Source organism: Rhizobium sp. PAMB 3174, from assembly GCF_052908375.1.
Genome location: NZ_CM128608.1, coordinates 112,133 through 168,013 on the forward strand (window position 1 = coordinate 112,133; position 55,881 = coordinate 168,013).

Below are 55,881 nucleotides of genomic sequence, written 5' to 3' on the forward strand. Positions count from 1 at the left end.
CTCCGACGTGCCATAGCGCCCCATCGGGATCTTGTCCCGGCGCTCCTCCTTTTCCGGCAAGCTGTCGATGAAGCCGGGCAGTACGTTGTTCATGCGAATGTTGTCTGGCGCATACTTGTCGGCGAACAGTTTGGTGAAGGCGGCAAGGCCGGCGCGGAAGACGCCGGAGGTCGGAAACATGGCATCCGGCTCGAAGGCCCAGGCGGTGGAGATGTTGATGATTGCGCCGCCGCCTTGGGCCTGCATGAGCGGGGTCACCAGCCGGGTCGGGCGGATGACATTCAGCAGGTAGTAGTCCATGCCCTTGTGCCAGTCCTCGTCGGAAATCTCCAGCACCGGTCCCTTCGGCCCATGCCCGGCGCTGTTGACCAGAACGTCGACCCGGCCGTGGCGGGCGATCGCCTCGTTGACCAGCCGGCTGATGTCGTCGTTGGAAAGATTGGAGCCGGTGACCCCGAAGCCGCCGAGTTCCTTTGCCAGCGCCTCGCCCTTGCCGGACGAGGAGAGGATGCCGACCGTGTAGCCGTCCGCCGCCAGCCGTCTTGCCGCCGCAGCCCCCATGCCGCTGCCGCCCGCCGTCACCAGTGCCACCTTCTCGCTCATCGCGTCTCTCCTCTTTTCTGTCGTGTCATGCACGTTCTGCACGGTTATCGCGCCGCCTGTCCAGAGGCGAAAATCCGGAAGGACGATCAATGCCCTCCGGCGCAGCGCCTTTGGACTTTCTTCATAAACCGAAGTTTATTCGGCTCCCGTAAGCCGCCGGCCAATATGCCGGCTGCCGGTCCTTGCGGATGCTTTCCCCGTCGGCTGCCCGATTCGGCGGCCTGGAACACCCGGGAGGAAAACCGATGCGGATGAAACGAAATCTGATGTCCCTTGCCATGCTCGGCATGATGTGCGGCTCGGCGCTGGCGGGAACCGTCGACGACCTGCTGGCCGGTCTTGCGTCGCAGGGATTCAAAGTGACCGAGGTCAAGCGGACCATTCTCGGCAACTACAAGATCGAGGCGAAGAGCGGCGGGGTCGAACGCGAGGTCGTCTACAATCCCTTCCTCGACAAGGTGCTGCGGGACAAGTCCGACAGCGAGGACCGTCATGCCGGCCGCTCCGGCTCTTCCGGCCGGTCGGCGAGCAGCGGCAGCGACGACAGCCATGACGATGGCAACGACGATAACGGTGATGACGGTTCGGATCACGACAGCAACGACGATCATGGCGGCGATTCCGGCCATGACAGCGGGTCGGACCACGATAGCGGCTCGGATCACGACAGTGGCGGCGACGACCACGGCGGCGATGACGACTGACGTCATTTCGTTTGACAGCGGCAAAGGTTGATGGACACTTGCCGCTATCGGCCACTCCCGGAAATCCGCCTTCCGGGAGTGGTTTTCGACGTCGGGGGGCTTATTCCATGATGCGGTTCTTCCCTTTCGGAAAGCGGCCATTGCACCGGCCGATCGCCGGGGCGCAGCGCTTTCGCCTGCTGCTGGCGCTTGTCTCGGCGCAGATCCTGCTGTCGTTCGTCCTGATCCTCGAATTCATCGCCTACGACATTCGCGGCTACGACAACATTCCGTGGGAGGTCGTCGAGATGTTCGAGCTCGCCGAGGCGCTCTCGGCCGTGGTCAGCATCGGCGTCGGCGTCTACGTCATCTTCTTCCTGCTGCGACGGAACCTTCATGTCGAGACGCAGCTTCAGGCGGCGTCGGGCGCCATGCATGCGCTGATGCTGCAGCGCTTTGCCGAATGGCAGCTGTCGCCCTCCGAGACGGAGGTGGCGCTCTTTACCATCAAGGGGATGAGCACGGCGGAAATGGCGCGCTTGCGCGGCACGAGCGAAGGCACGATCAAGGCGCAGACGGCGGCCGTCTACCGCAAGGCGGGCGTCGGCAATCGCACCCAGCTTCTCGGTCTCTTCGTCGAGGAGCTGATTGGCGGGCCGATCACGCTTTCCACTCCGGAGCCGGTCGTCGGGAAGGACGCCTGAAGTCCGCCGGTCGCCGGCTTATCCCCGTGAATTCACGCTTCCGGCGCCCGTGCTATGCTCATCGCGTTCCGAATGGATAGGCCGGGAGTGCGTGCCTGGTGATCGGAACCGGCGCTTTGAGGTTGCGGCGAACGCAGGCTGCATCATCGAAGGGTCTGCGAACGGTCCACCTCGGCCCGTGCGGTCCGCGGCCGTGACGTCTGGACGGGTTCAGCCCGTCGCCAATGAGACGTTCCGGATGCGATGCCGGACCATACAGGACGCAAGCCGTTGCGTGCTGGCGGGTTGTGCATGCTGTCGAAGACCGACATGTCTTCGGGACCATGCGCTGAAATGATGTGCCTTGGAGGCACGCAAGGCCCTGCCGCGAGGCATGGCCGCAGAGGGATCCGCGGACAAAAACCGCCGAACGGGGCGCTCGAAAGGGCCACCTTTACATAAATTCGATGCGGCACTTTCGAGCGCTTCGTCCTCAATGCAAGAAAACCGCGCGAGCATGGCCCGCGCGGCGGAAAGGCATGCGCTAACGCTTGATCGAGCCCGCCACCTGTTTGACGGCGGCGTTGAAGCGGTTCCAGACGTTGATGGTGCCGATCGTGGTGATGAGGGCGGCGAGTGCCTTTTCATCGTAATGCCGGCGGGCATCCTCCCAGATCTCGTCCGACACCGGGTCGGCCTTGTCGGCAAGCCGGGTCAGCGCTTCGGCGAGCGCCAGAGCGGCGCGCTCGGCCTCGGTGAAATAGGGTGTGTCGCGCCAGGCGGCGACCGAGAACAGGCGGTCGTCGGACTGATCGGCCTTCCGCAGGTCTTCCGAATGCATCTGCACGCAGACGCTGCAGCCGTTGATCTGGCTGGCGCGCAGGTGCACCAGTTCGCGGGTCACATGCGGAAGGCCTTCCTGGTCGGCAGCCTTGGCGAGGGCGAAAAGGGCCTGCATGGCGTTCGGAAGCACAAAGGCGGGGTTCTGCATTCTGGCTTGCATGGTAAGTCTCCATCGGGTTTGGTTTCGCTTCGAACGGAGGCATCCCGACATTTTCCGTTTTCACCGGTCACATCGGCCAGACTTCGTTCGTCATGGCCTTGACGGACGAAACCCAAGGAGTGTGACAGATGGAGACGAAAAAAATTCTGGCGGCCGAATTCGAGGCCAATCGCGGCCGCTTGCGGACAGTCGCCTACCGCATGCTGGGCTCGGCAAGCGAAGCGGACGATGCCCTGCAGGAGGCCTGGCTGCGGCTTACCCGCGCGGAGACCGACGGCATCGACAATCCCGGCGGGTACCTCACGACGGTGGTCGCCCGTATCTGCCTCGACATGCTGCGTGCGCGCAAATCCCGCCGCGAGGATCCCATCGAAGCGCCGGGGCTCGCCATGGACGAGAAGCCGGCAGCGGACCTAGGGCCGGAGGGCGAAACGCTGATGGCCGATTCCGTCGGCCTCGCGCTGCTCGTCGTCCTTGAAACCCTGAACCCGGCCGAACGCCTCGCCTTCGTGCTGCACGACATGTTCGATGTCTCCTTCGAGGAAATTGCCACGATCGTCGACCGGACGCCGGAGGCGACGCGCCAGCTTGCCAGCCGCGCCCGCCGCCGGGTGCAGGGGGCGGAGGCGCCCGAAAGCGCCTTTGCGGCCCGTCGCCGGATCGTCGATGCCTTCCTCGCTGCCTCGCGCGGTGGCGATTTCGAGGCGCTGTTCGACCTGCTCGATCCCGATGTCGTCTTCAAGGTCGATGAGGCGGCCGTTCGGCTTGGCAACAAGGCGGAGACGCTCGGCGCGACCGCGGTCGCCAGGGCCTTCCTCGGCCGGGCGCAGGCCGCCCATCCGGCCCTTCTCGACGGCCGCCTCGGCCTTGCCATCGTTCCGCCCGGCAAATCGCTGCTCTTGGTCCTCGAGATCGCCTTCAAGGATGGCCGTATCGCCGAAATCAGCGCCGTCGCCGATCCTGAACGGCTGGCGGCGCTTGATATCGACATGCTGGAGGAATGACGGAGCGGGGGGTGCAAAATCCCGCCGCCCTTGCGCGGCAGGGCATTCGCTTCTATATCAGCCGCCAATGTCTGCCGCCGCCGTCCGGGCCATGAAAATGCCGGGAAGGGCGGTGAAGACGAAATGATGCAGATTCACATCCAACCTTGACCTGGACTGGCGGATCGGAACCGATGAACACACTTGATATCGACAAGAAGCCGGAAGACACCCGGGTCGTCGTCGCCATGTCCGGCGGCGTGGATTCCTCCGTCGTTGCCGGCATTTTGAAGCGCGAGGGCTATGACGTCCTCGGCATCACCCTGCAGCTCTACGACCATGGCGCCGCCGTGCACCGGGCGGGCTCCTGTTGCGCCGGTCAGGACATCGACGATGCCCGCCGCGTCTGCGAAACGCTCGGCATTCCCCATTACGTGCTCGACTACGAGGCACGCTTCCGCGACACGGTGATCAACCCGTTCATGGAAAGCTACGTGGCCGGCGAAACGCCGATCCCGTGCGTATCCTGCAACCAGACGGTCAAGTTCGCCGACCTGCTGGCAACCGCCAAGGAACTCGGCGCCGATGCGCTGGCGACCGGCCACTATATCCGCTCGCGGCCCAATCCGGCGGCCGATGATGCGGGCCGCCGCGCGCTCTACCGCCCGGTCGACAGCGACCGCGACCAGAGCTACTTCCTGTTCGCAACGACGCAGGAACAGATCGACTACCTGCGCTTTCCGCTCGGCCACCTCTCCAAGGCCGAAACCCGCGAACTGGCGCAGGAGATGGGCCTCGTCGTCGCCCAGAAGGCCGACAGCCAGGACATCTGTTTCGTGCCGCAGGGCAAGTATTCCGACATCATCACCAAGCTGAAGCCCGATGCGGCGCTTGGCGGCGATATCGTCCATATCGATGGTCGTGTGCTCGGCAGCCATGACGGTATCCTGCATTACACGATCGGCCAGCGAAAGGGCCTTGGTGTGGCCACCGGCGAGCCGCTCTACGTCGTCTATCTCGATGCCCGCGGCCGCCGCGTCATCGTCGGGCCGAAGGAAGCGCTCGACACGCGCCGGGTCTATCTGCGCGACGTCAACTGGCTCGGCGACGGCGCGCTCGAAGAGGCAGCCAGGGATGGCTTTGCCTGCTACGCCAAGCTGCGCTCCACCCGCGCGCCGGCGCGCGCCGTGCTGCATGCGGACGACAGCGGCGTCTATGTCGATCTCGAGATCGGCGAAGCCGGCATCGCCCCCGGCCAGGCCTGCGTCCTCTATTCCGGCATCGGCGCCGACGAGCGTGTCTATGGCGGCGGCTTCATCGACCGGTCGGAACGCTCCGAGGATGCCGAAGCGGCGCTGAAAGCCCTTCTCGCCGGCCCCGTGGCAGCCTGAACCGGATCGGACGGGCAGGCAATCAACTATCGGAAAAGCCCGCATTTGCGGGCTCTTCCTCCCGGTCTTGGGAGAGGCGATTTTTTGCCCTTTTCGCGCTTGACAGCCAAGCCCGGCCCGCCCTATAAGCCCCCAATCCTGACGGCCCGGCGCTTCGACCTGCGAGGCGCCTTTTTAACGGCCCAAGACCCGGCGGAGTAGCTCAGTAGGTTAGAGCAGAGGAATCATAATCCTTGTGTCGGGGGTTCGAATCCCTCCTCCGCTACCATTTCAGCCGGTCCCGCCAAAGGCGGGAGACATCGATCCCGTGAACCGATTTCAGGCGTAGAATTCCCCGAAGCCGTGGTGCGGGGGTTGAGCCAGTCTCTACATATCTATATTAACGCTGCAACAGAAGTCCGTGCGCGTGGGCCGGTGTGTCGTTCTGGGTGTCAGGTGCGAGTGACGAGATCGTCCGAATACTTGTAGCCTTTGTCGGTGATTTCAAAGATCTCCCCTTTGTTCCCTCGTGGGGTAATAAATCCCTGCTCAAGTAGTTCATTGATTGCCGCTTCCCAGCGCGCGACCGACCTTCGGTCGCTAGAGTCAACGAAATTTCTGCCGTTGGTTTGGATTGCTTGTCCACCCATATGACGAACGCTCATTATGACGCCGCTCTTGTCATTGGATGCTTCAATCAACAGTGTTTTCGCTTCCTCCGATAGAAATGGATGAGACTGGTCAGCATCAATGACTATACGTCGTTCAATCTCCTCTGGTTTGGTGCCTGTCTCCATGGAGGCAAGATAGGAATTGTCCCTAACTTCAATTTGGAGCTGTCGGCGAAATTTGTCTCGAAAGTCAGCGATATTGTCGTAGGTTTCTATTAGCCCCTTACCCTCGCACCATTTTCGAAACACTTGAAGCGCATTGAATTGATCTTGATCTAGCGACTGTGGCGCTACAGGCGCAGTGGAGAAATAGACCATTACAGGTTTCCCAGCATCTAGATGGCGCTGTATCTCTTCTACTGTCCCACTTTGCGCCTCACCCGTAGGTGTTCCTAGGCGTGTCCAAAATACCCCCACAAGAAGGTCGCATTTGTCCAGAACGCGTTCGTTGATTATCTCTTGAGGACGTCCGCTAAGCGAGGGCGCGGAATGTGTTTCCCAGCCAACGGGCATCAGGACCGATTGGGTTCTCGCGGAATTGAGATCGTTCCATTCGTGTATAATGTCTCTTACTTGGTTTCGCTCTTCCAAAACGTCGCCTGGGGACGCGATCATTACTGAAATCACATTAGCTCGATAGGCCATTTCTTCTCCTCATGAATCGAGATGTTTGTAATATACAACTGTAAAGTGATGTAGTAATCGCTGAATTGATCAATGTTGAAGGGGGATGCATGCTTATAGAAGTGAAGTTCGAAGGTGGGTTGGCCGAAGAGCATAAAATTCCGGCATATGAGGGTACTAAATCGCTTGAAGGGTTGACGCGCTCACTGCTCATTGTTTTTAACTACTTGGTTGAAGGACGTGTTAGGCGCAAGGAGTTCGGGCGTGCGCCATTGACCTTTAATTTGATTGCTCAACGTCCCGGCAGTTTTGAAACGATCTATGAAATTGCCTACGGGGCTGCAGTGTACGGCGGGCCGGTGCTTGGCATGGCGGTCGCAGGCAATTTGCTCACGGATTTGCTGAAGACGGTTTATCGGCGTGTCACAGGCGGTGCGGAAGATGGGGACGTGCCGAATTCTGTTGTGCAGCTCGAGGCAGCTCGGGGCGGAGACGTCGCGGCATTGACCGAAGCTGTTGAGCCGTCAATTCGCCTTGGCCATAACGTGATCAATCACGGGGTCATGAATATCAACATTTACCAATCAGGTGCGCCGGTTGATCAGCCTTTGGCGGCGCTTAACCCGCGGACCAAAAAATATGTTTGGGAAAATGTCATCAATGATGGCGTGCGCGTTAAGCTCTTTAGTATCGGCAGCTTCAACGCCAATCAGGGAACTGGTAGGGCGTTTGACTTAGAAGAGGGGCGTTCAATACCGTTTGAATTAGCGAAGGATGTGGACAGAAGAACCGTCGATACGCTTTTGTCTAGTATCAGTTCATATACGAGAAAACGCCGTCTTGGCGATGATCTACGCTCGGCGGTCGCATTGCGCTACACGTCTGTTGATGCGGTAGATGGGCGTATCAAAAAGATCAGAATTATCACAGCAAGAAATGAAATCGCTGAATTTTGATCGTTGATTTTGGGGGGGCATTCGCAGTCCCACCCATCCCTTCAGGTTGATTATCACTTCTCAGCAAACAATCCCCTTGCTTCCTTCTCACCCGCTAAACCTTTCACCCATTGCCAAGGTGAGCGAGGTTTGTGATTTTTCGCCAATCTGGGGTGTTTCTTCTGATCTCACACGCCATCACGCAGGCGCTGGCAACTCCGCCAACCTAAGCCGCCCTCGGCTCGATCCTCGACAAATCATCTTCGATCTGGCGGCGGCGTTGCATGAGGTCGTAGTCGGCCTGCAGGCCGAGGAAGAAGCCTTCGGACATGCCGAAATAGCGGGCGAGGCGCAGGTCGGTGTCGGCGGTCATGGCACGCTTGCCCAGCACGATTTCGTTGATGCGGCGCGGCGGGACGTGGACGGCGCGGGCGAGCGCGTTCTGGCTGACGCCCATGGGTTTGAGAAACTCTTCGAGCAGGATTTCGCCGGGATGCGGGTTCGGCAAGAGATCAGTCGTGATAGTCGACGATTGTGACATGGCTCGGTCCTCCTTCCTGCCAGATGAAGCAGATGCGCCACTGGCTGTTGATCCGGATGCTGTGCTGACCGGTCCGGTCGCCTTTCAGCGCTTCAAGCCTGTTGCCGGGCGGGACGCGCAAATCCTGCAGCGTGCGGGCCTGGTTGAGCAGGCGCAGCTTGCGCAGGGCAACCGGCTGAATATCCGGCGGAAGCTTCCGGCTTCGCCGACCCGACCAGATGCATTCGGTTTCCGGATCGGCGAAACTCTGGATCATGAGGAAGCATAACGCATCACGTCATATGACGCAATGCGTTATCATTTTGTGGGAAGTCGGGTGAGGGGTGCCCCTCAGCCTTCCTTGTAATAATAGCTGTAGCCGTTGAGCGCCGGGGCGCCGCCGAGGTGGGCGTAGAGGACCTTGGAGCCTTCCGGGAAGAAGCCCTTCTTCGTCAGGTCGATCAGGCCCTGCATGGATTTGCCTTCGTAGACCGGATCGGTGATCATCGCTTCGGTGCGGGCGGCAAGCCGGATCGCTTCGTTGGTTTCCTCCGACGGCACGCCGTAGGCGGGGTAGGAGTAGTCCGGGTTGATGACGATTTCGTCTTCGCGGACAGCGCGGCCGAGGCCGACGAGTTCGGCGGTGTTGTCGACGATCTGGCGCACCTGGGCGCGGGTCTGATCGAGCGTGCCGGAGGCATCGATGCCGATGACGCGGTCGGCGCGGTCCTGGGCCGCGAAGCCGACGATCATGCCGCCCTGGGTGGAGCCGGTGACGACGCAGACGACGATATAGTCGAACTTGAAGCCGAGCTCTTCTTCCTGTTTTGCGACTTCCTCGGCGAAGCCGATGTAGCCGAGCGCGCCGTATTTGTGCACCGAGGCGCCGGCCGGGATCGGGTAGGGCGTGCCGCCGGCGTCCTTCACCGACTGGATCGCGTCTTCCCAGCTCTTGCGGATGCCGATGTCGAAGCCGTCGTCGACGAGGCGGCTGTCGGCGCCCATCAGGCGGGTCATCAGGATGTTGCCGACGCGGTCGTAGACGGCGTCATAATGCGGCACCCACTTTTCTTGGATGACGACGCATTTCATGCCGATCTTGGCGGCGGTGGCGGCGACCATGCGGGTGTGGTTGGACTGCACGCCGCCGATCGAGACGAGCGTGTCGGCGCCCGAGGCGATCGCGTCCGGCACGATGTATTCGAGCTTGCGCAGCTTGTTGCCGCCCATGGCGAGGCCGGAATTGCAGTCGTCACGCTTGGCGTAGATCTCGACCTTGCCGCCGAGCGCTTCAGACAGGCGCGGCAGATGTTCGATCGGTGTCGGGCCGAAAGTGAGCGGGTAACGTTCGAATTTTTCCAAGAGGGACATCAGTTGGCTCCTTGCTGAACTGGGCTGAATATGGCGCCAACATAGAGAAAATCGGATGAAATGTGCTCTCTTATTCAGTCAATAAATTATCGTAACAATTCTTATATTTCGTCAAATAGATAAATATCTTCCATATTAATGAAAATTATCGGAAGATAACATCATCTGAAAATGGCGCCTGACTGCCGCGTGGAATGGCGGGAAAATAGAAACGCCGGTGCCCCTGTTCAAGGAGCTCCGGCGTCTGGTCGCAAGGATATTGATTTCCGGGCTCAGGTGATCGCGGCGATCCCGTCGGCGAGGATCGGCCGGGCCTTCTTCAAGGCCTCGATGTCGGGGAGCGGGCGGGCGAACTCGCTGCTGCCGGCGAAGACGGCTTCGAGCTCGGCTGCGACCGAGAGCACGCCGAGGTCGTCGTTGCGGCGGCCGACGATCTGCAGGCCGAAGGGCATGCCCAGTTCGTCGCGGCCGACCGGAATGGTGATCGAGGGGTGGCCCGCAATCGTCGAGGCATAGGCCATCGCCAGCCACTGGTAGTAGCTCTCGGTGGCGACGCCATCGATTTCCTTCGGATAGAGTTCGTGCCAGTCGCGCGGGCTGATGGTGACGGCCGGCGACAGCAGGTAGTCGTGGCTGTCGAAGAAGTTTTGCCAGCTGCGGTAAAAGGCGCCCTGGCGGTTCATCGCGTCGGCGACGTCGAGCGCGGAATAGGAGAGGCCCTCCTCGACATTGGCGATGATGTTCGGGCCGTAGCGCTCCGGCGTCTTTGCCACGCCGGCCTGATGGGTGCCGAGGAACATCAGCGCCCGCAGCACGGCGAAGATGCGATCGGCGTCGGTGCAGTCTGGCGTGGTCGCTTCCGCCCGGCCGAGGGTGGGGGCGAGCCAGTTGATGCGGCTCAAGAAGGCACGGCGCACGACCTTCTCCGTCATGGCGAAGCCGTAGTCCTCGGTGAAGGCGAATTTCAGCGACGAGAGATCGCGGCGCGGCAGGCGGGCGAAGTCCGCCGGGTTCCATGGTGTCTTGTCGTCGACGACGGCGGTGAAGGGATCGAGGCGGTCCGGCCTTGCGATGACGGAGAGCATCAGGGCCGCGTCGGCCACCGTGCGGGCCATCGGGCCGGAGGTCGGCAGATGCATCAGCGCCATGCCGCGCGTGTCGCCGGGAACGACGCCGGGCGACGGACGGAAGCCGACGACGCCGCAGAAGGCGGCCGGATTGCGCAGGCTGCCGCCGGTGTCCGAGCCAGTGCAGAGCGGCGCCATGCCGGTCGCCAGCGCCGCCGCGGAACCGCCGGAGGAACCGGCGGCGCTCTTCGTCGGGTCATGCGGATTGCCGGTCGGGCCGTAGACGGTGTTGACCGTGTTGCCGCCGGCGGAAAATTCCGGATTGTTGGTCTTGCCGAGCACGACCGCGCCGGCGCGGCGCATGGCGGCAACGATGGCGTCATCCTTGGTGGCGATGTTGTCGCGGTAGATTTCCGAGCCGAGCGTCGTCGGCAGGCCGGTGACGTCGATCATGTCCTTCACGCCGAAGGGCAGGCCGTGCACGGGGCCGAGCGGTTCTCCGGCCATGACGGCCTCTTCGGCCTTGCGGGCCTCGGCGCGCATGCGCTCGAAATCGGCGGCAACGACGGCATTGATCGCCGGATTGATTGCCTCCGTCCGGGCGATGCAGGCGTCCGTCAGTTCGACCGGTGATAGCTGGCGCCGTGAGATCAGCTGGCGCGCCTCGATGGCGCCGAGGTCTGCGGGATCGGTGGTCATGCGTCGCGTCCTTCCTACTGTGGCTGATTTTGGGTGCCGATATCCCAGAACAGGCCGGTCATCATCATCAGCGCCTCGCGGCTCGACGACAACAGGATATGTTCGTTCGGCGCATGCTGCGAGCAGCCGGGATAGGAATGCGGCAGCCAGACTGTCGGCAGGCCGAGGGTCTCGGAGAAGCACTCATTGGGGATGGAGCCGGCAAGGTTCGGCAGGATCGCCGGCCGCTTGCCTGTCGTCTCGCCGACCGAGGCGGCAACCCGCTTCACCCACGGATGGTCCGGGTCGAGGCGCGTGGCGTGGAAGAAGCCGCGTTCGGCCGGGATGATCTCGACGTCGTCAAAACCTTCACGGTCCAGGTGACGGCGCAGCGCCGGCAAAATGTCATCCGGGTCGGTGCCGACCACATAGCGCAGCTGGCAATGGGCGTTTGCGGAGCCGGAAATCGCATTGACCGGTGCCTCCGGCACGCCGCTCTTCTGGGCGAGCACGGCGAAGGAGTTCCAGCCGAACACGCGCTCGGACGGCGTCAGGCTTTCCTCGCCCCAGTCGGTGTCGATCGACGGCCCGTCGAAACCGCCGACGGGGCAATCCTCCAGCGCCTTGCGGACCGCGGGCGTCAGGCTGGTGGGGCGCCATTCCGGCACCTTGATTTGTCCCCGGCGGTCGACGATCGCGGCAATCGCGTGGGCGAGGATGGTGGCGGGGTCCTTCAGGAGGCCGCCCCAGTTGCCGGAGTGATGCGCGCCATCGCGCAGGCTCACGCGAAGGTCGAAGTTGACCGCGCCGCGCGAGCCCATGAACAGCGTCGGCCGCTCGGGATGCAGGCGCGGACCGTCGGAGGCGATCAGGACGTCTGCCTTCAGGAGATCGCGGTTGGCGGCGAAGAGTTCGTCGAGGCCCGGCGAGCCGCATTCCTCGCCCATTTCCAGGATGATCTTGCAGTTGAAGCCGAGCGCGCCGCGCGTGGCGATGATCGTCCTGAGCGCGGCGAAGTTGATGAGGTGCTGGCCCTTGTTGTCGGCGGTGCCGCGGCCATAGGCGCGGTCGCCTTCGATCACCAGGCGGAACGGTGCCAGCCCATCGCGCCACTGATCGGTTTGCGCGCGGATGACGTCGCCATGGCCATAGACGAGAATCGTCTCGAAGTCCGGGCTCTCGATACGTTCTGCGAAGAGAAACGGAATGTCGGCGTCGAGCGGATTTGCGAGGATGCGGCAGGCAAAGCCCATCTTTTCCAGCATCGGGATCATCGCGTCGTCGAGATAGCGGGCAAGCTCGGCGCGCCCGGCGGGGTCCTGGCTTTCGGAACCGATGGCGACGAGGCCGGCGAGTTCGTCGGTAAATTCGCCGGTATCCGCATAGCGGGTGATGGCGTCGAGGGCGGTATTGCGATCCGTCATGTCAGTGCGTCTTTTCCTTTTCGGCGATCGCATCGCCCCAGGGCGACATGATCTCGGTGCAGCCGGTGTTCAGGCCGTTCTCGCGGGCAACGCCGGCAGGGCAGGCGAAGGCGTAGGGGAACACCGTCCGCTTGGCTGTTGCGGTCGGCAGGACGGCCTCGAGCGCCGCGATGATCTCCGGCGACAGGTCCTCGTCGGCGACGATGGTGCCGCCGCCGGTATTGTCGATGCGCGGCTGGTGAAAGGCCTCGCCGAGATCCATGCCGAAGTCGGTTATGAAGGATGTGAGGTTCAGGACGGCCGGCAGGATCTTGCGGCCGCCGGATGCGCCGATTGCGAAACGCTTGCCGTCCTTCTCGCCGATGGCCGGGCAGACATTCATCAGGCAGCCCTTGTCGGGGCCGAGCGAGTTCGGCTTGCCCGGCTCCGGGTCGAACCACATGATGCCGTTGTTCATCAGAAGGCCGGTCGAGGGCGAGACGACCTTGGAGCCGAAGATCGAGAGGAGCGTCTGGGTGACGGCGACCATGTTGCCGTGCCGGTCGACGACCGAGAAATGCGTGGTGCAGGAGGGTGCGTGCGGCGCGTCGAGATCGCCCATGCCCTTCAGCCGCTTTTCGTAGGCGGCGCCAAGCGCTGCGGCCATGGCGGCGTAGCTCTTGCCGTCGGGGTCGGTGCCGGGCTCGAAGCTCTCCTGCATCATCATCAGGCAATCGGCAAGGTTGGGGCCGGCCGTCAGTCCCTTAGATGCATGGACGGTGCCGCCGCGATAGGGAACGGCAATCGTGTCCCGCAGGTCCGCCTTGTATGCCTTCAGGTCGTCCAGTCCGAGGCAGCCGCCTTTCGCCTGAATGTCGGCGACCATGGCGCGGGCGATCTCGCCTTCATAGAAATCGCGCGCGCCGGCTTCCGCCAGTCTTTCCAGCGTTGCGGCAAGCCGCGACTGGTCGAGCCGCGTATCGGACAGTGCCGTCCAGCCGGCAATCTTCGGCCACTGGCCGTCTTCGAGAAACAGGCTGGCGGAATCTGCGTCCTTTGCGAGTTCGCGGGTGGAGGAGGAGATCATCAGCGACGCGAACCAGTCGACCAGCATGCCCTCTTTCGCGAGGCCGACGGCGGGAGCGAGAAGCTCCTTCCACGAAAGCGTGCCAAAGGTCTGGTGAGCGAGCTCCATGCCGGCGACCGTGCCGGGAACGGCGATGGCTGTTGCGCCCTGGACATTGCGGTCGTCCTTGACGGTCGGCCAGGGGAAGAGGTCGGAGGAGCGGCCGGAACCATCAAGCGGATAGTCCTTCGGGTCAAGCGCCTTGGGCGAGCGCATGCCGAAGAAAAGCGTGTAGGCCTTTTGCTCGGCCTCGCGCCAGATCATCATCGTACCGCCGCCCGCCGGTCCGCTCATCCACGGTTCGACAACGCCGATGGCAAAGGAGGTGGCAACGGCGGCGTCGATGGCATCACCACCGGCCTCGAGGATCGCGGCGCCCACTTCGGCTGCCTTGCGATGCTGGGCCGCGACGATGCCGCCGCGGGTCGGGGTCACGCGCTTGGTGACGGTCTGGGTCGTCGAAAAATTGCTCATGGATCACCGTTCAGGCAGGAAGGATGGATTTTCGGTCGTCGCTGGTGCGGAAGAGATGACAGTCGACGTGCGAGGCACCGGCAACCACATGCGGCGGCGCCTGCGTCTTGCAGATGTCTTTTGCCACGGCGCAGCGCGGATGGAAATGACAGCCGGAGGGGGGAGAGATCGGGTTGGGGAAGGTGGCGCCGAGCTGGATGTCGGGCACGGAGAGGGAGGGATCGGGGGTTAGAACCGAGTCCAGGAGGGCGCGGGTGTAGGGATGCTTGGGTCCCTGGAAGAGTTCCGCCGCGGGCGCTTCCTCGACGATCTTGCCGAGATACATGACGGCGACGCGGGTCGCCAGATGCTCGACGACGGCGAGGTTGTGGCTGATGAAGAGATAGGTCAGCCCCAGTTCCTCGCGCAGTTCGGCGAGAAGGTTGAGGATCTGCGACTGGATCGAGACGTCGAGCGCCGAGGTCGGCTCGTCGCAGATGACGATTTCCGGATTGATGATCAGGGCCCGGGCGATCGCCACGCGCTGGCGCTGACCGCCGGAGAGCTGGCCGGGATAGCCCTTGCGGGCGCGCTGCGGAAGTCCGACGAGGTCGAGCATCTTCGCAACCGCCTTCTGCCGCGAGGCGCTGTCGCCGATCTTGTGGACGACTAGCGGCAAGGAGACGATGTCCTCGATCGACTTTCGCGGATTGAGGGAGGAGTAGGGGTCCTGGAAGATCGGCTGGATGCGGCGCGCGAGCAGTTGCCGGTCGCCCGGTCCGATCACCTGGCCGTCGACCAGAACCTGGCCCGTGGTCGGCTGTTCGAGACCGAGCAGGACCTTGGCAAGCGTCGATTTCCCGCAGCCGGATTCGCCGACGAGGCCGAGGACGTCCTTCTTGCGGATCCTGAGCGAGACGCCACCCAGCGCCTGCAGGGGCCGGGGTTTCGAAAACATGCCCTGCTTGACCTGATAGGTCTTGGTGATACCGGTCAGTTCGAGGACGGGTGTCGAGGTGTCGGAGACAGTCACGAGGCGACCTCCATGGCAGCAATGTCCTGAATGCAGCGGTACCAGTGCTGCCCGCCCGCGCCGCGCGGCGCGACGGGCCTGGAACAGGCCGCTTCCGCCAGCTCGCAGCGGTCACGGAAGGCGCATCCCTCGATGCCGCCGATCAGCGACGGCACGATGCCGGGGATGGAGCCGAGCGGTTCGCCGGGCTTCGTCTTGCCGGGGACGGGGATGCAGCGCAGCAGGCCGCGGGTATAGGGATGGGCCGGCTGGTCGAAGATCTCCGTGGCGGTGCCCGCCTCGACGATCTCGCCGGCATACATGACCGCCACCTTGTCGGCGATGCGGGCGACGACGCCGAGATCGTGGGTGACGAGGATCAGCGCCATGTTGAGCTCACGCTTCAGGTCGGCCAGCAGGCGCAGGATCTGCGCCTGGATCGTGACGTCGAGCGCTGTCGTCGGCTCGTCGGCGATGATCAGTTCCGGCTCGCACATCAGTGCCATGGCGATCATCACGCGCTGCCGCAGGCCACCGGACAACTGATGCGGATACTGCTTCAGCCGGCTTTCGGCGGCGGTGATGCCGACCTTGCCCAAGAGCTCGGCGGCGCGCTGCATCGCCTCTGCCTTCGAGATTGGACGGTGAAGGCGCAAGGCTTCGCTCAGCTGGTCGCCGATCGTGTAGGCCGGGTTCAGCGAGGTCATCGGTTCCTGGAAGATCATCGCCATGCGGTCGCCGCGCAGCTTCTGCATCTCCGCCTTGGAAACGGACCTCAGATCCTTGCCGGCGAATTCCAGTTTTTCGGCTCCGACCTTCATGTTCTTGCCGAGCAGGCCCATGATCGCCAGAGAGGTCAGCGACTTGCCGGAACCGGATTCGCCGACGATACAGAGCGTCTCGCCGCGCTTCAGTTCGAAGTCGATGCCGCGCACCGCTTTGATCGTGTGGACGCCGATCGGTATGTCGACCGTCAGGCCTTCCACCGTGAGGATGGTGTCGTTCGTTTCAGTCATCATTTCGACTCCGGCGCCGTGACGTCGCGCAGTCCGTCGCCCATCAGGTTGATCGCCAGCACGAGCAGGAACAGCGCAATGCCGGGAATGGTGATCAGCCAGGGCTGGAACAGCATCATCTGCTTGCCTTCCGAGATCATCAGGCCCCAGGAGGGGGTCGGCGGCTGTACGCCGAGACCCAGGAAGGAAAGGGCTGCTTCGAGCAGGATGGCGTGCGCCATTTCCAGCGTCATGACGACGATCAGGTTGTTGGCGATATTCGGCATGATCTCGGAGAGAACGATGCGGGTCGTCGAACAGCCGATGGCGCGCGCCGCGTTGACGTATTCGAGATCGCGGATCTGCATGACGGAGGAGCGCATGACGACCGCGAAGCGATCCCAGAGCAGCAGGCCGAGGACCATGATCACGACCTGCAGCGAGCCGCCGAACAGGGCGACGATGGCAAGCGCCACCAGGACGACCGGCATGGCGAGACGGACGTTGATCAGGAACGTGACGAAGAGGTCGACCTTGCCGCCGAAATAGCCGGCGGCGACGCCGAGAAGCGTGCCGATCGTGCCGGAGATCAGGGCGGTGACAAGGCCGATCAGCAGCGAAATCCGGGCGCCGTACAGCAGCCGGGCGAGATAATCGCGTCCGAGCTGGTCGGTGCCGAGAATATGATCGGGATTGGTGCCCGCCATCCAGAATGGCGGCTTCATGCGGGCAAAGAGATCCTGCGCATAGGGATCGTGCGATGTCAGCACCGGCGCAAAGACGGCGGCGGCAACGACAATGGCGAGGATCGTGAGGCCGATCATCAGGCCGAGATGGCCGAAGATGCGTCGCCGCAAGATGGCGGCCGGTGTCATGCCGACGATGGCTTCGGCAGTGGGAGCGGTCGATTGGCTCATGTCAGCCCACCCTTATGCGCGGATCGAGCCAGGCATTGGTCAGATCCGAGAGGAATGTGAAGAGGATGTAGAAACAGGAGAAGATCAGGATCAGCGCCTGCACGGTCGGCAGGTCGTGCCGGGAGATCGACTCCCAGGCGAGGTAGCCTGCGCCGTGGAGGGCGAAGATCGCCTCCACCACCACCGAGCCGCCGAGCATGAAGCCCATCTGGACGGCAGAGAGCGACACGACCGGAATGATGGCGTTGCGCAGCGCATGCTTGAAGAGAACGCGCATCGTGCCCGCGCCCTTCGCCCGCGCGGTGCGGATGTAATCGGCGTTCAGCACCTCCAGCATGCCGGCGCGGGTCAGGCGCATGATGGCCGGCATGGCGTAGTAGCCAAGCACGACGGTCGGCATGATGAAATGCTTCCAGGTCTCCGAGCCGGACGGCGGCAGAAGCCTGAGCTTGATCGAGAAGATCACGACGAGCACAAGCCCGAACCAGAAGCTCGGCAAGGCCTGGCCGGCAACCGACAGGAAGAGAGCGAGCCGGTCGATGATGGAGTTCGGCCGGACAGCGGCCGCCACGCCGAGGGGGACCGCCACGACAAGCGCGAAGGTGATGCCACAGAGGCCCAAGAGCATGGTGACGGACAGCCGGTCGGCGATCAGATCTGCCACGGGCAGCTTGAAATAGTAGCTCTGGCCGAAGTCGCCATGCAGGGCGTTCCACAGCCATTCGGTGTATTGCGTCGTCAGCGGACGGTCGAAGCCGTAGAGCTGGCGGATGGCCTCGAGGTCGGCGGAACTGGCGTTCTCGCCGGCAAGGGCTGCCGCCGGATCACCCGAGAGGTGCAGAAGCGAGAAACTGATGACCGAGACGGTGAGCGTCACCAGGATGGCGAGCCCGAGCCGTTTCAAAGCGAATGCAAGCATGCGACGTCTCCTTTGGGCGGCCGCGGCATCGGTGCCGTGGCGGCGTCACCTCTCCCGGCGCAGGGAGGATGGGAGGTTTACGCCGGGAGAGAGGAACGACCCGACCGTCCGGAGACGGTCAGGCGCACAGACCGCTATTTCCAGCCCATGTCGAAGAAGCGGACGATTTCGTCCGGGGTCGGCTTGAAGTCGATGTCCTTGGTGAAGACATAGTTCGTGTTGTAGGAGAACAACGGGATCCAGTAGGCTTCATCCGCGATCTTCGTCAGCGCCTTGGCGTAGTCTTCCTTCCGCTTCTCTTCATCGACCGTCGTGTCGCCGGCCTTCAGCCATTCGGCGACCTGATCGTCACGCGCGAAGTCCTGGTCGCCCTTTTCGAAGAACAAGCTTGTGATGGCGGAGACGTCGCTGATGGAGTTCGAGCCCCAGGTCAGGAAGCCGAAGCCGGCATCGCCCTTCTTCTGCATTTCGCGGAGAGCGGAGTACTGCAGGAACTTCAGGTCGGCCTTGATGCCGACGGCGTTCAGGTAGGACATCATCGCTTCGGCATAGGGGCGGTCACGGTAGGCGTAGAAGCTTGTCGTGAAGCCGTCCGGATAGCCTGCCTTTGCCAGCAGCTCCTTGGCCTTCGCCGGATCGTAGTCGTAGCTCGGCACATCCTGGGTGCAGCCGAACTGGGTCGGGTAGCACGCGGAATTGATGACTTCCGAGCTGCCCTTCAGGAGGTTTTCGACGATCGCCTTGCGGTCGATCGCGTAGCCGACGGCCTGGCGGACTTCCTTCTTCGTGAACGGGCTGTCGCCGCCGCGGGCGGCCGCATCCATCACGATATAGCCGATGCGCATGGTGCTTTCATTGCTGACGGTCAGCTGGTCCATGCTTTCCATCTGCTCGGCCTGGTCGGCGGGCACGCCCCAGATGAGATCGAGACCGCCGGAGAAGAGTTCGGCGAGCTGGGTGTTGATGTCGGGAATGGTGCGGATGTCAATGGTGCCGATTTTCGCCTTTTGCTTCGCGCCGACATAGCCGTCGAATTTCTTCAGCACGTAGTGCTTGCCCGGCTCGACGCTCTCGACCATGTAGGGGCCGGTGCCGACGGGCTTCAGGCCCATGCCCTTCGCGCCGACTTCAGCGTAGTACTTGTCCGGGTAGATCGGCACGAGGCCGGAAAGGTATTCGAGAGCGGCCGGGAACGGTCCGTTGGTGTGGATGCGGATCGTGTACTTGTCGATCTTCTCGACGTTCTTCATCCAGTTCACATAGCTTGGCGTGACCACGTGGCTGTCCGGATTGGTGACAGTTGCCACCGTATAGACGACGTCATCGGCATCGAAGTCTTCGCCGTTATGGAACTTCACGCCTTCGCGCAGCTTGAATTCCAGCGTGGTGTCGTCGATCCACTTCCAGGATGTGGCGAGGTCGCCGACATATTTGCCGGTCGCGGGATCGCGAAAGACCAGACCATCCCAGACCTGACGGTTGAGGATCGTGCCTTCGCGAGCCGACTGATAGTAGAAGTCGAGCGACTCAAGTTCCTTGCTGAAGGCGACATGCAGGGTGTCGTCCGCCTTGTTTGCATATGCCTGGCTGCAGGAAAGCAAAGCGGCCAGAGTGAATGCACTTACGGATAGAAATGGCTTCATCTGATTTTCAACGGCTTGCGCCGCCCCTCTGTTGACTCTTCTTTGTATTATTATATGATACATTGAACTGTATATTCATTCAGTGTATTTTGCGATCGCTGATTGTCAAGACGGGTTGCTTAAATTGGGGGCGCGCACAAGGAATGAGCAAAGTGCTGGAGGGGGAGAAGAAGAAGCAGGACACGCTGTTTGTCGGGTCGCTTGAAAAGGGCATGCGGATCATGGCGGCCTTCGGGCTGCATCATGCCGAACTCGGCCTAACGGAGCTCGCGGAACTGACCAAGCTCGACAAGAGCGCGGCCCAGCGGCTGGCCAACACGCTGCACAAGATCGGCTATCTGGAGAAGGACCCCGACAGCCGTCGTTTCCGGCCCTCGTTGAAGTTTCTCGAACTTGCGGCGAGCTATCTGTCGTCCGATCCGTTCGTGCAGCTGGCCATGCCGAAACTGATCGAACTCAGCCGGAGCCTGGGCGAGCGGGTCAATGCGGCGCGACCGATGGGTTCGGATATCATCTATGTGGTTCGGATTCCAACGCAACTGACCAGCTTCGCCGCGATGGTGGTGGGACGGCGCGTGCAGGCGCTGAGCTCCTCTTCGGGACGCATCATGCTAGCGCATTTCGACGAGGCCCGGCGCAAGGAAGCGCTTGAGACCTGGCCGATCGATCAGATCACTTCGAAGACCGTGACCGACAGGTCGCAGATCGCCAGGGAGGTCGAGGAGGCCGCAGCGCTCGGCTACGGCATTGCGGTCAACCAGAACATCATCAACGAGATCGGCATCGCCGCGCCCGTGTTTACCAAGGGGGGTGAGGTCGGAGGCACCGTGCAGTGCTCGGTCTCCAGCCTCAAATGGTCGCTCGATCGTGTCCACAAGGAAATCGCCCCCCAGTTGATGGAAGTGGCGAATTCGATCGTCCTGCCGCGCTGACCTGCCAAGCCCTTCTGCGGTCTCAGCGGGCGGGCATGCCTTCAGGCTTCATGTGGCGTTTCTGGGCGGCGATGCGGAATGGTGCGTTCGGCCCGCCGTAGCCGTGGTAGTTGCCACGCCGCTCGACGATCTCGAAGAAGAAGCCCTCTCCAAAGACCTGGCTGTAGAGCTGGAAATACTCACCGCCGGCATCCTGGTCATAGAGGATGTTGTGGGCGCGCAGGCGGTCGGCAAGCGCGGGCTCCAGACCGAAGCGGGCCTCCACGTCGTCGTAGTAGTTGCGCGGGATCTGCAGCGGCTGCAGGCCGTTGGCTGCAAGCGCCTTGGCGGTTGCGAAAATGTCATCGGTCGCAAATGCCAGATGCTGGATGGCCGAGCCGAAGCTTTCGGCCATGAAGTGCCCCGCAAGCGTCTTGCGGTTCTCCGCGCCGTTGAGCGTAATGCGCAGGCTGCCGTCGCGGCTCTCGACGACCTGGCTGCGCACAAGGCCGCTCGGATCGGTGATGTCGACCTGCGGCGTCTTGGAGAGGTTGAAGATCGAGGTGTAGAACAGCAGTGCCGAGGGCAGCTCGTCCGAGCGCATCGTCTGCGCCACATGATCGATCCGGGTGAGGGAGGCGTCGACCGGCGGGTTTTCGTCCTCCATCGGTTCGAACTCGATGTCCCAGACCTGGCCGAGTTCACTCTTGTCGTCGATGAAATAGATCAGCCCTTCACCCGTGCCGCGGATGGCGGGGATGTTCAGTTCACCCGGCCCGACGGCCTGCTCGAAGGGAACGGCATCGAGCGCCTCGGCGCGCTCCAGCGCGGCAGCTGCGTCGCCGACCTTGAGGCCCATGGCGTAAGCCGATGTGCCGTGGACGGCGAAGGTGGAATGCGCGAATCCCTCGTGCTCGGTGTTGACGACGAGATTGATGGCACCCTGACGATACAGGGTGACGGCCTTCGACTTGTGGCGGGCGAAGGCGCGGAAGCCCATCATCCGCAGCAGCTTCGAAAGCGTCTGCGCTTCCCGCTGGCTGGTTGCGAATTCGATAAACTCGACCCCGCTGACCGCCGCCCTGTCGGGCATTGCTTTCGACGAGATGGCAATGCCCGGCTCCTGTCGCTGCACCCGGTCCATCAGATGGATCAGGGACCGGTGGCCGTCATTGGAGACCAGTTTGGGAGCGCCGCCGCGGAATTGATCGTTGAAGATTTCCAGGGACAGGGGGCCGCTGTAGCCTGTCGCCGCGACGGCCCGCATGAAATCGACGACCGGCAGGTCGCCTTCGCCCGGCATGTTGCGAAAATGGCGGCTCCAGTAGAGCAGATCCATGTCGATCAGCGGTGCATCGGCGAGCTGGACGATGAAAATACGGTCGCCGGGGATGGAGCGGATCGAATTGACGTCGATCTTGCGCGACAGCGTGTGGAAGGAATCGAGGATAAGGCCGATGTTCGGATGGTCGGCCCGGCGGACGATTTCCCAGGCGTCGCGGTGATCATTGATGTGCCGGCCCCAGGCAAGTGCCTCATAACCGACCCGCAATCCGCGCTTTGCGGCGCGCCCGCCGAGTTCGCGAAAATCGTCGGCCGCGCGATCGATGCCGCCCAGCGAGATCGGGGAAATGTTGGAGCAGACCAGCATGAGGTCGGTGCCGAGCTCCTGCATGATGTCGAACTTGCGTTCGGCGCGGTCGAATGCACGGGTCCGCTGTGGTTCCGGCATGCCCTCGAAATCACGGAACGGCTGGAAGAGGGTGATCTCCAGTCCGGCATCCCGGACCATGTTGCCAATATCGCGCGGCGATGCATCGAAGGTCAGGAAGTCGTTCTCGAAGATTTCGACACCGTCGAAACCGGCGGCGGCGATCGCATCGAGCTTTTCGCCTAGCGTGCCGCTGATCGAGACGGTTGCAATGGAAGTCTTCATGGGTCCATTTCCTCTCTGTGCCACGCGCTCAAGACCACGTCAGGCGGTGGCTTCCGGCCAGCGCGCCTCGTATCCATCATTTATGGCAATCCCAGTATATGGCAAATAGCAAAATATACGAGGAAATCAAAATTATGGTACGAATGTTGATAGTTTTCCGCGCCAAGCCGGGGATACGCAGTCTCAGGGCCGGGTGCACCGCTTGGGCGTGTATCCGTCCTGCTGATTTGCGATGATAGCAGAATGTCAGCCCGGAAGCTGGATTTCCACTCCGAAGAGTGTTTCGTGCATGCGATTGGTGGCGACGCCGACGGCCCCCATCAACGCCGCGCGGCTGCCGAACTGGCTGAGCTCCAGGCGCAGCGGCAATGGCGTGCAGCGCGGAAGATGGCGACGTATTGCGTCCAACAGCTCCTGGCGTGACCCGATGCTGCCGCCAAGCACGATCAGTTGCGGATCCAGGATAGCGCCGATGGCGGCAAGTGCCGACGCGGCGATGCGCGCGGTTTCTTCCAATGTGGCGATAGCGGCCTGTTCGCCGTCTTGCTGCGCCGAGAAGATGTCACGGACGGTGTGTCCTTCCTTGCCGCCAAAACCCTGGTAACGCTCGGTTATGGCGACGCTGCCGATCGAGGTTTCCAGTGTTCCAAGAAGGAAGCCGCGTGAATCATAGGGGTCCGCCCCGATGGGCAGATAGGCGATTTCTCCGGCTCCTCCGCGCGCCCCGCGCACCAGCTTGCCATTGGCGATCAGGCCCATGCCTATGCCGGTGCCGAAGGCGACGAAGGCGAAGTTGTCGACCTGCATGCCGTGGCCGCGCCACTGCTCGCCACACGCCGCAAGATTGACGTCGTTTTCGATCTCGACCGGAATGCCCAGGCGCGCGGACAGGAGGCCGCGCAGGTCGATGGCGTCGAGGCCTGGGATATTGGGGGCTATCTCGATGTGGCCGGTTCCCGGCTGCTGGAAACCGGGCGTGCCGAGAACCGCGATGCTGAGCTTCGAGCGCGGAGCGTTCGCCTCTGCCATGAGGTCGGTGACCACGTTTCCCAGCTGGGCGACGAGGTGTTCGCCCCCACGCTTGTCGGTGGGAACAACGGTTTCGGCTAGAATGTTGCCGGAGAGATCCGTGATGGCGGCTGCGATCTTCGTGCCGCCGATGTCCATGCCGACGGCGAATGCGGCGCGGTGGTTGATCTCGTAGCTCAGTGCATTGCGGCCGGCCTTTGCCTCGATATGGCCGACGGGGGTCAGCCACCCATCGTCTTCGAGATCGCGCACCACATCGGATATGGTCTGCTTCGAAAGGCCGGTGAGTTTGGCAATGCTTGTCCTGGATTGCGGGCCGTGCTCAAGGATGGTGCGCATCACCGCATTGATGGAAATCTTGCGGGCGACGGGCCGTTCAGCGGCATTTGGCACCATAGGCACTCCAGTTAGTCAGGGACGCAGTCCAACTTGCCGCCGCAGTGCGCCAGAGTTGCAATATTCTCTGCGCCAATCGGCGGTTTTCGGCAATGCCGTGGTCCATCAATTGGCAAATTTCGATTCATTTGTCTACCTCCTTGACAAATAATGATCCGAGTTTGTACGCTCACTCATCCTTGGAGAGAAAGGGCAGCATATGCTGATGGTGATTGTGGATACGGCATCGCATTGGAGCAGGCTCATCGCCCGCCCGGCGATCGTGGCATCCCGCCTCAAGAGGCGGGTTTGCCGCCAGGAAGCCGTCTCTTCATGAGCCAAGCGCGCGCCGAACGAGGATTGATCTGCCTGAGGCATGATGCGTTCTCCGCGACGGCGCCGCGACTGCTTGACCGACCCGGTTTCGTTTCCCGGTTCGCCTCCTCAACTGCGGAACTTCATGCCGAAGATGACGTGTCCATCGCGGCTGATGTCCTCGAAGCCGAGATGGCGGTAAAAGCCCTTTGCCTTTTCGTTGGTCGGGCTGACGCCGAGGTGAACGCCGGCGGCGCCATGTGCCTTCAGCGCTTCCAGCTGGGTTTCGATCAGCCGCCGGCCCCAGCCGGACGATTGGGCGCCAGGCAGGATGTTGATGTGCAGATGGGCGGGGTAGGCCGCCCGCAGATCGGCAAACGGCCGCTCGGGATTGGCGATGCGCTCCAGCGCGCCGGCGTCCATCGGCGCGGACGGGACCATGCCGGCGATTTTCTTTCTGACCTCCGGCCACCACTCAGCCTCCAGACGCGCACCGAACGCGGTCGTGTCGGGCGTGCCGATGACATAGCCGATCGCCTTTTCGCCGTCCTCCAGCAGGAAGGTGAAGTCCGGTTCGAACTTGCCGTAGGGCGCTGCCCATATGTAACCCGGCAGTTTCGGATTGCTGTAGAGCGTGCTCGCGTCCGATCCGCTGTCGGCGGTTTTCAGGCAGATCTCGTAAAGCGCGTCCATGTCTGCTTCCGTCGCGCGGCGGATGGAAAGCGCTTCGGTCTTGTCGGTCATGTCTGTCATCCTCTTGTGACTGGCGGACGGCACTCTCGCCCTTCAGGCGAAGCGGAGCGGCGGGCTGATTGGCGGGAAGCTAGATCAAAGCAGGTCGCAATAACAGGGGCTGAAATCGCAAAATTTATCCCGCTGCAAAAGGTGGGCAAAGTTCGCCGGACACGTATCCGGGCGGAAAACGCCATGCGTAAACAGGAGGTTTGCGCAGGGTGAAACGGCAATGACAAACAAGGGTTCAAATCCAGAAGGGCTAGGAAATGTTTGACAAACTCCTCATGCGCATGAAGCTTCATTCACGCATGTCCACGGTGTCCACGACGGCTGCCGCGGTCATGATCCTCTCGGTTTCGCACGCTGCCGTTGCAGCCGACCTGCCGGTGTGGGACGACTACACCTATGAGGGCCAGAGCGTCGTCATGGAAACGCTCAACAAGAATTTCGAGGCGGCTCATCCGGACGTCAAGGTCATCCGCACGCAGCGCACCTTCGACGATCTGGCGCTGACGCTGAAGCTCGCCGTTTCGGCCGGCGACGGCCCGATGGTGACCAAGGTCAACCAGGGTGCCGGCGACATGGGCGCGATGGTCAAGGAAGGCCTTCTGCAGCCGGTCGACGACTACATTTCCAAATACGGCTGGGACAAGCGCCAGTCGGACAGCCTTCTGGCCCGTGACCGCTGGTCCGACACCGGACAGTTCGGCGAAGGCAAGACCTACGGCATTTCCGGCCTCGGCGAAATGGTCGGCCTGTTCTACAACGAGAAGCTTCTGAAGGACGCCGGCGTCGAGCTGCCGCTGAAGAACTTTGCGGATTTCGAAGCCGCTCTCGACAAGCTGAAGGCCAAGGGCACGACGCCGATCACCATGGGCACTGCCAAGCAGCACCTCGCCCTGCACCTGATCGCCGCCATCAGTCAGGCACAGATCGACTCGAAGAACCGCAAGGAACTCGATGACCTGATCTACGGCCGAGGCGGTAGCTTCAACACACCCGGCAACGTCGAAGCCGCCAAGCTCGTCCAGCATTGGGCCAAGGACGGCTACTTCACAGATGGCTACCAGGGCATTTCCGGTGACGACGCCGTACAGCTCTTCATTGCCGGCCAGTCGGCCTTCCTCGTATCGGGTACGTGGTACTTCGGTGACATGAAGGCCAATCCGGACATCCACTTCATGCCGATCCCGGCTCCGGAAGGCGTCGAGCATCCGCTGACCGTCGGCGGCGTCGATCTTGCCTGGGCAATTACCAGCATTGCCAAGACCAAGGAAGAGCAGGACTTGGCCGGTGCCTATATCGACTACATGGTTTCGCCTGAAGCCGCCGTTGAATGGGCGAAGGGTGGCTACTTCCCGTCGACCGCGCTGCCGGAAGGCACGAGCATCGACATGTCGCCGCTGCTCAGCGAAGGCATCTCCATGTGGAAGACGCTGAACGCTGCGGACGCGATCGGTCATTATCCGGACTGGGCAAGCCCGACCATGCTGAAGACCTATGACGACAACACCCCGCTGCTGCTCGCCGACACCGAGACGCCGGAGCAGTTCGTCGAGGCTCTCGACAAGGATTATCAGGCCTACCTGGCGAGCAAGAAGTAAGCTTCGACAGGTCGAAAATTCTCGCGGCCGCATTCGTGCGGCCGCCCTTACGAGGAATTAGAATGAAAGCCTCCGTCCTTGACGCTCCCGTGCGCAAGAACCTTATCTTCGTCCTGCCGGGACTGATCGTCTATGCCGCCTTCGTGCTCTTGCCGATCCTGGCGGCGATCTATCTCAGCCTGACGAAATGGAACGGCATCAGCGCGCCCGATTTCGTCGGCCTCGGCAACTATGTCGAGCTTTTCAGCGACAGCCGCTTCTTCGTCGCGCTGCGCAACAACGCCGTGCTGATGATCTTCTACTGCGTCGTGCCGCTCGCGATCGGCATCGTGCTTGCCGCGATCGTAAGCTCCATTCGCGCCAAGGAGCAGCTGGCGATCAGGACGCTGCTCTTCATGCCCTATATCATGCCGTCCGCCGTGCTCGGCATCATCTGGCACTGGCTCTACAATCCGGCTTTCGGACCGATCAACCAGGGCCTGAAACTGCTGGGGCTCGGCTCGATCGCGCTGCCCTGGCTCGGTGATTTCACCTTCGCGCTGCCGGCCGTCGGCATGGTGGCTGCCTGGTATTATTTCGGCTTCTGCATGGTGATCTTCCTGACCGGCCTGCAGCGCATCGACCCGTCGCTGTTCGAAGCGGCCCGCGTCGATGGCGCCAAGCCTTGGTACATCTTCTACCGCATCACCCTGCCGCTGCTCTTGCCGGAAATCCGCGTCGTCCTGCTTCTGACGATCATCGCGTCGATCAAGAGCTTCGACCTCATCTTCACCATGACCCGAGGGGGACCCGCCAATGCGACGCTGGTTCCGAACATCTATATGTATGAACTTGGTTTCCACCTGAACCGCTTCGGCTATGCGGCGTCGGTCGCCATCATCGGCGCGATCCTGATCTTCGTCGTCAACTACATCGTCCACCGCTTCGTGCGGCCTGCCGACGGGAGGGCACGCTGATGGCGGGTTACTCACCAAACAGCACCGCCAAGACGTTTTCGTTCCGCGTCATCATGTGGATGTTCTCGCTGATGACGGTGTTTCCGTTTGGACTGCTGCTGCTGACCTCGATCAAGAGCAAGGAGGACCTGTTCAAGGGGGCCTTCGTGCTGCCGGCCTATCCGCATTTCGAGAACTATGTCAGCGCCTGGGTCGACGGGCATTTCGGGATCTATTTCTGGAACTCGATCATCGTCGTCATTCCGGTGGTGGCCGTCAGCATCGTGCTCGGCGTTCTGACGGGTTTTGCCTTCGCCTTCCTGTCGTTTCCGTTCAAGAAATTCACCTTCGTCCTGCTGACGATCGGCATGATGGTGCCGACGGAAGCCTTCATCATCCCGCTCTATTACGAGATGCGCTATCTGGGGCTGATCAACTCCTACTGGGCAATGATCCTGCCGCAGATCGCGATGTCGGTGCCGTTCGCGACGATCTTCATGGCGAGCGCCATGGAGCAGTTGCCGAAGGACATTCTCGAGGCGGCGATGCTGGATGGGGCCTCACGGACGCTGATTCTGCGCCGCGTGGTCATCCCGCTCCTGAAGCCCGCCGTCTCGACGCTCGGCCTGTTCCTGTTCATCTGGACCTGGAACGAGTTCCTGATCCCGTTGATCCTCGTCAACGATGACGTCTACCGCACGATGCCGCTCGGCATGCTGTTCTTCCAGGGCCGCTACACGGTCAACACGCCGGTGCTGACGGCCGGAGCGGTGCTCGTCATCCTGCCGATCGTCGTCGTCTATCTGATCTTCCAGCGCAAGTTCATCGAAGGCCTCACGGCCGGCGCATCGAAGTAAGGCCCCCGAAGGGCGGCGCGGTGTCATTCGCGCCGCCCTTCTTCATAAAAGGATCACGCCGGACCGGCATAGAGGTCCTGCTTGTTCCATTTCTCCAGCCCTCTTGGCAGGTCTTCCCATGACAGACAGCTCCGTTCTCGCCCGCCTCTCGCCGGAGGCTTCCTCCCGTCTCGCGACCCTTGCCGAAACCGTGCTTCAGGCCGGCGTCCTGGCGCGGGGTTCGCTGAAGCGGCGGTATTCCAGCCAGATGGTTTCCAAGGGGCCGCGCGATTACCAGACCGAGATCGACCGCGCCGTCGAGGCGGAGATTGCCGGGCGGCTCGCCGAAGCCTTTCCGGACTACACCATTCACGGCGAAGAGCAGATGAGTGATCGGACGGGCTGTGACGGCGCACCGGTCATCCATATCGACCCGATCGACGGCACGACGAATTTCGCCTGGGGCCTTCCCCATTTCGGCATGACGGTGCTGATCGAGGAAGGCGGCGAGTTGATCGCCGGTGCCGTCTACGATCCGATGCTCGACGAGCTTTTCAGCGCGGAGAAGGGCGGAGGCGCCTATCTCAACGGCGAACGGCTGGTCTGCGGCGAGGAGAGCGCCGTCGAAAACGTGATCGTCGGGGCCGGGCTGCCGGTGCCGGGACAGGTGAAGTCCGTCGGTGTGGACCAGTATCATTCCGCTCTGAGGCGACTGATGGACAATACCGCCGGCGTGCGCCGCCTCGGATCTGCGGCATTGTCGACGGCCTACGTCGCCGCCGGACGCCTCGACGGATTTTTCGAGGATGGGCTGTCGCTGCATGATTACGGCGCGGCTGCCCTTCTCGTGCGCGAAGCTGGCGGTGTCGTCACCGGTTTCACCGGCGGTTCCGTCGGGGTGAACGGCGATGTGCTCGCCGCGACGCCGGCGCTGCACGGCTGGCTGGTTCAGGGCTTTGCCGGCTGATCAGCCGGTCATCAGCATTTCGAGGCCGACCGGATCGTCGGTGGTGATCTGGTCGACCCTGGCGGAGAGAAGCCGTGCTACCGCCGGATGGTTTTCCGCCGTGGCGCCGGTGATCGTGTAGGCGTCGATGCGGCGGCCGGCTGCATGGAACGCGGCGACCAGATCGAAGCCGGCGCGCTCGGCGGTCAGCACCAGTTCGTATTCCAGATAGATCATTTCCGCATTCGGGGAATCGGCGAGAGCCGTTTCGACGAAGCGTTCGAATTCCCCGGTTCGTGCGGTCTCTTCCGCGACGCCGAAGTGGCAGGGGTCATAGCCGATCCGCATGCCCGGAACGGCGGCCGAGAGGCGTGAGACAGCCTCGGCATCGCCGCCCGAGAGAATGACAAGGTGCTTCACCGGCTCGACCGCTGCGGCGAAGGCGGCAACCTGTCGATCGCCAAGCGCTGCAGCACCTTCCTTCATGTCGAGCTGCAGGAGTGCGCCGTCGCCGCATTGTTGGCCGGCGAGACGCTGGCAGAGCGTGTCGAACAGCATGACCGGGTGATCTGTCGGATTGCCCGCTGCGTCGCGCAACTTCAGCGTGGCCAGATGCTCGGGCGTGGCGGTCGCGACAGGCCCGGTTCCGGTCGTAGCGCGGTCGAGCGTCTTGTCGTGCAGGACGACAAAACCGCCGCCGGCTTGGCAGAGCAGGTCGATCTCGAGGCTGGCGCCAAGGCGCATGCCCTCGGCGATCCGCTCCCAGGTGAAGGAAATGTCGCCGGCCTGCTTGTGGCCGCGATGCCATTTCAGCCACGTCTTGTGGCCGTCTCTTTCAAGAAAGATACCGTCAGGCATGGGCGAGAAATTCCGGAGCTTGGGTTTCGGCGGGCGTGTCGGAGCGGAAGATTATCCGGTTGTCCCTAAACAGGCTATAGGCGCTGATCGTCGGCGTGACGAACATGCCCTGCGTCATCTGCCGGCCGGGCGCGGTCATCGCCTTCAGCCGCGTGCCGTCGGTCAGATCGACGTCGGCGATCAGGTGGGTGCCGAAATCGGTCGCGCGATGGATCGATGCCGCCGTACCATTGCGCGCGGGGTCGAGACGGATCGCCTCCGGGCGGACGGCGAGTGTCGCGGGACCGTCCGGTGCGTGCACGGCGACCGGGAAGAGCGGATGGTCGAAATAGCCCGAGCGGACCTGGCCCTTGATGAAGTTCATCGAGCCGATGAAGCCGGCGACGAATTCGGTTTCCGGTCGACGATAGATGGCGTCGGGGGCGGCGGCCTGTTCGCTGACACCGTCGCGCATGACGACGATGCGGTCGGCCAGCGCCAGCGCCTCGTCCTGTCCGTGAGTAACGAACAAGGTGGTGATGCCGAGCCGTTGCTGGATGTCGCGAACTTCCTCGCGCAGGCGTTCGCGCAGATGCTGGTCGAGACTGGCGAAGGGTTCGTCGAGCAGCAGGATCTTCGGTTCCAGAACCAGCGAGCGGGCGAGTGCCACACGCTGCTGCTGGCCGCCGGAGAGCTGCCAGGTCATGCGCTTGCCGTAGCCACCGAGGCCCACCAGCGTCAGGGCTTCCTCGACGCGGTCGCGAATATCGGTTTTCGGAAGACCCTTGAGCTTCAGGCCGAAGGCGATGTTGGAGAACACATTCATGTGGCTCCAGAGAGCGTGGCTCTGGAAGACCATGCCGGTCGGGCGGCGTTCCGGCGGCAGGCGCGTGACGTTCTCGCCATCGATCTCCACCGCGCCGCCGGTCGGCTGCTCGAAGCCGCCGATCATCCGAAGCAGCGTCGACTTGCCGGAGCCGGACGGCCCGAGCAGGCAGACGAGTTCGCCGTCTTCGACCTCGAGCGAGAAGTCGCGGACGGCATGGGCGGTGCCGAAGCTTTTCGATACCTGCTTCATGCTCAAGCGAGCCATGGGAATGCCTTTCTGTAGTGAAGTCCTGTCCGTCTCATGCGCCAAACCCCTTGGCGAAGGCGCCGGCGCCGACGACGCGGCGGGCGAACATGAGGGCGATGAAGGAGGGAACCCACAGCATCACCGAGAGGACGGCGCCGTACTGGACGACGATCTGGTTGTTGATGAAGGTGATCATCAGGACCGGCATGGTGCGGATGTCCGGTGTGCCGATCAGCCATGCGCCTTCGGTCTCATAGAAGGTGGCGACGAAGGTCAGGAGCAGGGCGGCGGCAATCGTCGGGAATGCCTGCGGCAGGGTGATCGACCAGAAGACACGCAGAGGGCCGGCGCCGGCGTCTCGGGCCGCCTCCTCCATCCGGCGGTCGACCGACTGGAAGGCGGCGACCGGGATCCAGATCATCAGCATCAGCGTGCCGACGAGCTGGATGAGGGCGACGCCCCAGAAGGTGCTGATCAGCCCGAGCTTCAGGAAGATCGCCGCGATCGCCACCAGAAGACCGAATTTCGGGAAGGCGTGAGAGGCGAGGAAGGACAGGAAGAAGACGTTGCGGCCGGGGAATTTCAGCCGGGCGAAGGCATAGGCCGCCGGCAGGCAGATGATTGCTGAGAGGATCGTCACGGTGAATGTCAGGCGCAGGCTCATGAAGAGCGCGTCCCAGACATCCTGGCGGGCCAGCATCTGGTGCCAGAAGCGCAGTCCGAACTGCTGCGGCAGCAGGGAGGGATAGCGCCACACCTCGGTGAAGGCCCAGGTGCCGACCACGAGAAGCGGCAGGGCGATGAAGAGCGTCAGCAGGATGGCGAGCGTCCAGCCCGTCCAGTCGATGCGTCGGGGGGAGGAGGTGAGGACAGCCATCAGCTCTTCTCCCGGTTTCTGGCGATCGAGTAGACGTAGAAGATGCCGAAGAACAGGCAGAAGCCGAAGGTGACGACGGCCTGCGTCGTGGCGTTCAGCGGGTCGTTCAGGTCGTTGAAGGTGCGCTGCATGAACGGTCCCATCATTTCCGGAGACGCCGGCCCGAGCAGATAAGGCAGGGTGAAGGCGGAAAAGATGCCGAGCACGGCGAAGGAGGCGGCGACCAGCAGTGAATTGCCCATGCGCGGCAGGATGATGTGGGCCAGTACCCGCCATGGCGAGGCGCCGACATCGCGGGCGGCCTCGATCGCGCTGTTGGAAATCGAACCCAGGCCGGCGACAAGCATCAGCACGGTCAGCGGCAGGTTGTCCCAGACGAGGCCGATCACCGGTCCCCAGGGCGAGAGATAGGGGGAGGGCAGCTTCGGCAGGCCGATGCCGTTGAGGATGATGTCGACGGCGCCGTTCGGGCCGATGGTGCGGATCAGCGCATAGGAGAGGATGATCGACGGCACGAACATCGGGAATATCGCCAGCCCCTGTACGTAGGCGGCAAGCCGGCTCGTCGAAAAGCGCAGGTAAAGCGCGATCGGTAACGCGGTGACGATCAGCAGCACGCCGCAGACGATCGTCGTCCAGAGCGTCAGATAGAGATTGTTGAGGCTGTAGCCGTCGGAGAAGAAGAAGCGATAGGTCTCGACGGAGAAATGACGTGTTCCGGTCCGGTCGGCGAGGAAGAGCGTGTCGTAGATCGCGGAAAAGATCGGAAAGATGATCAGCCAGAACAGCAGCAGCACGGGAACGGCGACGAGAAGGAGGCCGGTGAGCCCCCTTCTCGTCAGTCCCAGATTGCTGACCGGCGCGGTAGCGATGCCGGTGACGGCCATCAGCTGCGGCTCAGGTTCGGAGCCACGTTGCGGTACCAGCCGTCATTGACGGCGGTTTCCCAGTCGCCCGCCGGGAAGGTCGGGATCGTCTGCGGGATGACGTCGGCATACTTCTGGCGCAGGTCGTCGGAGATGTTGTCCCAGGAAACGCCCGGGAAACCACCGATCTTGGTGATGACGGCTTCCTGCATGTCAGGCGACAGCATGAAGTTGGCCAGCGTCATCGCGGCGTCCTTGTTGGCGCCGTTGGTGAAGACCGTCATGCGCGAGAAACCACCGCAGAGGGCGAGGTCTGTCAGCTGCACGAGACCGGTCGATTCTTCCGGCAGGACACCCTGGGCGATCGCCTGGAGAACCTGGTCGGACCACACCGGCGTCATGGTGACAACGCCCTGGGCGAGCAGCTGCAGCGACTGGCTGTTGCCGGCCGTATAGCCACCCTTGTCAAAGAGCGAAGGGGCGATGTCGTTGAGGATGTCCCAGGCCGGCGGCAGGGCCTTGCCGGCGAAGTCCTCGGTGTAGTTCGACACGGTGAACTTCGACGGATCGCGGCCATTGGCCTCGTGGATGGCGCGGCGGACGAAATTGCCGCCGGAGCCGCCCTTGTCGGGACGGTTGTAGATGAACTGGCCGGGATTGGCCTTGATCCAGGCAACGAGCGCATCCCAGGTCTTAGGCGCGTCCTTCGGATCGAGCTTGGTCTTGTCGTAGGCCAGCAGCACCTGCGAACCGCGATAGGGCAGCGAGTAGTCGCTGTCGATCGCCATCGGGTTGACCTTGGCGTAGTCCGGGGTGTTTTCGGTCGAGAACTTCACCCAGAGGCCTTCCTTGATGCCGTCGGTCGGCAGGCGGGGGTCGAAGTGCTCGAACATGTCGGCCTTCGGATCGGTGCTGGTCTTCAGCGCGGCAAGCGCGCGATCGGCGATGGCGCGCAGGCCGTTATTGTCCTGGGCGTCGACGACCTTGAGCTTCAGACCGGGGTTGGCCTGCTCGAAGGCCGGACGCACGACGTTGTTCCAGAGATCGATGATGTTGGAATCGGAACCGCTGTAGAGTTCGATCGTGTGCTCGTCGGCGAAGGCAAAGCGCGGCATCAGGCCGGCGCCGGCAACGGCTGCGGAAGCGGCCAGAAATTCACGTCTCTTCATGTCACTCTCCATGGATTGTCAGGGACCGGAATGGCCCCTGCTAATCCCGCCGGGTGACAGTGGGATGACAGTAAAGTTACAGCTTTGCGAATAAGTTCGGTGGGCGAACTAAGTCTTCGACCTTCTCGTTGGAGAGGTCAGCCGAAGGCGATCTGCGCTTTCATGGCCTTTGTCCGGTCCGAGGCGGCGATGAAGGCCTGTTCGGCTTCGGCAAGCGGCATGGTGTGGGTGATCAGCGGTTTGACGTCGATCAGTCCCGCCTGCATCAGCCGGACGGCGGTTGCAAATTCCTCGTGGAAGCGGAAGGAGCCGCGCAGGTCCAGTTCCTTTGAGGTGATGGCCATCATCGGCACGCTCATGTCGCCACCGAGGCCAAGCTGCAGGATGACGCCGCGCGGCCGCATCGCGGCAATACCGCCGGCAAGTGCCGGCGCCGCGCCGGAGCATTCGTATAGGACATCGAAATAGCCCTTGGCGGCGGTGTAGGGTTTCAGTCCGTCCGGATCTTCGGAGAGGTTTATGGTTCGATCCGCGCCGACCGTCTCGGCAAATCTCAGCGTCTGCGCGGTGAGGTCGGTCGCGACGATCTCGGCGGCGCCGGCGCGTCGGGCGGCGAGGATCGCCAGCGTGCCGATCGGGCCGCAGCCGGTGACGAGGACGCGCTTGCCGAGCATCTCACCGGCGCGGCGGGTGGCGTGCAGGGTGACGGAGAGCGGTTCCGCCATCGCCGCTTCGCCGGCAGACAGGCCCTCGGCCTTTACGCATTGGCTGGCATCGGCCACCAGCACTTCCCGGAAGGCGCCCTGGATGTGCGGGAAGGGCATGGCCGAGCCGTAGAAGCGCATGTTGAGGCAATGATTATGCAGGCCCTTCTGGCAGTATTCGCAGGTGCCGCATGGCCGCGACGGGGAGACCGCCACAAGATCGCCGACAGCGAGACCCGAGACACCTTCGCCGAGAGCGGCGATATGGCCGGAAACTTCGTGGCCGAGGATCATCGGCTCTTTCAGGCGCACCGCGCCGAAGCCGCCGTGGTTATAGTAATGCAGGTCGGAGCCGCAGACGCCGCCGGTGGCAAGGCGGATCTGCACTTCGCCTTGGCCCGGCAGGACCTCGGTGCGTTCTTCAATGCGGAGATCGCGGGCGGCGTGGATGACGATGGCTTTCATGGTGCTGTCTTTCAGAGAACGGGTGTCGGCAGGTCGCGACCGGCAAAATGGGCGTCGAGGTTGTCGAAGACGAGCTTGCCCATCGCCTTGCGGGTCTCGTAGGTTCCGGAGGCATGGTGCGGCTGCAGGAGCACGTTGTCGAGGGTCAGAAAGCGCGGATCGAGCTTCGGTTCGCCTTCGAAGACGTCGAGCGCCGCCGAGCCGAGCCTGCCGTCCTGCAGGGCCTCGATCAGCGCGTCCTCGTCAATGTTCGCCGCGCGGGAAATATTGATCAGCATGCCTTCGGGACCGAGCGCATCGATCACCTGCCGGTTGACAATGTGGCGCGTGTCCGGCGTGGCGGCGAGCGCCACGAAGAGAAAGTCGGACTGCTTGGCCAGTTCGACCGGGTCGGCAATGAATTTCCAGTCGCCGGCCACGGCCTTCGGGCTGCGGTTGCAATAGGCGATTTCCATGTCGAAGCCGGTGAGACGCCTGGCGACCTCGAAGCCGATGCGGCCGAGACCGAGGATGCCGGCCCGCTTTCCGTGAACGCGTCGTTGCAGCGGGTAGAGGCCTTTTGCCGCCCAGTCGCCGCTCCTGACCCAGCGCTCGGCGCCGATCATTCCGCGCGAGAGCGCCAACATCATTGCAATGCCGAGATCGGCGACATCCTTCGTCAGAACATCCGGCGTGTTGGTGACGCGGATGCCGCGCTCGCGGGCGGCCGTCAGATCGACCGCGTCATAGCCGACGCCGTAGACGCTGATGATCTCGAGATTGGGCAGGGCTTCGATCATCGCCCGGCTGGCGCCAAGCTCGCCGCGTGTGGCAATGCCGCGGATGCCGGCGGCGTTGCCAGCAAGGAAGGCTTGCTTGTCGTCCGCTTCGAAATAGCGATGCATGACAAAATTCTCGTTCAGCCGTTCCTCGTCCCATGACGGATAGGGACCGACCTGCAGTATCTCGATTTTCGACAAGGGTGCCTCCCGGCTCCAGTGTTATTGTTATCGATAACATATCGGATTGCAGCGGATTGTCGAGGGCATGCGCTTCGACAATCCGTGTTTGGGGTCAGCCGAGCTTGCAGCCGTTGGCCGTCAGATAGACCGCATAGAGCGAGGTGGTGGCTGTGATGAACAGCCGGTTGCGCTTAGGCCCGCCGAAGGTGACGTTGGAGACGATCTCGGGGATCAGGATCTTGCCGATCAGCGTGCCGTCGGGATCGTAGCAATGCACGCCGTCGCCGGCGCTGGTCCAGATGCGGCCGGTGCGGTCGAGGCGGAAGCCGTCGAAGAAGCCGGCGGTGCAATCGGCAAACAGGCCGAGATCCTGCAGGCTGTTGTCGGCGTTGACCGCGAACTTGCGGATGTGATGCGGGCCGCCCGGCTGGTGCGTGCCGCCGGTGTCGACGATATAGAGCAGGCTTTCGTCAGGCGAGAAGGCGAGGCCGTTCGGCTTGACGAAATCATCGGCGACGCGGACGGTCTTGCCCGTGGACGGATCATGGCGGTAGACGTGGCAGCCGCCGATCTCCTCCTTGCCGTAATCGCCCTCATAATCGTGCATGATGCCGTAGGAGGGGTCGGTAAACCAGATCGTGTCGTCGGACTTGACCACGACGTCGTTCGGGGAATTGAAGCGCTTTCCCTCGAAATTGTCGGCGATCATGGTAATGCTGCCATCGACTTCCGTGCGGGTGACGCGGCGGGCGAGATGCTCGCAGGTGACCAACCGGCCCTGATTGTCGACGGTGTTGCCGTTGCAATTGTTGGAGGGCTGACGGAAGACGGCGGTCGTGCCGCCAGCCTCGTCGTAGCGCATCATCCGGTTGTTGGGAATGTCGGAGAAAAGCAGATAGCGGCCCGGTGCAAACCAGGCGGGGCCTTCCAGCCAGCGGCCGCCCGTCCACAGCCGCTCGACCTTGGCATGGCCGACAAAGCAGGCCTCGAACCGCGGATCGATGACCTCGAAACCCGTTCCTTCCAACTCTCCAAACATCAGTCTTCCTCCCGAATTGGCGCGGATCATAGCATTCGCGATCGCCTGATCCAGTCCGTTTCTATTGCTGTTATCGATATCATTTTCAAGGCCGAATGTGAGCTATGGAGATTGATCCCGTCGCTACGTCGGTCGTTATTCCATTGATTCACATGTCCTATCTCTCATTTGACGGCAGCTATGGAAAAACGCCTCCGGGTTATTGCTGGGTGATAGCGATAACTTTATGATCCGCTGACAGAGAATGGCGGGAGGATAGGTTTGGCGAAGAAGGGGATGAGCAAGGGCGGACCGTTGCCTTCCAGCATCGGCGGCAAACCGACGATGGCCGATGTGGCGGATTATGCCGGTGTATCGACCATGACCGTGTCGCGGGCGCTCAAGAAGGACGGCCGGGTTTCCGAAGAGACCCGCAAGCGCATCCTCAAGGCCGTCGATCAGCTTGGCTACGTGCTCGACCAGGCGGCCGGGTCTCTCTCCTCGCGACGGACGGGCTTCGTCGCCGCGCTTGTGCCTTCTATCAACAATTCCAACTTCTCCGATACCGCGCGGGGCATTACCGACGCGCTTGAACAATCGGGGCTCCAGCTTCTGCTCGGCTACACGGATTATTCGACCGAGAAGGAGGAGAAGCTGATCCAGTCGATGCTGCAGCGGCGGCCGGAGGGCATCATCCTCACCGGCGGATCGCATACGCCTCAGGCCCGGCGGATGCTGCAGAATTCCGGGATACCGGTGGTCGAGACCTGGGAAATTCCCGAAGAGCCCATCGGCCACGTCGTCGGCTTCTCCAACAGCGAGGTGATGGCCGATCTCGTGAGGGCGCTGGCCGCTAAGGGGTACCGGAAATTCGGCTATATCGGCGGAACGTCGGCCCGCGATACGCGCGGCAGTCTGCGCCGCGCGGGCTTCCTGAAAGCGGTCGAGGAACTCGGGCTGGAGCCAGGACGACTGATTTCCTTTGGCGTACCGCCAATTTCCATCGAGCAGGGCGCGCAGGCCGTCGTCTCCATGCTGGAGCGCTGGCCGGACACGGAGGTGGTCCTTTGCGTTTCCGACCTTTCGGCCTTCGGCGCGCTGATGGAATGTCAGCGGCGCGGCATGAAGGTGCCGGGCGACATCGCCATCGCTGGTTTCGGCGATTACGAAATTTCGGCTTTCTGCCACCCCCGGATTTCGACGGTCAATGTCGGCTGCTACGATATCGGTCGGCTCGCCGCGCAGAGGCTGCTTCAGGCGATCGCCGGCGAAGCGGTCAGCGGCGACGAACTGATCCTCACCCCGTACAAGGTGATCCTGCGCGAAAGCGCCTGATCCGTTTCCACTCCATTTTCCAACGCGTTCCATCGAAAGGTTTTTTCATGTCCTATACTCGCCCCGCCACCGCGCTGACCCACAAGGGCGTCATGGCCGCCTTGACCGCAGCCATCGCCAAGGCCGAGGAGATGGGTGTCCCTCAGGACATCGTGATCGTCGACCAGAGCGGCGAGACGCTGGCAAAGTTCCGCATGGACGGCGCCAAGTTCACCTCGATGCACACGGCATCCGCAAAGGCCATCACGGCCGCCTCGATCAACGCCGCCACCGGCAACATGCCGCCGGAATTCGGCACGGCGGCGGGCATCGCCTCGCAGGGCCGTGTCACGCATCTGAAGGGCGGCTTGCCGATCCGTTTTTCGGGCCTTCTCGCCGGCGCCATCGGCGTCGGTTCGGGCAAGGGCGAAGAGGATGTCGCCGTGGCGCAGGCAGCACTTGCCGCCATCGGCGCGGATCCGATCGAAGTCTGAAAATGCGGTGATCCGTTCGACGGATCGAGTTTCAGATTGAAAATGTTATCGATAACATATATCGAGAACGCAATGCCGTGTTGAGCGGCCGGGTCGGGTCTGCCAACCTGGCCGCTTGATACGCAAACAAGAGTTTTGGGAGGAAAGTCATGTTTCCATTGTTCGATCTTTCTGGCTGCCGCGCGCTGATCACCGGCTCCAGCCAGGGCATCGGTCTTGCGCTTGCCCATGGTCTTGCGGCGCACGGGGCCGAGGTCATCATCAACGGCCGTAACGCCGACAAGGTGGAAGAGGCGCGCAAGGATCTTGCGGCCAAGGGCTATACGAGCCATGCCGCCATTTTCGATGTCACCGACAAGGCCGAGGTGGATGCGGGAATCGCCAAGATCGAAGCGGAGATCGGCGCGATCGATATTCTCATCAACAATGCCGGCATGCAGTTTCGAACCCAGCTCGAGGATTATCCGGCGGATAAATTCGAACTCCTGTTCAAGACGAATGTCACCAGCGTCTTCCTCGTCGGGCAGGCCGTGGCGCGCCACATGATCGCCCGCAGACGCGGCAAGATCATCAATATCGCCTCGGTGCAGAGCGAACTCGCCCGCCCGTCGATCGCGCCCTATACTGCGACCAAGGGCGCGGTCAAAAACCTGACCAAGGGCATGTGCACCGACTGGGCGAAATACGGGCTGCAGATCAACGCGATCGCGCCCGGCTATTTCAAGACGCCGCTCAACCAGGCCCTGATCGACAATCCGGAATTCACCTCCTGGCTGGAAAAGCGAACGCCGGCCGGGCGCTGGGGCGATGTCGAGGAACTGATCGGCGCCGCCGTGTTTCTCTCGTCGAAGGCTTCCTCCTTCATCAACGGCGAGACGCTGCATGTCGATGGCGGTATTACCGCCTGCCTTTGAGGAGAAGACATGACGGTGATCGTGGTGATGGGGGTGAGCGGCTGCGGCAAGTCCTCCATGGGCGCAGCACTGGCCGAGAGGCTCGGCTTACCGTTCGTCGAAGGCGACGCCCTGCATCCGGCGGCGAACGTCGAAAAGATGTCGAAGGGCATTCCGCTGACCGACGACGACCGCTGGCCCTGGCTGGAGAAGGTCGGAGAGACGCTGGCGGCGATGCGAGCGGATGGCGGCGGGATTGCGTCATGCTCCTCGCTCAAGCGGATTTACCGCGACGTCCTGCGGCGCAAGGCGGGCGACGATCTCATCTTCGTCCATCTGCACGGGTCGCGGGAACTGCTTCTCGAACGCATGACGCATCGTCCCGGCCATTTCATGCCCGCCTCGCTGCTCGACAGCCAGCTGGCGACGCTGGAGGTACCGGGCGCCGATGAACATGCGATTCCGGTCGATTGTGCCGAACCGCTGGAGACAGCCGTGGCCCGTGTCGCGGCGCTGATTGAAAACTGAATGATGGCGGGAGGCCGGACCATGGCAGGCAATGACGTGTTGAGGATCGCGGTGATCGGAGCCGGCATCATGGGATCGGCGATCGCCACCCGTCTTCTCGAGACCGGCCAAGCGGTCACGATCTTTGATCTCGATGCCGAGAAGGTCGCGGCCCTTGTAGGGAAGGGCGCGCATGCGGCCGAGTCCGTCGCTGACGCTGTCGGCGCTTGCGATTTCGTGATCCTCAGCCTCAACCATGCCGATATCGTGCGTGCCGTCGTGTTCGGTGAAACGGGTGTTGCCAAGGCTGCTGCGGCAGACAAGCTGCTGATCGACATGTCCTCGATCGATCCGAAGGACACGGCGGATATGGCCCGCAAGCTCGCGTCCGAGACCGGGATGAAGTGGGTCGATTGCCCGTTGTCTGGCGGTGCGCCGGGGGCACTTGGCGGGCGGCTTACGATCATGGCGGGCGGCGACGAAGCCGACTTCGAGCGTGCCCGCCAGGTGATGCAGCATCTTGCCGCCAACTATACGCTGATGGGGCCGAATGGGGCGGGGCAGACGGTCAAGCTCATCAACCAGCTGTTCTGCGCGGTGGCCTTCCAGGCGGTCGCCGAGGCGGTGAAGCTTGCCGAGGCGGGCGGTGTCGATGCTGCGAAAATTCCCGCTGCACTCAAGGGCGGGCGCGCCGACAGCGCCATCATGCAGGAATTCATGGGCAAGTTCGCCGCGCGAAACTTCACGCCGACGGGGCGGATCGACAACATGCTGAAGGATCTCGACAGCCTTCAGGCGTTTGCCCTGAAGACGAAGACACCGCTGCCGATGACCGGTCCGGTCGTCGAAATCCACCGCCTGCTCTGCGCTGCGGGACTGGGTCCGAAGGACTCGGCGGAGATGATGCGGCTGCTCGACGGCGACCTCGGCTGAGGCCTACGACCAGGCATTCCTAAATCGCGAAGCCTTTCCGCTTTTGCACTTGACGGCGCGCGATTGTTATCGATAACATAACTTCATCACGAGGCTTTGGGAGGAGCGTCTAGTGGGAGAGAGCCGGCTTCTGGAATTTCGGTCGATCACGAAGGAGTTCGGGGGAACCCGTGCGCTTTCGGATGTTTCGATCGATCTGAAGGCAGGCGAAATTCTTGCTCTCCTCGGCGAAAACGGGGCGGGAAAATCCACGCTCATCAAGACGCTGGCCGGCATCCACAAGCCTGATGGCGGTGAAATCCGTTTCCGCGGCGAAGCCTACGCCCATCGTCCCCCCAAACCCAATGAACGCCAGCCGGTCGCCTTCATCCACCAGGATCTCGGCCTCATCGAATGGATGACTGTCGGTGAGAACGTCGGACTGGCGCAGGGCTTTTCCATGCGTACCGGGCTGATCGACTGGTCGGGGACGGAGAAACGCGCGGCGGAGGCATTGAAGCTGGTCGGTTGCGATTTCGATCCCTCGACCCGGGTCTCCAGCCTGACGCGGACGGAGAAGTCGCTGGTCGCCATCGCCAGAGCCCTGGCGGTCGAAGCGGACGTCCTCGTTCTCGACGAGCCGACGGCAAGTCTTCCGGCCGACGAGGTCGAGCGGCTGTTTGCGGCGATCCGACCGCTGAAGGAGCGGGGCGTCGGGATGATCTATGTCTCGCACCGCCTGGATGAAATCTTCCGTATCGCCGATCGTGTGGCGGTGCTGCGCGACGGCAAGCTCGTCGGCCAGAAAGAGGTCGCCGATACGACGCCGGCCGAGCTGGTGCAGATGATCGTCGGCCGCTCGACGGACGAACTCTTCGTCAAGGCCGCGGCGAATCCCGGCAAGGCCATCGTCGAAGTCAGAAATCTGCAGTGCGCCGGAACGGCTCCGATCTCCTTCGATATTCGCAAGGGAGAGTTGCTCGGTCTCGTCGGCCTTCGCGGCGCCGGGCAGGAGCTCATTGGCCGCGCGCTGTTCGGGGCTGAGGACTTCGACGGCAGGATTCTTCTGAACGGCGAGACCCCCGATCTGTCGAGCCCGCTTGCGGCCATGCGCTGCGGCATCGGGCTGATCGCACGCGACCGGACGGAAGAATCCGTCGCGCTGTCGCTTTCGGTGCGCGAGAATACTTTTCTCAATCCGGCTGCCGGCAAGCGCAGCCTGTTTTCCTTCCTCACGCCGCGCAGCGAAGCGGCACATGCGGAGTTCATCGGCCAGTCCGTCGGTCTGAGGCCGAACGATCCGGACCTGCCGGTCGAGGCACTTTCGGGCGGCAACCAGCAGAAGGTGGTGGTCGGGCGCTGGCTGGCGACGGGCCGCAAGCTCCTGATCGCGGAAGACCCGACCGCCGGCGTCGATGTCGGCGCAAAGGCGGACATTTACCGGCTGATCGCCCGTGCGCTTGAAGCCGGGCTCGCGGTGGTCGTGGTGTCCACCGACTTCGAGGAAATCGCCCATATCTGCCACCGCGCGCTGGTGTTTTCGCGCGGTCATATCGTCAGTGAACTTGCCGGAGAGGCGTTGACGACGCCCGCGTTGATAACCGCGGCCTCCGCCTCCGAAGCGGCTTGAACGGGAGAACAGCATGCAGTCGATCGAATCCACGGCGCTCGAGCCGACCAAGGCGGACATGAAGGGGCTGACGGCCGGCCAGCGTATCGCCCGCCTGTTGCCGGTCTACGGCCTTGTCATCCTGACCGTCGCGCTGATCATTCTCTTCTCGATCATGCTGCCGCGCACTTTTCCGACGCTCCTGAACCTGCGCTCGATCATCTCCGACAAGGCGATCATCGCGCTCCTGTCGCTGGCGGCGATGATCCCGATGGCGGCCGGTCGCATCGATCTGACCATCGGCTACGGCATCGTGCTCTGGCACGTTCTGGCCATCAGCCTGCAGACCATGTTCGGCCTGCCCTGGCCGGTAGCCGTGGTGATCGTGCTGGCGCTCGGCGCGTTTACGGGCCTGTTGAACGGCCTGCTGGTGGAGGTCGCCAAGATCGATTCCTTCATTGCCACGCTGGGCACCGGCACGGTGCTTTATGCACTGGCGCTCTGGCACACCGGTGGTCGGCAGGTGGTCGGCGTTCTGCCCGACGGTTTCTACGCGCTCAACGGCACCATGCTGTTCGGCCTGCCGATCACCGGCTTCTACGTCATGATCGTCGCCGTCGTCATGTGGATCGCGCTCGAATATTTGCCGATCGGCCGATACCTCTATGCAATCGGCGCCAATCCCAAGGCTGCGGCACTCAACGGCATTCCGGTGCGCAAGTTCGTCATGGGCGCCTTCATTTCGTCCGGCTTCCTGTCGGCGCTGACGGGCGTGCTGCTCGCATCCAAGCTCAGGATCGGCCAGGCGAGTGTCGGGCTCGAATATCTGTTGCCGGCGCTGGTCGGCGCCTTCCTCGGCTCGACCACCATCAAACCAGGCCGCGTCAATGTCTGGGGCACGATCGTCGGCGTCGTCATTCTGGCGGTCGGCATTTCCGGCATTCAGCAATTCGGCGGTTCGTTCTTCGTCGAGCCGCTCTTCAATGGCGTGACACTGCTGGTGGCCATCGGCATCGCGGGTTACGCACAGCGCAAACGCGGGGCGGCGAAGAAGGCCGCACCACGACAATAAGGCAGGGTCCAGAGGACTTGCCGGCATACTCAAAGGGAGGAATGAGCATGAAACGCAGGACAATGATGAAGGCGACCGTCGCGGTCGTGGCAATGATGATCTCCGGCCCGGCTTTCGCCGACGCAATGGCTGATGCGCAGGCCGTCGTCGACAAGTATGCATCCAAGGTGGACAAGTGGGACGGTCCGACGACCGGTCCGAAGGCCGCTGAAGGCAAGAGCATCGTCGTGCTGGCCGGCGACATGAAGAACGGCGGCATTCTCGGCGTCGTCAACGGCGTTCAGGAAGCGGCCGATGCTGCCGGCTGGAAGGTGACCGTACTGGACGGCGCGGGTTCGATTTCCGGCCGCACGGCGGCCTTCGGCCAGGCCATGGCGCTGAAGCCGGACGGCATCATCATCAACGGCTTCGATGCCGTCGAGCAGGGTCCGGCGATGGAACAGGCCAAGGCCGCCAACATTCCGATGGTCTCCTGGCACGCGGCGCCTGCCGTCGGTCCGGTTGCGGATGTCGGCGTCTTCGCCAACGTCACAACGGACGCGATGGAGGTTTCCAAAGCCGCCGCCGACTGGGCCTATGTCGATGCCAAGGGCAAGCCGGGCGTCATCATTTTCACCGACTCGACCTATCAGATCGCGATCGCCAAGGCCGACCGGATGAAGAAGGAAATCGAGGATCTCGGCGGCACCGTGCTCGAATATGTCGACACGCCGATCGCCGAGACCTCGCAGCGCATGCCGCAGCTGACCACGTCGCTCCTGCAGAAATACGGCGACCAGTGGACGCATTCGCTGGCGATCAACGACCTCTATTTCGACTTCATGGGCCCGTCGCTCGCCGCTGCCGGCATTCCCGGTGACGGCCATCCGGTCAATGTCGCTGCCGGCGATGGTTCGGAAAGCGCCTATCAGCGCATCCGTGCCAAGCAGTATCAGCAGGTTACCGTCGCGGAGCCGCTGAACCTGCAGGGCTGGCAGCTGGTCGACGAACTGAACCGCGCCTTCGCGGGTGAACAGTGGTCCGGCTATGTCTCGCCGCTGCATGTCGTGACCTCTGCCAACGTCGAATTCGACGGCGGGCCGAAGAACACCTTCGACCCCGACAACGGTTACCGCGACGAATACAAGAAAATCTGGGGCAAGATGTAATCAGCCCACCTCCCGGAAAGGGCACGTCGAAAGGCGTGCCCTTTTTGCAGGACCCTCCCTTCAAGGTGCTTTCCATGATCATTCGCTATGCCCTGTTCGAGGGCGAAATCCATGCCGGCAAGGAAGAGGCATTCCGCGCCTATGTCAAAGACCGGCTGGTGCCGCTCTGGACGCAGTTCCCCGGGGCGACAGAGGTACGGGTGCTGGACGGTACGGAGCGTGACGAGGGCGCGCCAATTTATGCCATGGCGCTCGCCATCCGCTATCCGGACATGGACACCTGCAATGCGGCCCTGCAAAGCCCGGTCCGCTTCGAAAGCCGGGAGGTGACCAAGGGGCTTCTCGAGATGTTCACCGGCAGGGTGCATCACCACGTCTTCGACGCCAACGAATATCCGGTGAAGGCTCATTAATCATCACGGATTGGAAGATCTGCAGTGCGCATCAAGGGCATTGCGGATGGCAGGCGGTTGCTGCGATAGTCGCTCCGGGGTCTCCGGAGGATGAGCAATGTTGGACGGTACGCAGGTCATGCCGCGGGAAGAGGAAATTCTCGCCTTTCAGAGGCAGTGCGAGGCCTTTTATCCACCCGACGCGGTCGATGCGCCGATCGCGCAGCAGCGGCAATGGTATGACGCACTCTGCGCCGCCTTCTCGCCACCCCTGCCGGCCGGCTTGGAGAAGCAGGATGGTGTGGTTGCAGGGGTGCCGGTTCGCCGCTACCGGCCGGAACGTGTCACTACCGATGTCCAGCTCTGCTATTTTCACGGCGGCGGCTTCGTCGTCGGTTCACTTGAAAGCCATGACGCCATCTGTGCCGAGATCGCCGATGCCGTCGGCGCCGAGCTCACTGCTGTCGATTATCGTCTGGCGCCGGAACACCGCTATCCCGCGCCGGCAGACGACTGTTATTCCGTGCTGCGGCTTATCCTGGACCGCGGCGACAAGGTGATCGTGATCGGCGACAGCGCTGGCGGTAACCTGGCGGCGGGAGCCGCTATTCAGGCCCGACAGCACGGCATCGATCAAGGTCTCATCGGGCAGGTGCTGATCTATCCGGGTCTCGGAGGAGATCTTATCTCCGGGTCCTATGCGGAGATGGCCAATGCGCCCGGGTTGACCACCGCCGACGTCGCCTACTATCGCGAGATTCTCGGCGCGCCGGAGGACGATCCGGTCGCCTTTCCGCTGAAGGCCGACACTCTTGCCGGCCTGCCCCCGGCCTACATCACCTCGGCCCATTTCGACCCGCTGCGCGACGATGCGCGGCTTTATGCCGGGCGGCTGGAAGCGGCAGGCGTGCCCGTCACATACCGCGACGAGCCACAGATGGTGCATGCCTGGCTCAGAGCCCGCCACATGAGCCCCGGCGCACGCGCCGGGTTTGTGGCGCTGTGCGAGGGGATCAAGGCGCTGATCAGGAGCTAGTCTCTTGTTCCCCAGGCAAGACGGAAGGCCAGTCCGGCGAAGATAGTCGCAAGGAAATACTGAGGAAGTTTCGGATAGCGAAGGAGGCCGGAAAGCCGGGCTCGGATGTGGTTGCCGAGAAGAATGACCGAGCCGTTGACCAGCAAGCCTATGCTGTTCAGCACTGTTGCGAGGATGATCATCTGACCGATCACCGAGCCGCTTTCGGGACTGAGAAATTGCGGGAACAGCGCAAGGACAAACAGCGCCATCTTTGGGTTCAGAAGGTTGGTCCCGAGCCCCTCCAGAAAAATGCGCCTATTGGAGATCCGCTTCAGCGTTGATGTCGGGGAAAGCCCAGATGCCTTCGAGCTGATCGTCTTGTAAGCGAGATAGAGCAGATAGGCGCATCCAACCCAACGCAGGAGCTCATAGGCGACGGGGACCGTCAGGAAGAGCCCGGAAAGCCCGAATGCCGCGGCAAGGACATGGCAATAGGTGCCGAGCGCAATACCGCCATAGGTCAGAAAGCCTGCAGCCCGTCCTTGGCTGATGGTGCGGGAGGTGATGAGTAGAATGTCAGGTCCGGGCGTTGCCGTAAGGACCAGGGCCGCAGTGGCGAAAACGATGATGGTGGAGAAGTCCGGCATGGTGATTCCCTTCAGGGCTGGAGCCGGAATTCCTCTCTATCAGAATACGCCTCGATCACAAGGCCTCTACGGCTCCACCATCTCACCATCTCGGATGCTCACATGAAGTCGCGCGGGATGACCTTTTCGAAGGTCTTTTCGAACAACTGTGTCTCACCCTCATAGGCCACGACACTTGCGCTCAGCAGCCAGTCGGTTTTCGTGCAGGCGAGCTTCGTGCGGCAGACGGTGCGGACGAACCAGTCGGGGCGGGCCATGTCGCAGGTCCATTCCGTTTCGCCGGTCACCGAAAGCGGGTCGTCGAGCGCGACAGACCAGGTTTCGTCGCGGATCTGCTGCGTCGACAGGCCCGTGCCGGGATGCTCGTTTAGACCGGTGTCCTCATAGATCTTGTAGCGCGTGACGCCCGCCTGCAGGTCGTGAACGACCTTGCGTTTCGTCTCGCCCGGCTTGTGCTCGATGTATTTGGGTAGTGGATCCGGATTTTCCGGTTCCTTGACGGATATCTTTTCATGTTGCCCGAGAAGGGGCAGGGCAAGGTTCAGCGTCCCCGTGTCGAACGTAAGGCCCGGGTCCGACGGAGCCGGCAGGATCATCGGCCAGTAGGCGGTCGAAAGCGCCAGCCGCAGTCTGTGGCCCTTCTTGAAGGAATAGCCGCAGGCATCGAGCGTCAGCGTGATCCTGACCTTCTCGCCCTTCGGCATCGTTTCCGGGAATTCGTAGGAATTCCGGTGTGCGAGATTAAGCACACCGAAGGCGACGCGGTAGGCGGTGCCGTCGGGATGGACGTCGACGAGGCGGGCGCAAAGGTTCGCCCAGTCGTCTTCGCAGGCCACCTCGACGGTCACGACGGGGCGGCCGAGAATATCGATATCCGCTTCGAGCGGCGCGGTTTCGAAGACCAGCGAGCCGGCATCGTCGCCGCGCTGGTCGACGGCCATTTCCGCGTCCGGCTTCAGCGTGAAATATTCGCCCGAGGAGGTCCCGGTGTCGAGCGGCGAGCGATGGTAGATGTCGCCAGTACCTGAGGAGGCGTCCGGAGCACCGAGTGCCAGCTTTCCGGTCGACGACACGGAAAGATCCAGGCTTTCCGGCGCTGTCCAGCTGTCCTTGGCAATCCAGAAGCCCGGATCGAAATCGCGACGCGGGGCAGGGCGGATCTCTTCCATGATGTAGGCGCGGACCTGCGGCAGGTCTTCTGCGCCGTTCTGCTCGTCGCGCAGCCAGCGGTTCCACCAGCGGATCGCCTCGCCGTGGAAATCCTGGCGCGGCTTCGGCCAGGCGAAATGCGGATATTTGTGGATCCACGGGCCGAGGAGCGCCTTGGCCTTCTCTCCGAGGCCTTCGATGGCGCGCAGCGGCGTGTTGCGGTAGCCGTCGGCCCAGCCGGCAATCACCAGTGCGGGAATTTCGACGTCATTGAAATCTTCGCAGATCGAGCCGTGCTTCCAGAATGCGTCACGGCGCTGGTGGGAGAGCCACTCCTCCAGGAAATAGGGCTCCTTTTCCAGCCGTTCCAGCCACATTTCGCGCCAGCGGTCGCCGACGATCGCCGGGTCCGGCGAGCGCGACTGGTAGGCGAGCATCGTGGCAGCCCAGCCGAGTTGTGCGGCGAGATGGCAGCCGTTCTTGTAGTGGATGTCGTCGTTGTAGCGGTCGACGGTCGAGGCGATGGAGATCACGGCCTTCAGCGCCGGCGGGCGCAGGGCTGCGACCTGCAGGCAGTTGAAGCCGCCCCAGGAGATGCCCATCATGCCGACGGAACCGTTGCTCCAAGGCTGGGCGGCGATCCAGGCGATCAGCTCGCAGGCGTTGGCGAGTTCCAGCTCGGTATATTCGCCGTCGATGACGCCGTCGGATTCGCCGGAGCCACGGATATCGACGCGCACACCGGCGATGCCGGCTGCGGCGAAGACCGGATAGGTCGATTCGTCACGCGGGCTCGTTCCGTCGCGTTTTCTGTAGGGCAGGAACTCGAAGACGGCCGGGACCGGATCCGCCTCGGCGCCCTCAGGCATCCAGACGCGGGCCGCAAGCCGCGTGCCGTCGGCGAGCGTGATCCATTGGTTTTCGATGACGGAAAAGGGGCGGGACGTCATGGGGGAGCCTTCAGAAAAAAGGGAATGAAATCGAATCGGATCATAAGGGTGGCAGGCTTTCGAAGGGATTGGCAAATGCGACATCGAAATGCCGGAAGTGGCGCACATTGCGGGTCAGAACGGTCAGCCTGTTTTCACGGGCGATCGCGGCAATGGCGGCATCTTCGAAGCCGGGATCGCCACCCTCTCCAATGGCTCTGTCGAGCAAGCGTCCGGTGGTCTTGGCCGCGGTAATGTCCAGCGGCAGTATCCGGTCGCCATAGAGACCCACGATCGCCTCCAGCCACGCTGAAATGGCCCTAGTCTTTTGTGTGGCGCCGATGCGCTCTGCCTTTGATTGGCCGGCTTGGATTTCCGCGATGGTGATGACCGAGAGATAGAGCTCTGCCTCCGTTGTCGACAGCCAGCGTTTCACGGCGTCGGCCTCGGAAGACGCCTCATGCGTTGACGGTGAAAGCACCGAGATGACGTTCGTATCGAGCAGATACATCAGACGGCATCTTCGTCGGCCCTTCGGGCGCTTTTGCGTACGGGCAGGTCTTCATCTTCCACCGGTGCATGTGCCAGCAACCAGCCGAAGCTGGGCACCTGTCTCGTCAGACGCTGAAACTCCTCGAAGGAGATCAGTACGGCATCTCGTTTGCCATGACGGGTGATGATGGCGCCATCGCCGTTGACCGCGTCGTCGACGACCGCCGAGAGCCGCGCCTTGGCATCCTTCAGCTGAATTTCCTTCATGGCAAAATCCACATTATGACCACTGTGGTCATAATGTGGATTGCCGTTCATTCGCCGTCAATGGCCGCCTCAATATTTCGACGGCACGTAGAGCTCCGGCGGTAGTACCTTGCGCTCGTAGTCCGGGTTGAAGACCCGTTCGGGCAGGCAGACTTCCTCGTGAGGGACGTCCTCATAGGGGATCATCGACAGGAGGTGGTCGATGCAGTTGAGCCGTGCGCGCTTCTTGTCGTTGCCTTCGACGATATACCACGGTGCCTCCGGAATGTTGGTCCGGGCGAAGGTCTCTTCCTTGGCCTTGGTGTAACCTTCCCAGCGCACGCGCGACTGCAGGTCCATCGGCGAGAGCTTCCACTGCTTCAGCGGATCGTGGATGCGCATCAGGAAGCGCATCTGCTGTTCCTCGTCGGTGATCGAGAACCAGTATTTGACGAGGCGGATGCCGGAGCGCACCAGCATGCGCTCGAATTCAGGCACGTCGTCGAAGAACTGCTCGACTTGGTCTTCCGAGGCAAACCCCATCACCCGCTCGACGCCGGAGCGGTTGTACCAGGAGCGGTCGAAGAGCACGATTTCGCCGCCGGCCGGAAGGTGCGGCACGTAGCGCTGGAAATACCATTGCGTCTTTTCGCGGTCGGACGGAGCGGGGAGCGCCACGACGCGGACGACACGCGGATTGAGCCGCTGGGTGATGCGCTTGATGACGCCGCCCTTGCCGGCGGAATCGCGACCCTCGAAGATCACGACCACCTTTTCCTTGTGGTAGGACACCCAGTCCTGCAGCTTGATGAGCTCGGACTGCAGCGTCAGCAGCGCGCGGAAATAGTCCATCCGCGGGATCGATGGCGGATGGCTCTTCTTGTAGATGCGGCTGATTTCCTCCGACAGTGCCGGTTCGGACAATTCGAGCTCATAGTCCTCGTCGAGCGTATCGGCGAGCTCGGCTTCGAGCCAATCGGCGCCGGGACCGGCGGTAAAGGAGGTGTTCAAGGTGGCGCTCCGTCTGTCAGGGATCTGCTTCGGCATCTCACAGCTTATTCCATGCGCGTATGACAGATTTTTGATGGCTGTCATTTCGCGGTACGCCATCCCGTTCCGGACGGTCAGATGCCCTGTTCCAGGCGCTTCCGAACCTTGGAGAATTTCATGCCGGGCTGGGCGAGACGCTCGTCGGGGCCGATCCAGGCATAGGCCAGCAGGCAGGGGTCGTGTTCGCCTGTGGTGATCCGATGCTCGTGGCCGGGCATGTTGAGTACCATGGAGCCCGGCGCATAGACAGCCATCTCGTTTTCCGACCAGGCGCCGGCGACCGAAATGTAACTTTCCTCGATTTCGTGATGGCTGTGGCGCGGATAGACCGTGTTCGGCGCAAACAGCACGAAGCCGAGGATGAGGCGCTCGGAGCGGATCGGGCCGAGCGGTCCCAGGATTTCGCAATAGGCGTATTTCTGGGCGAGCGCCTTCGGCACCGACTGATAGCCATATTCCCAGGTCAGCAGATGGGAAACGCGCTCGAGCGTACGGCTGAGGCGCGACACGCCGGCGCGGGCGGCGATCTCGAAGGCACGCCCAAGATGGGCGGTCACCGGCTTCTGTTCCGGTTGCCGGTCGATCAGTTCGGGATTGCTATCGATGACGGCGGAGAGTGCTTCGCGCACCCGCTTGCGATGGCTGCGGATCGCCTTGCTGCCGCCGGACGAACTCTGGCGATAGAGAGAGTCGAATTCCTGCAGCAGGTAAGCCCAGTCCGGCACATCGCGAAGCTGCATGTCATCCTCCCATCCACAGAAAGAAAAGCGCCGCCCCCTGGGGGACGGCACTTCTTCGACCGATCTTCAGTTCCCGGCGCTTTCCATGCGTCGGGTTGCCAGGACCTTCTCGAGCCAGCCGATTTCCATTTCGGGAACGGATTTCAGCAGCAGGTCGGTGTAGTCGTCGAAAGGCGGCGAGAGCACCTTCGACTTTGGCCCGAAGCGTTGCAGCTTGCCGCGCAGCATGACGGCGATGCTGTCGGCGATGGCGCGGACGATGGCGATGTCGTGGGTGATGAAGACGTAGGAGACGTTGGTTTCCTTCTGCAGCTTCATCAGGAGCTTCAGGATGCCTTCGGCAACCAGCGGATCCAGGGCGGAGGTCGGCTCGTCGCAGAGGATGAGTTCCGGCTTGGCTGCCAACGCCCGGGCAATCGCCACGCGCTGCTTCTGGCCGCCGGACAGTTCGGCCGGATAGCGTTCGAAGAAGCCCTTGCCCATTTCGATGGCCTCGAGAAGCTCGTTGACCCGCGCCCGGCGCTTGGCTCCGCTCAGCCCTTCGTAGAAGGTCAGGGGACGACCGATGATGTCGCCCACCGTCTGGCGCGGGTTCATCGCCGTGTCGGCCATCTGGTAGATTAGCTGGATGCGGCGCAGCTGGTCGCGCGTGCGCTGCTTGAGGGCCGGCGGCAGGACCTCGCCATCAAAGGTGATCGTGCCTTCGGACGCAGGCAGAAGGCCGGTGATGACGCGGGCGAGCGTCGATTTTCCGGAGCCGGATTCGCCGACGATCGCCAGCGTCTGCCCGCGCGGGACATGCAGGCTGACATCGTGCAGCACCTTGAAGCCGTTGCCGTAGCTCGCCGAAACATTCTCGACCCTGAGCACGGCGTCGGACTGATCCTCCGCCTCGGGCTTGCCCATCTCGCGGACGTTGACGAGCGCGCGCGTATACTCCTCTCGCGGTTCCTCGATGATCTGCTGGGCAGTGCCGTACTCGACCATGTTGCCGTGACGCAGCACCATGATGTCGTCAGAGATCTGCGCGACGACGGCGAGATCGTGGGTGATGTAGAGCGCCGCCGTGTGCGTTTCCTCGATGGCATGCTTGATCGCCGCCAGCACGTCGATCTGGGTGGTGACGTCGAGAGCGGTGGTCGGCTCGTCGAAGATGATCAGCTCCGGATTGGGGCAGAGCGCCATCGCCGTCATGGCGCGCTGCAGCTGGCCACCGGAGACCTGATGCGGATAGCGGTCGCCGAAGTTGTCCGGATCCGGAAGACCCAGAACACGGAACAGGTAAAGCGCCCGCTTCCTTGCCTCCTCGGAAGACATCAGTCCATGGCGGACTGAAGCCTCGATGACCTGGTCCCCAAGCTTGTGGGCCGGGTTGAAAGCAGCGGCCGCCGATTGCGCGACGTAACAGACGCGCGCACCGCGCACCGAGCGGATCTTGCTCTTGGAGAAGGCGAGAATGTTTTCGCCGTCGAGCAGGACCTCGCCGCCGATGATCCTGACACCGCCACGCCCGTAGGCGAGTGCGGCGAGGCCGATGGTCGACTTGCCGGCACCGGATTCGCCGATCAGACCGAGCACCTTGCCCTTTTCGAGATCGAAGGAGACGCCGTGGACGATTTCGATGTCCTGCGGGTCTTCGCCCGGCGGATAGATGGTCGCGCCGATTTTCAGGTTCCTTACGGAGAGAAGACTAGGCATCGCCGCGTCCTCCTTTCAGGCTCGAGGTGCGTTTGAGAAGCCAGTCGACCACAAGGTTGACGCAGACGGCGAGCGCGGAGATCGCCCCGCCCGGGATGAGGGCGGCAGGGATGCCGAAGATGATGCCGTCCTTGTTGTCCTTGACCATGCCGCCCCAGTCTGCGGCCGGCGGCTGAATGCCGAGACCGAGGAAGGAGAGGGTGGAGAGGAACAGGATCGAGAAGGCGAAGCGCAGGCCGAATTCGGCCAGTAGCGGCGACAGCGTGTTGGGCAGGATCTCCCGGAAGATGATCCACATGTTGCCTTCGCCGCGCAGTCTTGCCGCTTCCACGAACTCCATCACCGCGACGTCGAGCGCGACCGCGCGGCCGAGGCGGAACACGCGGGTACTGTCGAGCACCGCCATGACGGTGATCAGGATCCAGATGTTCTGCGGCAGCACAGCCAGCACGACCAGCGCGAAGATGAGGGTCGGGATCGACATCATCAGGTCGTTGAAGCGCGACAGCACCTGGTCGATGACGCCGCGGGAGACGGCGGCGGTGAAGCTCAGGAAAATGCCGATGGAGAAGGAGAGGATACTGGCCGCCAGTGCGACGAACAGCGTGGTGCGGGCGCCGTAGATCATGCGGGACAGCAGGTCGCGCCCGAGGTTGTCGGTGCCGAGCCAGTATTGCCCGCTCATCGGTTCCCAAATGCCGGCGACGACATCGCGTTCGCCGTAGGGTGCGATGATCGGGGCGAAGATCGCCAGGAAGAAGGCCAGGAGGATGCCGAAAATGCCGATCCAGGCGCTGATGGGGATGTCTTTTGCTCTCATCGCGGGTGCCTCAGTCTCGGGTTGGCGGCTATCGCGATGATGTCGGCCAGCATGTTGAGCAGGATGTAGAAGGCGGCGAAGATGAGGCCGCAGGCCTGCACGACGGGCATATCGCGAACCGTCACGGCGTCGACCATGTACTGGCCCATGCCGGGATAGACGAAGACCACTTCGACGACGACGACGCCGACGACGAGATAGGCGAGGTTGAGAGCCACGACGTTGACGATCGGGGCGATCGCGTTTGGCGCGGCATGCTTGACGATGGCGCGGAAGGCGGACAGTCCCTTCAGCTCTGCCGTCTCCATGTAGGCGGACGACATAACGGAGAGGATTGCCGCCCGCGTCATGCGCATCATGTGGGCGAGGACGACGAGCACCAGCGTGGCGGTCGGCAGCGCAATGGCCTTCAGCCGGTCCAGGAGGGCCATGTCGTCATAGACTGTTGCCGGAAAGGTGGCGACGCCGAACTTGACGGCGAAGAACAGGATCAGCAGGTAACCGACGAAAAACTCCGGCAGCGAAATCGCCGCGAGCGATATGACGTTGATCAGGCGGTCGGGAAAGCGGTTTCGGAAATGGACGGCCAGCATGCCGAGACCGACGGCGAGCGGCACCGAGATGATTGCGGCAAAGAAGGCCAGGAACAAGGAGTTGCCCAGCCGCTTGCCGATCTGCTCGCTGACGGATTGCCTGGAGGCCCAGGAGTTGCCAAAATCGCCATGGATGGCGCCGCCGAGCCATTCGACGTAGCGGGTGACGACCGGCTGGTCGAGGCCAAGATCCTGGCGGATGTTGGCGACGGCCTGCGGGGTCGCGGACTGACCGAGATAGGTGGTGGCGAAATCGCCCGGCAGGGCTTCGACGCCGGCGAAGATAAGGACTGAAACGGCAAACAGCAGCACCACGCTCAGGCCAAGGCGCTGAGCGATCAGGACGAGAAGCGGAAAGCGCTTCGCAAATCCAAGTAGGGCCGGTTCGCCGTCATCGACGGAAGTGGCCATGTTAAGCTCTCCTCTGAAACGGTTGGGGCACCGCCACGGGACTTTCGGTCCCATGGATCATGCATGGGCCGGCAGACGGGTGAACCCGCCCGCCGGCATGCTTTCAGAGACTAGCTTTCCAGCCAGACGCGGGTCGCGACATAGCCGTTCGACATGTCGTTGCCGATGTCGTGGACGTAGCCCTTTACCTGCTTGGTGGAGGCGTTCACGAAGTCGTTGAACATCGGCAGAATGAGGCCGCCTTCGTCGCGGACCATCATCGCCATTTCGCGATAGAGCTCCTTGCGCTTGTCCTTGTCGAGTTCCGAACGGGCTTCGAGCAGCTTCTTGTCGAAGTCTTCGCGCTTGAAGCGGGTGTCGTTCCAGTCGGCCGTCGACAGATAAGCGGTCGAGTACATCTGGTCCTGGGTCGGACGACCACCCCAGTAGGAGGTGCAGAATGGCTGCACGTTCCAGACGTTCGACCAGTAGCCGTCGCCGGGCTCGCGCTTGACTTCGATGTTGATGCCGGCCT

Annotated in this window: 55 protein-coding genes and 1 tRNA gene (2 of these 56 only partly in view); 21 read left to right on the forward strand and 35 right to left on the reverse strand. The window is 62.6% G+C overall.

Annotation, left to right across the window (positions count from 1 at the left end; genetic code table 11):
- Positions 1-603 carry the 5' portion of an SDR family oxidoreductase gene (locus ACU5AY_RS00545; protein ID WP_446827570.1) on the reverse strand. It extends 99 nt beyond the left edge of the window, so only the first 603 of its 702 coding nucleotides appear in the window; the start codon lies at positions 601-603; its stop codon lies beyond the left edge, outside the window.
- 251 nt (positions 604-854) lie between these two features.
- On the opposite strand from ACU5AY_RS00545, the gene ACU5AY_RS00550 reads away from it, so the two are divergent.
- Both ACU5AY_RS00550 and ACU5AY_RS00555 read left to right on the forward strand, forming a co-directional pair.
- A complete protein-coding gene (locus ACU5AY_RS00550; RefSeq protein ID WP_446827571.1) occupies positions 855-1,307 on the forward strand; it encodes a hypothetical protein in 453 nt (150 codons plus the stop codon).
- Positions 1,308-1,414: 107 nt separating this feature from the next.
- Positions 1,415-1,990 carry a helix-turn-helix transcriptional regulator gene (locus ACU5AY_RS00555; protein ID WP_446822897.1) on the forward strand — a complete coding sequence of 192 codons (576 nt, stop codon included), beginning with the start codon at positions 1,415-1,417 and terminating at the stop codon, positions 1,988-1,990.
- Between the two features lie 523 nt (positions 1,991-2,513).
- Here the strand turns inward: ACU5AY_RS00555 and ACU5AY_RS00560 are convergent.
- Positions 2,514-2,972 carry a carboxymuconolactone decarboxylase family protein gene (locus tag ACU5AY_RS00560; protein WP_446827572.1) on the reverse strand — a complete coding sequence of 153 codons (459 nt, stop codon included), beginning with the start codon at positions 2,970-2,972 and terminating at the stop codon, positions 2,514-2,516.
- 128 nt (positions 2,973-3,100) lie between these two features.
- On the opposite strand from ACU5AY_RS00560, the gene ACU5AY_RS00565 reads away from it, so the two are divergent.
- The 3 genes from ACU5AY_RS00565 (at position 3,101) to ACU5AY_RS00575 (ending at position 5,614) form a co-directional block, all read left to right on the forward strand.
- Complete coding sequence (locus ACU5AY_RS00565) at positions 3,101-3,976, forward strand: sigma-70 family RNA polymerase sigma factor (protein ID WP_446827573.1); 876 nt, start codon at positions 3,101-3,103, stop codon at positions 3,974-3,976.
- 173 nt (positions 3,977-4,149) lie between these two features.
- On the forward strand, positions 4,150-5,346 hold the full coding sequence (gene mnmA / locus ACU5AY_RS00570) for a tRNA 2-thiouridine(34) synthase MnmA (RefSeq protein WP_446827574.1): 1,197 nt from the start codon (positions 4,150-4,152) through the stop codon (positions 5,344-5,346).
- A gap of 191 nt (positions 5,347-5,537) precedes the next feature.
- Positions 5,538-5,614, forward strand: a tRNA-Met gene (locus ACU5AY_RS00575).
- 163 nt (positions 5,615-5,777) lie between these two features.
- Here the strand turns inward: ACU5AY_RS00575 and ACU5AY_RS00580 are convergent.
- Positions 5,778-6,641, reverse strand: a complete 864-nt coding sequence (locus tag ACU5AY_RS00580) for a hypothetical protein (RefSeq protein WP_446827575.1) — start codon at positions 6,639-6,641, stop codon at positions 5,778-5,780.
- Positions 6,642-6,730: 89 nt separating this feature from the next.
- Here ACU5AY_RS00580 and ACU5AY_RS00585 point away from each other — a divergent pair, with 89 nt between their 5' ends.
- Positions 6,731-7,576: a DUF7946 domain-containing protein gene (locus ACU5AY_RS00585; protein ID WP_446827576.1), complete on the forward strand. Its 846-nt coding sequence runs from the start codon at positions 6,731-6,733 to the stop codon at positions 7,574-7,576.
- 205 nt (positions 7,577-7,781) lie between these two features.
- Here the strand turns inward: ACU5AY_RS00585 and ACU5AY_RS00590 are convergent, their stop codons facing one another.
- The 11 genes from ACU5AY_RS00590 to ACU5AY_RS00640 form a co-directional block, all read right to left on the reverse strand.
- Positions 7,782-8,096, reverse strand: coding sequence for a HigA family addiction module antitoxin (locus ACU5AY_RS00590; RefSeq protein WP_446827577.1), 315 nt, complete (start codon positions 8,094-8,096; stop codon positions 7,782-7,784).
- Positions 8,068-8,352 carry a type II toxin-antitoxin system RelE/ParE family toxin gene (locus ACU5AY_RS00595; RefSeq protein ID WP_446822901.1) on the reverse strand — a complete coding sequence of 95 codons (285 nt, stop codon included), beginning with the start codon at positions 8,350-8,352 and terminating at the stop codon, positions 8,068-8,070. The genes ACU5AY_RS00590 and ACU5AY_RS00595 overlap by 29 nt, the downstream gene beginning before the upstream one ends.
- A gap of 74 nt (positions 8,353-8,426) precedes the next feature.
- The gene (locus ACU5AY_RS00600) at positions 8,427-9,446 is read right to left on the reverse strand and encodes a 1-aminocyclopropane-1-carboxylate deaminase (RefSeq protein ID WP_446827578.1); all 1,020 of its coding nucleotides are present in this window, start codon (positions 9,444-9,446) and stop codon (positions 8,427-8,429) included.
- A gap of 272 nt (positions 9,447-9,718) precedes the next feature.
- The gene (locus tag ACU5AY_RS00605; RefSeq protein ID WP_446827579.1) at positions 9,719-11,212 is read right to left on the reverse strand and encodes an amidase; all 1,494 of its coding nucleotides are present in this window, start codon (positions 11,210-11,212) and stop codon (positions 9,719-9,721) included.
- 14 nt (positions 11,213-11,226) lie between these two features.
- Positions 11,227-12,615, reverse strand: a complete 1,389-nt coding sequence (locus ACU5AY_RS00610) for a M20 family metallopeptidase (RefSeq protein ID WP_446827580.1) — start codon at positions 12,613-12,615, stop codon at positions 11,227-11,229.
- 1 nt (position 12,616) lies between these two features.
- Entirely contained in the window at positions 12,617-14,194 is a 1,578-nt protein-coding gene (locus tag ACU5AY_RS00615; RefSeq protein WP_446827581.1) for a gamma-glutamyltransferase family protein, read from the reverse strand.
- 10 nt (positions 14,195-14,204) lie between these two features.
- Complete coding sequence (locus ACU5AY_RS00620; protein ID WP_446828918.1) at positions 14,205-15,131, reverse strand: ABC transporter ATP-binding protein; 927 nt, start codon at positions 15,129-15,131, stop codon at positions 14,205-14,207.
- A 71-nt stretch (positions 15,132-15,202) separates the two neighbouring features.
- Positions 15,203-16,204 carry an ABC transporter ATP-binding protein gene (locus tag ACU5AY_RS00625; RefSeq protein ID WP_446827582.1) on the reverse strand — a complete coding sequence of 334 codons (1,002 nt, stop codon included), beginning with the start codon at positions 16,202-16,204 and terminating at the stop codon, positions 15,203-15,205.
- Complete coding sequence (locus ACU5AY_RS00630) at positions 16,201-17,097, reverse strand: ABC transporter permease (protein WP_446827583.1); 897 nt, start codon at positions 17,095-17,097, stop codon at positions 16,201-16,203. Before ACU5AY_RS00630 ends, ACU5AY_RS00625 begins: the two co-directional genes overlap by 4 nt.
- A gap of 1 nt (position 17,098) precedes the next feature.
- Positions 17,099-18,016 (reverse strand): ABC transporter permease, encoded by a 918-nt coding sequence (locus tag ACU5AY_RS00635; RefSeq protein ID WP_446827584.1) that lies wholly within the window; start codon positions 18,014-18,016, stop codon positions 17,099-17,101.
- A gap of 134 nt (positions 18,017-18,150) precedes the next feature.
- Positions 18,151-19,659, reverse strand: coding sequence for an ABC transporter substrate-binding protein (locus ACU5AY_RS00640; protein ID WP_446822910.1), 1,509 nt, complete (start codon positions 19,657-19,659; stop codon positions 18,151-18,153).
- A gap of 143 nt (positions 19,660-19,802) precedes the next feature.
- Here ACU5AY_RS00640 and ACU5AY_RS00645 point away from each other — a divergent pair, with 143 nt between their 5' ends.
- Positions 19,803-20,591 (forward strand): IclR family transcriptional regulator, encoded by a 789-nt coding sequence (locus tag ACU5AY_RS00645; RefSeq protein WP_446827585.1) that lies wholly within the window; start codon positions 19,803-19,805, stop codon positions 20,589-20,591.
- A 22-nt stretch (positions 20,592-20,613) separates the two neighbouring features.
- On the opposite strand, the gene ACU5AY_RS00650 is transcribed toward ACU5AY_RS00645, so the two are convergent.
- From ACU5AY_RS00650 to ACU5AY_RS00660, 3 genes are all read right to left on the reverse strand, one after another.
- Positions 20,614-22,506, reverse strand: a complete 1,893-nt coding sequence (locus tag ACU5AY_RS00650; protein WP_446827586.1) for a bifunctional sugar phosphate isomerase/epimerase/4-hydroxyphenylpyruvate dioxygenase family protein — start codon at positions 22,504-22,506, stop codon at positions 20,614-20,616.
- 246 nt (positions 22,507-22,752) lie between these two features.
- Positions 22,753-23,937, reverse strand: a complete 1,185-nt coding sequence (locus ACU5AY_RS00655; protein ID WP_446827587.1) for an ROK family transcriptional regulator — start codon at positions 23,935-23,937, stop codon at positions 22,753-22,755.
- 417 nt (positions 23,938-24,354) lie between these two features.
- Positions 24,355-24,969: a GNAT family N-acetyltransferase gene (locus ACU5AY_RS00660; RefSeq protein ID WP_446827588.1), complete on the reverse strand. Its 615-nt coding sequence runs from the start codon at positions 24,967-24,969 to the stop codon at positions 24,355-24,357.
- A 299-nt stretch (positions 24,970-25,268) separates the two neighbouring features.
- On the opposite strand from ACU5AY_RS00660, the gene ACU5AY_RS00665 reads away from it, so the two are divergent.
- The 4 genes from ACU5AY_RS00665 to ACU5AY_RS00680 all read left to right on the forward strand — a co-directional run bounded on the left by ACU5AY_RS00665 (position 25,269) and on the right by ACU5AY_RS00680 (position 29,302).
- Entirely contained in the window at positions 25,269-26,564 is a 1,296-nt protein-coding gene (locus tag ACU5AY_RS00665; RefSeq protein WP_446828919.1) for an extracellular solute-binding protein, read from the forward strand.
- 62 nt (positions 26,565-26,626) lie between these two features.
- Positions 26,627-27,520: a carbohydrate ABC transporter permease gene (locus ACU5AY_RS00670; RefSeq protein ID WP_446822915.1), complete on the forward strand. Its 894-nt coding sequence runs from the start codon at positions 26,627-26,629 to the stop codon at positions 27,518-27,520.
- Positions 27,520-28,356, forward strand: coding sequence for a carbohydrate ABC transporter permease (locus tag ACU5AY_RS00675; protein ID WP_446827589.1), 837 nt, complete (start codon positions 27,520-27,522; stop codon positions 28,354-28,356). The genes ACU5AY_RS00670 and ACU5AY_RS00675 overlap by 1 nt, the downstream gene beginning before the upstream one ends.
- A gap of 118 nt (positions 28,357-28,474) precedes the next feature.
- Positions 28,475-29,302, forward strand: a complete 828-nt coding sequence (locus tag ACU5AY_RS00680; RefSeq protein ID WP_446827590.1) for an inositol monophosphatase family protein — start codon at positions 28,475-28,477, stop codon at positions 29,300-29,302.
- Here the strand turns inward: ACU5AY_RS00680 and ACU5AY_RS00685 are convergent, their stop codons facing one another.
- The 8 genes from ACU5AY_RS00685 to ACU5AY_RS00720 form a co-directional block, all read right to left on the reverse strand.
- Entirely contained in the window at positions 29,303-30,139 is an 837-nt protein-coding gene (locus ACU5AY_RS00685; RefSeq protein WP_446827591.1) for a glycerophosphodiester phosphodiesterase, read from the reverse strand.
- Positions 30,132-31,211, reverse strand: coding sequence for an ABC transporter ATP-binding protein (locus ACU5AY_RS00690; RefSeq protein ID WP_446827592.1), 1,080 nt, complete (start codon positions 31,209-31,211; stop codon positions 30,132-30,134). Before ACU5AY_RS00690 ends, ACU5AY_RS00685 begins: the two co-directional genes overlap by 8 nt.
- Positions 31,212-31,245: 34 nt before the next feature.
- Complete coding sequence (locus ACU5AY_RS00695) at positions 31,246-32,070, reverse strand: ABC transporter permease (protein WP_446827593.1); 825 nt, start codon at positions 32,068-32,070, stop codon at positions 31,246-31,248.
- Complete coding sequence (locus tag ACU5AY_RS00700) at positions 32,070-32,957, reverse strand: ABC transporter permease (RefSeq protein WP_446827594.1); 888 nt, start codon at positions 32,955-32,957, stop codon at positions 32,070-32,072. The genes ACU5AY_RS00695 and ACU5AY_RS00700 overlap by 1 nt, the downstream gene beginning before the upstream one ends.
- The gene (locus tag ACU5AY_RS00705) at positions 32,957-34,105 is read right to left on the reverse strand and encodes an extracellular solute-binding protein (RefSeq protein WP_446827595.1); all 1,149 of its coding nucleotides are present in this window, start codon (positions 34,103-34,105) and stop codon (positions 32,957-32,959) included. The genes ACU5AY_RS00700 and ACU5AY_RS00705 overlap by 1 nt, the downstream gene beginning before the upstream one ends.
- A gap of 137 nt (positions 34,106-34,242) precedes the next feature.
- Complete coding sequence (locus ACU5AY_RS00710; RefSeq protein WP_446827596.1) at positions 34,243-35,274, reverse strand: L-idonate 5-dehydrogenase; 1,032 nt, start codon at positions 35,272-35,274, stop codon at positions 34,243-34,245.
- An 11-nt stretch (positions 35,275-35,285) separates the two neighbouring features.
- The gene (locus tag ACU5AY_RS00715; RefSeq protein WP_446827597.1) at positions 35,286-36,233 is read right to left on the reverse strand and encodes a 2-hydroxyacid dehydrogenase; all 948 of its coding nucleotides are present in this window, start codon (positions 36,231-36,233) and stop codon (positions 35,286-35,288) included.
- A gap of 94 nt (positions 36,234-36,327) precedes the next feature.
- Positions 36,328-37,254 (reverse strand): SMP-30/gluconolactonase/LRE family protein, encoded by a 927-nt coding sequence (locus ACU5AY_RS00720; protein WP_446827598.1) that lies wholly within the window; start codon positions 37,252-37,254, stop codon positions 36,328-36,330.
- 324 nt (positions 37,255-37,578) lie between these two features.
- Here ACU5AY_RS00720 and ACU5AY_RS00725 point away from each other — a divergent pair, with 324 nt between their 5' ends.
- From ACU5AY_RS00725 to ACU5AY_RS00770, 10 genes are all read left to right on the forward strand, one after another.
- A complete protein-coding gene (locus tag ACU5AY_RS00725) occupies positions 37,579-38,568 on the forward strand; it encodes a LacI family DNA-binding transcriptional regulator (protein WP_446828920.1) in 990 nt (329 codons plus the stop codon).
- Positions 38,569-38,615: 47 nt separating this feature from the next.
- Positions 38,616-39,041, forward strand: coding sequence for a GlcG/HbpS family heme-binding protein (locus ACU5AY_RS00730; protein WP_261928894.1), 426 nt, complete (start codon positions 38,616-38,618; stop codon positions 39,039-39,041).
- A 149-nt stretch (positions 39,042-39,190) separates the two neighbouring features.
- Positions 39,191-39,955: an SDR family oxidoreductase gene (locus ACU5AY_RS00735; protein WP_446827599.1), complete on the forward strand. Its 765-nt coding sequence runs from the start codon at positions 39,191-39,193 to the stop codon at positions 39,953-39,955.
- A 9-nt stretch (positions 39,956-39,964) separates the two neighbouring features.
- Positions 39,965-40,462, forward strand: a complete 498-nt coding sequence (locus ACU5AY_RS00740) for a gluconokinase (protein ID WP_446827600.1) — start codon at positions 39,965-39,967, stop codon at positions 40,460-40,462.
- A 21-nt stretch (positions 40,463-40,483) separates the two neighbouring features.
- Positions 40,484-41,374 carry an NAD(P)-dependent oxidoreductase gene (locus ACU5AY_RS00745; protein ID WP_446827601.1) on the forward strand — a complete coding sequence of 297 codons (891 nt, stop codon included), beginning with the start codon at positions 40,484-40,486 and terminating at the stop codon, positions 41,372-41,374.
- A gap of 112 nt (positions 41,375-41,486) precedes the next feature.
- Positions 41,487-42,983 carry a sugar ABC transporter ATP-binding protein gene (locus ACU5AY_RS00750; protein WP_446827602.1) on the forward strand — a complete coding sequence of 499 codons (1,497 nt, stop codon included), beginning with the start codon at positions 41,487-41,489 and terminating at the stop codon, positions 42,981-42,983.
- A 13-nt stretch (positions 42,984-42,996) separates the two neighbouring features.
- Positions 42,997-44,034, forward strand: coding sequence for an ABC transporter permease (locus ACU5AY_RS00755; protein ID WP_446827603.1), 1,038 nt, complete (start codon positions 42,997-42,999; stop codon positions 44,032-44,034).
- Between the two features lie 47 nt (positions 44,035-44,081).
- On the forward strand, positions 44,082-45,182 hold the full coding sequence (locus ACU5AY_RS00760; protein WP_446827604.1) for an ABC transporter substrate-binding protein: 1,101 nt from the start codon (positions 44,082-44,084) through the stop codon (positions 45,180-45,182).
- A gap of 74 nt (positions 45,183-45,256) precedes the next feature.
- Positions 45,257-45,595, forward strand: coding sequence for a hypothetical protein (locus ACU5AY_RS00765; protein ID WP_446827605.1), 339 nt, complete (start codon positions 45,257-45,259; stop codon positions 45,593-45,595).
- 97 nt (positions 45,596-45,692) lie between these two features.
- The gene (locus tag ACU5AY_RS00770; RefSeq protein ID WP_446827606.1) at positions 45,693-46,610 is read left to right on the forward strand and encodes an alpha/beta hydrolase; all 918 of its coding nucleotides are present in this window, start codon (positions 45,693-45,695) and stop codon (positions 46,608-46,610) included.
- Here the strand turns inward: ACU5AY_RS00770 and ACU5AY_RS00775 are convergent.
- The 10 genes from ACU5AY_RS00775 to ACU5AY_RS00820 form a co-directional block, all read right to left on the reverse strand.
- Complete coding sequence (locus tag ACU5AY_RS00775; protein WP_446827607.1) at positions 46,607-47,239, reverse strand: LysE family translocator; 633 nt, start codon at positions 47,237-47,239, stop codon at positions 46,607-46,609. The genes ACU5AY_RS00770 and ACU5AY_RS00775 overlap by 4 nt on opposite strands.
- A gap of 98 nt (positions 47,240-47,337) precedes the next feature.
- On the reverse strand, positions 47,338-49,338 hold the full coding sequence (locus ACU5AY_RS00780) for a CocE/NonD family hydrolase (protein WP_446827608.1): 2,001 nt from the start codon (positions 49,336-49,338) through the stop codon (positions 47,338-47,340).
- A 40-nt stretch (positions 49,339-49,378) separates the two neighbouring features.
- Positions 49,379-49,828, reverse strand: coding sequence for a PIN domain-containing protein (locus ACU5AY_RS00785; protein ID WP_446827609.1), 450 nt, complete (start codon positions 49,826-49,828; stop codon positions 49,379-49,381).
- Positions 49,828-50,076 (reverse strand): type II toxin-antitoxin system Phd/YefM family antitoxin, encoded by a 249-nt coding sequence (locus ACU5AY_RS00790; protein WP_446827610.1) that lies wholly within the window; start codon positions 50,074-50,076, stop codon positions 49,828-49,830. The genes ACU5AY_RS00785 and ACU5AY_RS00790 overlap by 1 nt, the downstream gene beginning before the upstream one ends.
- A gap of 69 nt (positions 50,077-50,145) precedes the next feature.
- Positions 50,146-51,102: a polyphosphate kinase 2 gene (gene ppk2, locus ACU5AY_RS00795; protein ID WP_446822938.1), complete on the reverse strand. Its 957-nt coding sequence runs from the start codon at positions 51,100-51,102 to the stop codon at positions 50,146-50,148.
- 77 nt (positions 51,103-51,179) lie between these two features.
- Complete coding sequence (locus ACU5AY_RS00800) at positions 51,180-51,845, reverse strand: dimethylsulfonioproprionate lyase family protein (RefSeq protein ID WP_446827611.1); 666 nt, start codon at positions 51,843-51,845, stop codon at positions 51,180-51,182.
- 66 nt (positions 51,846-51,911) lie between these two features.
- The gene (locus ACU5AY_RS00805; RefSeq protein WP_446827612.1) at positions 51,912-53,543 is read right to left on the reverse strand and encodes an ABC transporter ATP-binding protein; all 1,632 of its coding nucleotides are present in this window, start codon (positions 53,541-53,543) and stop codon (positions 51,912-51,914) included.
- The gene (locus ACU5AY_RS00810; RefSeq protein ID WP_446822941.1) at positions 53,536-54,363 is read right to left on the reverse strand and encodes an ABC transporter permease; all 828 of its coding nucleotides are present in this window, start codon (positions 54,361-54,363) and stop codon (positions 53,536-53,538) included. The genes ACU5AY_RS00805 and ACU5AY_RS00810 overlap by 8 nt, the downstream gene beginning before the upstream one ends.
- Entirely contained in the window at positions 54,360-55,367 is a 1,008-nt protein-coding gene (locus ACU5AY_RS00815) for an ABC transporter permease (protein ID WP_446827613.1), read from the reverse strand. Before ACU5AY_RS00815 ends, ACU5AY_RS00810 begins: the two co-directional genes overlap by 4 nt.
- A 110-nt stretch (positions 55,368-55,477) precedes the next feature.
- Positions 55,478-55,881 carry the 3' end of an ABC transporter substrate-binding protein gene (locus ACU5AY_RS00820; RefSeq protein WP_446827614.1) on the reverse strand. It continues 1,186 nt past the right edge of the window, so only the last 404 of its 1,590 coding nucleotides appear in the window; its start codon lies off the right edge, out of view; it ends in the stop codon at positions 55,478-55,480.

Coding starts and splice junctions, on each gene's coding strand:
- ACU5AY_RS00550 (WP_446827571.1), top strand. CDS start 855: ATGAAACGAAATCTGATGTCCCTTGCCATGCTCGGCATGATGTGCGGC.
- ACU5AY_RS00555 (WP_446822897.1), top strand. CDS start 1,415: ATGATGCGGTTCTTCCCTTTCGGAAAGCGGCCATTGCACCGGCCGATC.
- ACU5AY_RS00560 (WP_446827572.1), bottom strand. CDS start 2,972: ATGCAAGCCAGAATGCAGAACCCCGCCTTTGTGCTTCCGAACGCCATG.
- ACU5AY_RS00565 (WP_446827573.1), top strand. CDS start 3,101: ATGGAGACGAAAAAAATTCTGGCGGCCGAATTCGAGGCCAATCGCGGC.
- mnmA (WP_446827574.1), top strand. CDS start 4,150: ATGAACACACTTGATATCGACAAGAAGCCGGAAGACACCCGGGTCGTC.
- ACU5AY_RS00580 (WP_446827575.1), bottom strand. CDS start 6,641: ATGGCCTATCGAGCTAATGTGATTTCAGTAATGATCGCGTCCCCAGGC.
- ACU5AY_RS00585 (WP_446827576.1), top strand. CDS start 6,731: ATGCTTATAGAAGTGAAGTTCGAAGGTGGGTTGGCCGAAGAGCATAAA.
- ACU5AY_RS00590 (WP_446827577.1), bottom strand. CDS start 8,096: ATGTCACAATCGTCGACTATCACGACTGATCTCTTGCCGAACCCGCAT.
- ACU5AY_RS00595 (WP_446822901.1), bottom strand. CDS start 8,352: ATGATCCAGAGTTTCGCCGATCCGGAAACCGAATGCATCTGGTCGGGT.
- ACU5AY_RS00600 (WP_446827578.1), bottom strand. CDS start 9,446: ATGTCCCTCTTGGAAAAATTCGAACGTTACCCGCTCACTTTCGGCCCG.
- ACU5AY_RS00605 (WP_446827579.1), bottom strand. CDS start 11,212: ATGACCACCGATCCCGCAGACCTCGGCGCCATCGAGGCGCGCCAGCTG.
- ACU5AY_RS00610 (WP_446827580.1), bottom strand. CDS start 12,615: ATGACGGATCGCAATACCGCCCTCGACGCCATCACCCGCTATGCGGAT.
- ACU5AY_RS00615 (WP_446827581.1), bottom strand. CDS start 14,194: ATGAGCAATTTTTCGACGACCCAGACCGTCACCAAGCGCGTGACCCCG.
- ACU5AY_RS00620 (WP_446828918.1), bottom strand. CDS start 15,131: ATGTTTTCGAAACCCCGGCCCCTGCAGGCGCTGGGTGGCGTCTCGCTC.
- ACU5AY_RS00625 (WP_446827582.1), bottom strand. CDS start 16,204: ATGATGACTGAAACGAACGACACCATCCTCACGGTGGAAGGCCTGACG.
- ACU5AY_RS00630 (WP_446827583.1), bottom strand. CDS start 17,097: ATGAGCCAATCGACCGCTCCCACTGCCGAAGCCATCGTCGGCATGACA.
- ACU5AY_RS00635 (WP_446827584.1), bottom strand. CDS start 18,016: ATGCTTGCATTCGCTTTGAAACGGCTCGGGCTCGCCATCCTGGTGACG.
- ACU5AY_RS00640 (WP_446822910.1), bottom strand. CDS start 19,659: ATGAAGCCATTTCTATCCGTAAGTGCATTCACTCTGGCCGCTTTGCTT.
- ACU5AY_RS00645 (WP_446827585.1), top strand. CDS start 19,803: ATGAGCAAAGTGCTGGAGGGGGAGAAGAAGAAGCAGGACACGCTGTTT.
- ACU5AY_RS00650 (WP_446827586.1), bottom strand. CDS start 22,506: ATGAAGACTTCCATTGCAACCGTCTCGATCAGCGGCACGCTAGGCGAA.
- ACU5AY_RS00660 (WP_446827588.1), bottom strand. CDS start 24,969: ATGACCGACAAGACCGAAGCGCTTTCCATCCGCCGCGCGACGGAAGCA.
- ACU5AY_RS00665 (WP_446828919.1), top strand. CDS start 25,269: ATGTCCACGGTGTCCACGACGGCTGCCGCGGTCATGATCCTCTCGGTT.
- ACU5AY_RS00670 (WP_446822915.1), top strand. CDS start 26,627: ATGAAAGCCTCCGTCCTTGACGCTCCCGTGCGCAAGAACCTTATCTTC.
- ACU5AY_RS00675 (WP_446827589.1), top strand. CDS start 27,520: ATGGCGGGTTACTCACCAAACAGCACCGCCAAGACGTTTTCGTTCCGC.
- ACU5AY_RS00680 (WP_446827590.1), top strand. CDS start 28,475: ATGACAGACAGCTCCGTTCTCGCCCGCCTCTCGCCGGAGGCTTCCTCC.
- ACU5AY_RS00685 (WP_446827591.1), bottom strand. CDS start 30,139: ATGCCTGACGGTATCTTTCTTGAAAGAGACGGCCACAAGACGTGGCTG.
- ACU5AY_RS00690 (WP_446827592.1), bottom strand. CDS start 31,211: ATGGCTCGCTTGAGCATGAAGCAGGTATCGAAAAGCTTCGGCACCGCC.
- ACU5AY_RS00695 (WP_446827593.1), bottom strand. CDS start 32,070: ATGGCTGTCCTCACCTCCTCCCCCCGACGCATCGACTGGACGGGCTGG.
- ACU5AY_RS00700 (WP_446827594.1), bottom strand. CDS start 32,957: ATGGCCGTCACCGGCATCGCTACCGCGCCGGTCAGCAATCTGGGACTG.
- ACU5AY_RS00705 (WP_446827595.1), bottom strand. CDS start 34,105: ATGAAGAGACGTGAATTTCTGGCCGCTTCCGCAGCCGTTGCCGGCGCC.
- ACU5AY_RS00710 (WP_446827596.1), bottom strand. CDS start 35,274: ATGAAAGCCATCGTCATCCACGCCGCCCGCGATCTCCGCATTGAAGAA.
- ACU5AY_RS00720 (WP_446827598.1), bottom strand. CDS start 37,254: ATGTTTGGAGAGTTGGAAGGAACGGGTTTCGAGGTCATCGATCCGCGG.
- ACU5AY_RS00725 (WP_446828920.1), top strand. CDS start 37,579: ATGGCCGATGTGGCGGATTATGCCGGTGTATCGACCATGACCGTGTCG.
- ACU5AY_RS00730 (WP_261928894.1), top strand. CDS start 38,616: ATGTCCTATACTCGCCCCGCCACCGCGCTGACCCACAAGGGCGTCATG.
- ACU5AY_RS00735 (WP_446827599.1), top strand. CDS start 39,191: ATGTTTCCATTGTTCGATCTTTCTGGCTGCCGCGCGCTGATCACCGGC.
- ACU5AY_RS00740 (WP_446827600.1), top strand. CDS start 39,965: ATGACGGTGATCGTGGTGATGGGGGTGAGCGGCTGCGGCAAGTCCTCC.
- ACU5AY_RS00745 (WP_446827601.1), top strand. CDS start 40,484: ATGGCAGGCAATGACGTGTTGAGGATCGCGGTGATCGGAGCCGGCATC.
- ACU5AY_RS00755 (WP_446827603.1), top strand. CDS start 42,997: ATGCAGTCGATCGAATCCACGGCGCTCGAGCCGACCAAGGCGGACATG.
- ACU5AY_RS00760 (WP_446827604.1), top strand. CDS start 44,082: ATGAAACGCAGGACAATGATGAAGGCGACCGTCGCGGTCGTGGCAATG.
- ACU5AY_RS00765 (WP_446827605.1), top strand. CDS start 45,257: ATGATCATTCGCTATGCCCTGTTCGAGGGCGAAATCCATGCCGGCAAG.
- ACU5AY_RS00770 (WP_446827606.1), top strand. CDS start 45,693: ATGTTGGACGGTACGCAGGTCATGCCGCGGGAAGAGGAAATTCTCGCC.
- ACU5AY_RS00775 (WP_446827607.1), bottom strand. CDS start 47,239: ATGCCGGACTTCTCCACCATCATCGTTTTCGCCACTGCGGCCCTGGTC.
- ACU5AY_RS00780 (WP_446827608.1), bottom strand. CDS start 49,338: ATGACGTCCCGCCCCTTTTCCGTCATCGAAAACCAATGGATCACGCTC.
- ACU5AY_RS00785 (WP_446827609.1), bottom strand. CDS start 49,828: ATGTATCTGCTCGATACGAACGTCATCTCGGTGCTTTCACCGTCAACG.
- ACU5AY_RS00790 (WP_446827610.1), bottom strand. CDS start 50,076: ATGAAGGAAATTCAGCTGAAGGATGCCAAGGCGCGGCTCTCGGCGGTC.
- ppk2 (WP_446822938.1), bottom strand. CDS start 51,102: ATGCCGAAGCAGATCCCTGACAGACGGAGCGCCACCTTGAACACCTCC.
- ACU5AY_RS00800 (WP_446827611.1), bottom strand. CDS start 51,845: ATGCAGCTTCGCGATGTGCCGGACTGGGCTTACCTGCTGCAGGAATTC.
- ACU5AY_RS00805 (WP_446827612.1), bottom strand. CDS start 53,543: ATGCCTAGTCTTCTCTCCGTAAGGAACCTGAAAATCGGCGCGACCATC.
- ACU5AY_RS00810 (WP_446822941.1), bottom strand. CDS start 54,363: ATGAGAGCAAAAGACATCCCCATCAGCGCCTGGATCGGCATTTTCGGC.
- ACU5AY_RS00815 (WP_446827613.1), bottom strand. CDS start 55,367: ATGGCCACTTCCGTCGATGACGGCGAACCGGCCCTACTTGGATTTGCG.